The following is a 57,230-nucleotide window of genomic DNA, read 5'->3' on the forward strand; positions in this document are numbered from 1 at the left end:
GCCGGCACGACGGCGGCGAAGCCGGGTGCGAAGCCGGCGAACGGGACGGCTGCGAAGCCTGCCGGTACGACTGCCGCCAAGCCGGGCGCGAAGCCTGCCGGCACGACGGCGGCGAAGCCGGGTGCGAAGCCGGCGAACGGGACGGCTGCGAAGCCTGCCGGTACGACTGCCGCCAAGCCGGGCGCGAAGCCGGCCGACACGACGGCGGCGAAGCCGGGTGCGAAGCCGGCGAACGGGACAGCTGCGAAGCCTGCTGGTACGACCGCGGCCAAGCCCGGCGCGAAGCCGGCCGACACGACGGCGGCGAAGCCGGGCGCGGCTCCTGCCGGCACCACGGCCGCCGAGCCGAACCAGTTGCCCGCCGACACGACCGCCGCCAAGCCGGGTGCGAAGCCGGCCGACACGACGGCCGCCAAGCCGGGCATGTCGCCCAACAACGGCACTGCTTCCAAGCCGAACCTGTTGCCCGCCAAGAACAACCTCAATCCGGGCATGTCGCTGGACAATATGGGCATCAAGCCCGGTCACTCGATCGGGTTCGGTGACGCTTTCAAGTTCGCCGGTGTCAAGACCCCCAGCGGCATCCAACGGCCGGGAGACGTGGCCACACCTGGTGGCGTCCCGATGACCGGTGAGGTTGCTACGCCCGGCGGGGCGCCCGTCGCGGGCGGCGTTCCCGGGAGCCAGGAGGTCAGCTCGCCGGTCGCGCTCCGGCCCGTTGACAAGGTCTACCCCGCGCTGCCGCCGCCCGGCCGACTCGTCCACGGCGAACCCGTCGAGCGTGCCGCCGCCGCGCCCGGCCGTTGACGTACTGGCCGCCCGGTAGTCCGGTCCACGGAGGAGCCGCCGAGGACCTGCGGATGCGGGTTCGGGGCGGCAACGCCGACGGGCAGTTCGGTGGCGGCAATGCCAATTCGCCGAGGAGCGGCCAGAGTTCGGTGGCCGACCTGCCCGGGACTGAACTCGAGAAGGTCACCGTCGTCGGCGTCAACGAGATCGCCGCCCCCGTGACAGGCGACTTCGGCCTCGCCAACTGAGGCCCCGCGGACGGAGGTTGGAGGCCCGCACCGTCGGACGGTGCGGGCCTCCCGCGTTCCTGCGGCAGTTCGGGCGAGCGCGGCGTCCGGGCCGGGGTGTGCGGACGCGGTTCCGGGCGGCATCGCCCCGGCCGGCCCCCACCGCCGCGTCGCCGCAGCGCTGCGTGCCATCGCAAGTTCCGCGCGGCAGCATGACAACCCGGTCGGTGAACTCCTCACCGCGCTCTGCGCGTGCGCGGCCTGCTGCTGCCCCCGTACACGGGCAGCCTCGGAACGCCCGAGACGAGGAACGCATCACCACTGCGCTGCGCCTGCTCCACGCCGGGCGGCGCCTTCCCGGCGAGGCGCAGGCTGCGCTCAGCCACGTGACCAAGGTCCGGTCTGCGGCGTGAGCGCCGACCGGTCCTTGGTCACGCCATCTGGATCGGGACTACCTGAGGTCGAGGCGGGCGCGGATCAGGTTGGGATCGGTGCCGGTGGAGTACGCGGCGCTGCCGATGTAGGCGGTGCGGCCGCGAACGGCGATGGAGGTCGGGTTCTGGAGGCCGTCCGCCGCGGTGAGGACGGTGGAGTGGGTGCCGTCGGGGTTGACCAGGATGACCTGGCTGGGCCCTTCGACGATGGCGGCGAGGATCTGGTCGCCCTCGCCGGTGAAGTCGAAGTCGTCGACGGGACCGAGGCCGGTGGCCCGGGTCTCGACCGCGCCGGCCCGGCCGCCACGGCCGATGGGGACGCGCATGATCGTGCCGTAGGAGATGTTGGTGACCCAGACCGCGCCGCCGTGCACCTTCAGACCGTTGGCGCCGAGGTCGTCCACGGTCGGCGCGAATTCCGGGGCGGTGGCCCAGCGGGTGGCGGTGCCGCCGGCCGCCGGGACGGTCCAGATCGTGCTCAGGTTCGAGTCGGCGATGTAGAGGGTGCCGGTGCGCCGGTCCAGCGCCATGCCGTTGGGCAGGCTGTCCGCCGGAAGGGAGACGAGGTGCTCGGGTGCGCTGCTGCCGGGCGTCAGCCGCCAGACGCCGGTCATGTCGGCGCTGCCCGCCGCGTACAGGACGTACAGGGTGCCGTCGTTGCCGCGGGCGATGCCGGTGGCGATCGGCTGACCGAAGGCCGGGGTGTGGACGCCGCCGTCGGGCGGGGTCGGCAGGGTGGCCAGAATGCGGGTGCGGCCGTCGAGGTCGACGTGGGCGATCTGGTGGCTCACGGAGAAGGTGACATCGGCCGAGCCGTCCGGCTCCAGAGCGATGTTCTCCACTGTCTGGCCGGCAGCCGCGTCGAAGTGCGCGACGAAGCGCGCGTGATTGACGTCGGTCACCGGGGCGGAGGCCGCGGCGATCGTCGAATCGACGGCGGTCACGGCGGAGGCCGGGCAGGCCAGTGCCAACGTGAGCCCCATGGCGGCCGCCGCGATCCCCGTGGCGGCTGCCGATCCGGACGTGATCTTCATGGACAAGTTCCTTTCCCCCGAACGAAGTTGTGCCACGACATCATGTGGGACGCTACCTCCTGGGTGTCGACGGCACACAGCGAAGCGGGTGTCCGGATGGTTCCGAAGTATTCGGAACGGGTCGCCCCGGTATCAGGTCACTTCTGGTGTGACTCCAGGGAATCGTGCGGCAGGCGGTCGGGACGAGTGATTCGAAGAAGTTCGAAACACGCATGCCCGACGGGCTGTTGACTTGCACGGCGGTCGGTGCGCCGGGCCGGGCGGGAGAAGTGGGGCCGATCGGGCCGGCGATGGTGGGCGGTCGAGAATTCGGCTGATCCGGCGGTGGGGTCGTGCGAGCATCGGCGGGCGATCGACTGCAACGAGGAGCTGTACGGCCCTCGCGCGGGTGGTGGAGACCAGTGAGAGCTGCCCGTCGCAGTGGGATGCCTGGACGACCAGCGGCCAGGCATGGCGGGCTGCGGCCGGGGCCGATTTTTGGTCGTCGCGGCAGGTCATGGCCTGGCATTCTGTGCGGGCCGCCTTGGACCGTTCGATGGGGAACACATGAGCTATGACCTGGAGTGGGTGGAGTTGCCCGAAGCGGCAGCGGAAGCACGGACTCGGTGGGAGTCCTGCACCGCCCGTGGCCTGGCCTGCGATCACGTTCCGAGGTGCTCGGAGGCCTACTTCTCGCTCACGGCGCCGTTTCAGTTCCAGCTGAACCTCGCCGGGATGGCGGTCTGCCGGGACGTGATGCGCCGCACCGGCATGACCTACCCGGCCGAGCAACAGCCCTTCCCCGCCTGGCCGTTCAAGGACATCGAGGACTGGCGGTCGGCCGACCAGGCCCGCCGGGACGCCTACAACGCGGCCGAGCGGGCCGCCTCGGCCCAGACCGTGGCCGGGCACACCGGGATTCCGGAGTTCAAGCTGCTGAGCAACGGCCCGTGGCTGGTCGGTTCTCAGGAGATCACGCAGGCACTGGACCGCTACGAGGAGGAACCGGCCGACGAGCGCGCCGAGTTGGAGACCGGCGATCTGTGGCGCGAGTGGCTCGGGTGGCTGCGCGAGACGGCGGCCCATGGAGGCTTCACGGTCGGCTGAAGTCTGCTGCGGGTCTGGGCTCGGGGCTTCCGGAGTGTGGCCAGAACCGGTTGCCAGGGCGGGAGATGGGCCGTCGTAAGGTGAGGGCGAGCCGAGACGATCAAGGAGTTGACCCCATGCCGGACGAGATCGCGCTGCGCCCCGTCACCGCCGACGACCTCGACCTGTTCGAGCGTGAGTTCGGTGGGCCGGAAGGTGTCGGCGCCTACCAGTGGTTCGGCTTCCGTTCGGCGGACGGGTTGCGGCGGCGCTTCGCGGAGAGCGGCCTGCTCGGTGCGGACGGTGGCGTACTCGCCGTTGCCGAGGCCGGGCGGACGGTGGGGCGGGTCGAGTGGTTCGCCGGGAGCTGGGGGCGGCCGGAGACGTCTGCGTGCTGGACGCTCGCCATCGGCCTGGTCCCGGCGGTGCAGGGGCGTGGTGTTGGCACCCGGGCCCAACGCCTGCTCGCCGACTACCTGTTCGCCCACACGCGTGCTGAGCGGCTCCAGGCCTGGACGGACTGCGCCAACGTTGCAGAACAGCGGGCCCTGGAGAAGGCGGGCTTCTCGCGCGAGGGCGTCCTGCGTTCCGCGCAGTGGCGTGACGGTGGGTGGCACGATCAGGTGATCTACTCGCTGCTCCGCACGGACTCCTGATCGGTCGCGGTCACCGGGCGGCGCATGCACACCCGGTCGGAGAGGTCGAGGCCGAACGCGGCCTCCTCAGTGAGGACTTGGCGCAGCCCGGGGGTGAGGTCTTCGTTCGGGAGTTCGCGGAAGCCGAGGCGTCGGTAGTGCGGAGCGTTCCACGGAACGCTCCGGAACGTCGACAGCGTCAGAGCGGCGAGCCCGCGCCCGGCCGCCCACCCCGCGACGTGGTCGATCAGCTCGGGTGGGCCGCTGGTGCGGCTGGGGGAGGTCGAGTTGGTCGCCCGGGCGCCTTCCGAGGCGAGTGCGGACCTCCGCCGCCGCGCCCTGGACGGGAACGGGCGGGTCGAGGTGCGCACTGACCGGTACGGGGCGGCGGAGGCACCGGCGTGGTGCATCTCCCTGAGTGTCGCGCAGGAGTGGGGGCTGACACCGCATCGTCCCGGCCCCGCTCCCGCCCGACTCCGTGCATGTGGGCGTCGCCGAGTACCGAATTCTGGTCAAGGCGGGGGAGGTCGGTGCGGACGCGGTGGGCGCGGACGGGGCGGTGCCGGCCGGGAGCTCCGGCTGAGCGGCTGCGGGTGGCGTCAGCGCGCGAACTTCTCGATGGCCTCCGGGGTGACAGGGGTGAAGAAGTTGACGAGATTGCCGTCCGGGTCGCGGAACAGCAGCGACCGGTTGCCCCAGGGCATTGTGGTGGGCCCGCTGACGAAGTCGGTCACGAAGCCGGTCAGGTTCCGGTGGACACGGTCCACGTCGTCGACGAGGAACTCGGTGATCACGCTGTGGTTGTCCGCCGGGCGGGCGGAGCCCGGGGCGAACAGTGGGACGGTGCGGGTGCCGGCGATCGCGAGGGTCGCGCCCGCGGTCGTGAGCTCGGCGAAGTCCTCGGTGGCCCATACGGCCCGCGCTCCCGTGGCCCGCTCGTAGAAGCCGACGAGTCGCGCGACGTCGCCGGTGATGATGCGGATCGAGACGAAGTTCATGGAAATCTCCTTGGCCGTGCTGAGGCGTGCACGTCGGAGGCTAGGAGAAATAGTGGACAGAATCGGTCCTGTATTCGCGTTAGGCTGCGGACATGCCCCGACCCACCGGCCGCGTGCTGACACTCCTGGAACTACTGCAGTCGGGCGGCACCCGCACGGTGGCCGAACTCGCCGACCGTCTCGGCGTCGAAGGGCGCACCGTACGGCGGTACGTGGACCAGCTGATCGACCTGGACGTGCCCGTGGAATCGGTGCGAGGCCGCTACGGCGGATACCGGCTGGCGCCCGGTTACCGCCTGCCTCCGCTCATGCTCAGCGACGACGAGGCGCTGGCCGTGCTGCTCGGCCTGGCCGCCGGCCGCCGGGCGGGACTCACCACGGCGGAGCGCACGGCGAGCGAGACGGCGTCGGCGAAGATCCGGCGGGTGCTGCCCAAACACACCGCCCACCGGCTCGACGCACTTCTGGAAGCCCTCGCCTTCACAGATGAGCCCGGCGAGCCGGACCACCCGGACGCCGGGATCCTGCTCACCCTCGCCGACGCGGTGCGCTACCGCCGACCCGTCGCCATCCGCTACACCGACCGCGAGGGACGGCACAGCGAACGCACACTGCACCCGTACGGGATCGTCGCCCATGGCGGCCGGTGGTACGTGACGGGCCGGGATGCCCGGATCGGCGAGGACCGGACCCTCCGACTCGATCGCATCGCCGCCGCGAGGACCCTGCCCGGCTCGTTCGAAGCACCGGCTGGTCCGGATCCGGTACAGCGCGTGCTGTCAGGATTCGCCACGGCCGAGTACCGGCACGAGGTGACCCTGCGGATCCACGGGACGGCCGAGCAGATCCGCGCGCACCTCCCCGCCGCCGTCGCGAGCTTGGAGGAGCATGAGCCCACGGCCGGCCAGGACCCGGCCGTCGAGCGCTGGTGGCGCGTCGAGATCCGGGCGCAGCGGCTCGACTGGGTGCCGCGGACACTGGCCGTGCTCGACCGGCCATTCGTCATCGAGCGCCCCGACGAACTACGCGACCGCGTCATCGCGCTCGCCGACCGCCTCGCGTCCCACGCCCGCCAAACCTGACAGTTGAGGCTACTTCTCGGCCGCAGGTGTGGACGGGCATCAGCCACGGCCGGGCCTGGACAGGTGTGCAGGGCTGCCCAGTTGGTGGACGGTGAGGTGGTCGGGCGGGAAGTGTTTCCGGCCCGCCAGGTGGGGTGGGGCCGTCGCGTCGGGAATGGTGAGGTGCAGCCGGAGGTGGTGGGGGAGCTGCGTCAGGTCGAGCGAGGTGCAGTTGTGGTCGGCCACCAGGGTCAGTTGTTCCAGGTCGGGGAACAGGCGGCGAAGGTCGGCGATCGGGTAGCCGGAAGGGACGTCGATCAGCGTCAGGTGATTGACGCCGGTCAGTGGTTCTCGTCCGGGCAGTGCGGCGGGGTCGGGGGTCAGCAGGGTGAGGACCAGCAGTTTCTGCATGTTCCGCAGGATCGCCCACAGCTCGTCGAACCGTTGCTCGGCCCGGACGGAGCGAATGGCGAGGGCCTCAAGTGGCAGGCTGCGCAGCGGAGTCAGGTCGTCCAGCTCCGGGCACTGGTAGAGGCCGAGACTGCTGAGGCGCGTCCACTGCCGGAGGAAGAAGATGTCCCGCAGCCCGGGGAGCGTCGACAGGGTCAAGTATTCGATCCGGTCGGCCAGTTGGCTCCATCGCCGTGGATCGACGGGCATGGCCGGTCCGCCGAGCCAGACGTGACGCAGCGTCGGGTGGCCGACCAGTGCGTCGATCTGCGCGGGCGACCGCAGCTGCACAGGGACGCCGGAGAGATCGGCCCGGTCCACCACCTGCCGGGCGAAGGTGTCGACCTCGAAGTGCGGCCACTGGTCGATCACATTCGGCAGCGGGTCCTCCTGCTCGGCCAGGGTCGCCAGCAGGGCGAGTGCGTCGGCCCCGCCGATGAGACCCAGGACGGTCGGGACCAGGGGGTGTGCTTCGGCCAGCAGATCCGGGTCGTGCTCGGCGATCTCCCGTAGCAGGGGGACGAGTTCTTCTCCGACGCCGGCCAGCTGGAGGGCGGCGACCTCGCCGGTGAGGAGAGTGGGGAGGTGGTCGCGGAGCCGGGCGAGGACGGTGTCGCGGACCTCGCCGTCGAGTTCCGGGGCGCCCGGGAGGCAGGTGGCGGCGAGGAGATGGATGACGGGCCTGAGATGGTCGGGGGCGGCCTTCGCGGCGGCGAGGACGGCGGTGAGGAGTTCGGCGCGTTCGCGGCGGCCGCAGTGGCCGACCGTCATGCGGATGACGTCGCCCCACTGCTCGTCGGCGGCGTGGCCGGCCAGCAGGCCGAAGTCGCGTTCCTCGCGGAACTCCATCGCGGCCAGGTAGTCCTGGAAGGTGCGGTGGATGAACTGGAAGGTCTCGGGGCCGGTTTCGGTGATCAGGCCGGTGCGGTTGAGGAGATGGAGGTAGGCCGGCTCGGCGTCGGTGTGCCGGGCGACGGCGGGCAGGTCGCGCAGGGCCTTGGCGAGCTGGGCGACGGCGTCGCGGCGATGGCCCTCGGACTGGTTGTTGCGTACCAGCCAGTGAGCGATCCGGCGGAGCATCGCCAGCTGCTCCTCCTCGGACGCCTGGAGCTGCTCCGCGCCCTGCACCTTGCGGCCCTCGTCGCGCTTGACCAGCATCATCGCCATCGCGTCGCGGTACAGCGCCATCCGGTGACGCGGCAGTGCGCCGTCCGACTCCCGGTTCAGGGCGCAGATCATCGCGCAGAGCAGTGGGCTGTCGGTGAGCAGGGAGAGTTCCGGCACCGACTCCAGTGCGCGGAGCAGATCGGCCTGGTCCTGTTCGACCTCCTGCTGCCAGCGCCGCTCCTCCGCGTCGCTGTGCGGGGAGGCGAGGAGTTCGCGCAGGGCGGCTCGGTGCCAGCGTTCGATGAACTCGCGGCGGTCCTGACTGCTCATCGGACAGAGCAGCAGTTCGTCGAAGCCGAGGTGCGCGAGCCAGTCGCGGGGGACGGCGGAGGGGCGGACGGTGGCCACCGTCAGGAGGTCGGGGTAGTGCTCGAGGAGGCGTTCCAGCCAGCTCAGTGCCTCGTCGCGCTGCTCGTTCGGCACCTCGTCCAGGCCGTCGACGAGCAGGACGGCGCGGCCGCGGCGGAGCTGCCGGTCGGTCCAGCCGGCCGGTTGGCGGTCGGCGCACATTCGGTCGTCGAGGGCGAGGAACTGCTCGGGCCGGGGTTGCATGACGCCCTTGCGGTGCAGCTTGCGGAGTTGGAGGACCAGCGGGATGCGGTGGTTCAACGCGGCGAGGTCGTTGCCGAGGGTGCCGTTCATCGCGCCGACGGCCAGCCACTGCACGAGGGTGGTCTTGCCGGAACCCGCCTCGCCGCGGATCAGCACCCGGCGGCGGCCCGCGAGGATCCGCTCGGCGCGCTGGGGGCCGAGGTCGGGACCGGTGGTCGTGGACCGGATCTCCAGGCTCAGATAGGAGGTGGTGAGGTCCCAGCCGCGGCGGCCGTGGCCGGTCGCCTGGCGAAGGCCGAAGATCCGGATCCGGCCGTAGTCCGCCTCGATGGCCTTCGCGTAGTCGCGTTCGAACCTGCGGTCGGCGATCTCGGTCACGGAGAGGCCTTCCGCACGCGGGAGTTCACCCAGGTGTTCGTACAGCGCCTCGCAGAAGCTGGGGTGGCTGAGCAACGCCGTCACCGTGACGAGCTCGAACTGGGAGTGTTCCCAGATGGCCGGCATTCGGTCCTGGACGGCGATGCCGAGCAGGTGGTCCCGGGCAACCGCGCCGGCACCGGACAGGCCCAGCCACGGTGAGCCGATGCCGCGTTGGGCCCGCGGCAGGTGCTGCTGGACGACCAGGACCTGGCGGCCGGTTCGCGTTCCGGCGGCCGGGGTCAGGGTGGCCAGTACCTGGACCGTGTCGAGGCGGCCCTCCTGGTCACGCCCTGCCAGCGGGAAGCCTGTCAGATGGCAGCCCAGTAAGGGATCGAGCGTGTCGAGGGTTCCCCAGCGCAGTGGTCTGAAGCGTGCTGCCGCGTCGGCGGGGAGCAGGTCGCGATCGGCGAGCAGCAGGGCGGCGTCGAAGCCGGCGGACCGCCAGACGGTGGTGCAGGGCGTCCAGCCGGTGCCGCTGCCCAGAACGGCGGCCTCCGGTGACGGCCCGCCGACATGGGCCGCCGTCAGGATCAGCCTCGGGCTGAGCAGGAAGCCGCTGCCCTGGGTGGCGCCCCGGACGGCTGCCACGTGGTGGGGGCGAAGAGCCAAGGTCAGAATCCGTCCCGGCTGCCCAGGTCGTCGTTGGAGATGTTGACGCTGCCGCCGGTGTCCGCGTCCTTCGGGGTCAGGGTGACGGACACCTTGTGGGTCCGCGTGCTCGCCACGCCCGCCTCGGTGTCGGCGGAGAGGACCCAGGCCTTGATGCCGGCCTTGGCGCGGGCGTCGCGCTTCAGTTCGACGGTGAAGTCGAGGGTGACGGGGCCGACTTCGAACTGGATGGCCTGGCCGCGGCCGCGTTCGGAGGCGTCGAGGAGTTCGAGCCGGATCGCCTCGATCGCGTCGGCCAGTTCGATGTCATGACGGTCCATTGTTCGCCCCCACGGCTCGGAGTGTTCGGGGCCGAGCGTAGGGGGTGAGGATGTCAACGGTGGTGCGGTTGGGTCAAATTGAGCCGAGGTACGCGGCGAGGTAGGGCGCGGTCGGGCTGGTGGGGGTGGCGGCGACCACCGGCGGGGTGCCGGTGGCGAGGATGCGGCCGCCGGCCTCGCCGCCGGAGGGGCCGAGGTCGATGAGGTGGTCGGCGGTGGCGATCAGGGGGAGGTGGTGCTCGGCGAGGAGGACGGTGGCGCCGGCGTCGACCAGGCGGTGCAGTTGGGCGGTGAGGATTTCGCTGTCGGCGGGGTGCAGGCCGGTGGTGGGTTCGTCGAGGAGGTAGAGGGTGTGGTGGCGGCGGGCGTGGTGCAACTCCGCTGCCAGTTTGACGCGTTGGGCCTCGCCCCCGGAGAGTTCGGGCGCGGGCTGGCCGAGGCGCAGGTAGCCGAGGCCGACCTGCCGGAGGACGGTCAGGACGCGGGCGGCGGCGGGGACGTCGGCGAGGAACGGGGCGGCGGCGTCGACGGTCAGGGCGAGGACGTCGGCGATGGTGGCGCCGCGGTAGGTGATTTCCAGGGTCTGCGGGTTGTAGCGGCTGCCGTGACAGTCGGGGCACGGGTTCCAGGCGGTGGGGAGGAACAGCAGCTCGACCTCGATCGCGCCCGCGCCCTCGCAGGTCGGGCAGCGTCCGGAGGCGACGTTGAACGAGAACCGGCCCGCGTCGTAGCCGCGCCGGCGGGCCTCGTCGGTGGCGGCGAACAGCTTGCGGACGGTGTCCAACAGGCCGGTGTAGGTGGCCAGGTTGGAGCGCGGGGTGCGGCCCAGCGGGGTCTGGTCGACCGTCACCACCCGGCCCACGGACGGGTCGGTGGCCGCCGCGTCGGCGGCCGCGCCGAGCAGCGTCGACTTGCCCGCGCCGGAGACGCCCGTCACCGCGGTCAGGACGCCCATTGGCACGTCGACGTCCACGCCGCGCAGGTTGTGTCGGGTCACACCGCGCAGGCGCAGCAGGCCAGTTGGGGTGCGGCCCCGGGACGCGGGCGGGGGCGGCGGGTCGAAGAGGAAGCGGCGGGTCGCGGAGCCGGGCACCTCGCGCAGGCCGTCCACCGGTCCGCTGTACAGCACTTGGCCGCCGCCGGTGCCCGCGCCCGGGCCGACGTCCACCAGCCAGTCCGCGCCGCGCACCACCGCCATGTCGTGCTCGACCAGGAAGACCGTGTTGCCGGCGGCGCGCAGCTCGGTGAGGACCTCGCGCAGCGCCTCGGTGTCCGCCGGGTGCAGGCCCGCCGACGGCTCGTCCAGCACGTACACCACGCCGAACAGGCCGGAGCGCAACTGGCTCGCCAGGCGCAGGCGTTGGAGCTCACCGGTGGACAGGGTGGGGGCGGCGCGGTCGAGCGAGAGATAGCCGAGGCCGAGGCGTCGCAGGGCGGCGAGCCGGTCGGTCAGGTCGGTGGTGAGCAGACCGGTCGGGCCCTCGCCGGCGGTGAACGGGCGCAGCAGGGCGACGAGTTGGTCGGCGGGCAGAGCGGCGAGCTCGGTGATGGGCAGGCCCGCGAACGTCACCGCCAGGGCCTCGGGGCGCAGTCGGCGGCCGTGGCAGGTCGGGCACGGGGACTGGGTCATGAACGCGGCGGCCTTGGCACGGGTCGCCTCGCTGCGGGACTCGGAGAACGCCTTCAGCACCAGGCGGCGCGCACTGCTGTACTTGCCCTGGTACGGACGCTGGATCCGGCCCGGCTCGCGCTCCGGATGGACGGTCACCACCGGCTGCTCGTCCGTGAACAGGATCCACTCGCGGTCGCGGGCCGGCAGCTCCCGCCACGGCCGGTCCAGGTCCTGGCCGAGCGCGCCCAGGATGTCCCGCAGGTTCTTGCCCTGCCACGCGCCCGGCCAGGACGCGACCGCGCCCTGCCGGATCGACAGCGACGGATCCGGCACCAGCGACTGCTCGGTGACCCGGTGCAGCACCCCCTGCCCGTGACACTCCGGGCAGGCGCCGGCCGGAGTGTTCGGCGAGAACGCGTCCGAATCCAGCCGCGCCGCGCCCGTCGGGTAGTCGCCGCACCGCGACAGCAGCATCCGCAGCAGGTTCGACATGGTGGAGATGGTCCCGACCGAGGAACGCGAGGACGGCACCGAACGGCGCTGCTCCAGCGCGACCGCCGGCGGCATCCCCGTCACCGAGTCCACCTGCGGCGCCTCCACCTGCCGCAACAGCCGCCGCGCGTACGGCGAGACCGACTCCAGGTACCGGTGCTGCGCCTCCGCGAACAGCGTCCCGAACGCCAGCGAGGACTTCCCCGACCCCGACACCCCGGTGAACGCCACCACAGCCCCGCGCGGCACGGCCACCGCCACGTCCCGCAGGTTGTGCACCCGCGCGCCGCGCACCCGCACCATGCCGTCGTCGTTGCTGCCGCTGAAGATCTCCGTGCCGTTCACCGTGCCACGCTACCCCGCGACGCACCCTGCGGCGGGCTGCGCCACCGGGGCCGCCTGGTCGGAGGCGGAGGCGACGGCGACGGTGACGGTGACGCCGACGGCGGCGAGCGGGGCGAGGTTGGCGAGCGCGGTGGCGAAGCGGGCCTGGGTGTCGCGGGCGGTGCGGCCGTGGAAGAAGGCGGCGAGCAGGCCGGTGAAGCGTTCGGACTGGACGACCCGGACCCGGCCGTCGCCGAGGTCGGTGATCAGGTAGGAGTGCTTGTTGTCGAGCAGCCCGGGCACCAACAGGCGTCCGGCGCGGGAGAGTTCGCGGCCCGGTTCGACCACGGTGAGCACCGGGTGGAAGGTCAGCTCGCGGCCGGAGGCGGTGCGGACCACCTCGGTCTGGCGGGCGCCGACGGCGAGTTCGCCCTCGACCCGGACCACCACCGGGTGCCACTGCGGGTAGCGGTCGTGGTCGGTGAGCAGCTGCCAGACGGTCTCCGGGGTGCCCGGGAACTCGGCTTCGGCGCTGACCTCGCAGGTGAACAGGCTCATGATGGTTTCCCCCGTGGTGATTCGGTCGTCGGGTGTCAGTGGTGGCGCGCGAGGGTGGTGTCCACCAGGGCGCGCGCGAAGCGGTCGTCGATCGGGTCGCCGCTGATCAGCACCCGGTAGTAGAGCGGGCCGACCAGCTGGTCGATGATCAGCGCCGGGTCGGCGTCGGCCGCCAACTCGCCGCGGGCGGCGGCCCGGACGAGCAGTTCGGCGGCCGCGGTGCGGCGCTGCGTCCACAACGGGCGCAGCGCGTCGCCGAGTTCGGGGTGGCGGGTGCCGGCGGCGATCAGCTCGGCCACCAGGGCGCGGGTGGCGGGCAGGCGCAGGCCGGCCGCGATCGCGGTGAGGGTGGCGGTCAGATCGGCCCGGACGTCGCCGGTCTCCCGGATCGGCGCGGTCTCGAACATGGTGGCGAAGGCGGCGACCACCAGGTGGTCCTTGGTGGGCCAGCGCCGGTACACGGTGGTGCGGGCGACCTCGGCGCGGGCGGCCGCCTCGTCCAGCGCGAACCCCGCGTAGCCGCGCTGGCGCAGCAGCACGCGCGCCGCCTCCAGCACCTTGGCGTCGACGGCGGTGTCCCGCGGCCTGGCCATGTCCCCACCCCGATTCCGCTACGCGTGTCTCGTAATGAGGATGAGGCTAGTGGGAGCGGCGTCATTACGCAACAGGCGTAGCGGAATCCTCAGGGGCCGGTCGGCCAGCGCCAGTTGAGGAGGGTGTCGCGCATCAGCGTGGCGGCGGGGGAGAGGCGGGCGGACTCGGACCAGTGGAGGGTGAGGGTGCGCCGGCACGCGGGGTGGTCGACGGCGAGGAGGGCGAGGGGGAGGCGGGTGGCGATCTGGCGGCCGACGGCGGGGATCAGGCCGACGCCGAGGCCGGCGGTGATCAGGTCGGCGATGGCCGCGAGTTCGTCGCTCTCGCAGACGATCCGGGGCGGGTGGCCGAGGGTGGTGAAGAGCTGGTCGAGCAGGCGGCGGTTCCAGTGACCGGGGCGGGCGGTGATGAACGGGAGCGCGGAGAGGTCGGAGAGGGCGACGGAGCCGCGGCCGGCCAGCGGGTGGTCCCGGTGCACGGCCAACCAGACCGGCTCGTCCAGGAGTTGGGCGCTCTTCAGGCCCTCGGTGCGGACCGGCTGCGAGGCGACACACAAGTCCACTTCGTGCGCGCGGATCTGACGGTCCATCAGATCGGCCGAGAGCTGCCGCAGGTCGATCTCGGCGGCCGGGTGGGCGCGCTTGTACGCGGCCAGCGGGGCGGTGAAGGTCAGGAAGGTCTCGGACGCCAGCCGGACCGTCCCGAAACCGTCGCCCGCCGCCTCCGCGACGGCCCGGCGCCCGGCCTCCAGTTCACCGAGGGCCCGCTCCGCGTAGCCGCGGAACAGCCGGCCCGCCTCGTTCAGGCGCAGCCGGCCGCCGCGGTCGAACAGCGGGGTGCCGAGCTCGTCCTCCAGTCGGGCAATGGTGCGGCTCAACGAGGGCTGGGCGACCCGGAGTTCCTCGGCGGCCCGGCTCAGGTGTTCCAGCCGTGCCACCACCAGGAACTGGGTCAGTGCGTGCAGGTCCATGGCCGCCCCCCGTGTTGCTGCAACGGGTCATCGCCGTCCATGCCGGGAACGGCATAACCCCATAGCAATATTGATCTTAGACGGGATAGCCGCGGGGACATAGCGTCGAGGAGGTGCAAGTTCCGTACCCCGTACCAGGATTGAGGGAGTGCCCCGTCATGGCTGTGTCAGCCGTCCCCGAACCCGCCGAGCCCGCCGAACCGGCCGACCGCGCCGACCGCGCCGGCCGTGCCGGCCGGACCGGTCCCGCCGGGCAGGTGCTGCGCGTGCTGGCCGCCGTGCACATGGTGGCCGTGTACGGGCAGCCGGTGTTCGCCGGCGTCTACCTCAGTGGCTCGTACGACGGTCTGGGCTGGCACCTGGCCGGGGCCAACGCCGTTACCAGCCTCGGCTATGCGCAGCTGATCGCGGCCATGGTGTTCTGGTACCGCCGCCGGGTCGGCTGGCCGCTGACCGGCACCGCGCTGGTGGTGATCGCCGAGACGGTCCAGTACTTCGCCGGGATCGACGGCGCGCTGTGGCTGCACCTGCCGCTCGGTGTGGCCACCATCGCCGGCCTCACCGTCCTCACCGTCGGCCTGCTGCGCGCCCCGCTGCCCGGCCGGGCGCCGGAGGTGTCCGGTGAGTGAGCGCCAACTCATGGTCAGCAGGCGGCGGTTGCTCGCACTGGGCGGCGCGTTCGGGTTGCTGACGGCGGGCGGCCTGGCCTCGGCCGCGGCGCTCGCGCACCGGCCCGCCGGGACGGGCGGGCTGCTGCGCAGCGGGATCGAGCTGCCGCCCGCGTTCCAAGTGCCGCTGCCCAGGCCGCAGGTGCTGGCGCCGGTGTCCACCAGCGGGGGCGTCGACCGGTACGAGATCACCCAGCGGGAGGCCGTCGCCGAGATCCTGCCCGGCGTGCGCACCCCGGTGTGGACGTACGGCGGCAGCTTCCCGGGCCCGACCATCGAGGCCCGCCGCGGCCGCCCCACCGTGGTCACGCACCGCAACGAACTGCCCGTCCCCACCGTGGTCCACCTGCACGGGGGACGTACTCCCGCCGAGTTCGACGGCTACCCCACCGACCTTGTGCTGCCCGAGAGTTGGCCCGAGAGCGGCGGCCACGGGGGACATGGCGGTCATGGTGGCGGGATGGCGGACCCGCGGGCCGTGCAGAGCCGCGTCGTGCGCGAGTACACCTTCCCCAACGAGCAGCGCGCCACCATGCTCTGGTACCACGACCACCGGATGGACTACACCGCCCCCGCGATCTGGCGCGGACTGGCGGGGCTGCACATCATCCGCGAGGACAGCGAGAAGGCGCTCGAACTCCCGGACGGCGAGCGTGAGTTGCCGCTGGTGATCACCGACCGGGCGTTCGCCGCCGACGGCAGCCTGGTGTACCCGTCGCTGGACCCGGCGCTGCGCGACCGCCCCGGGGTGCAAGAGCCGTACATGGCAGGGGTGTTGGGCGATGTGGTCCTGGTCAACGGCGCGCCGTGGCCGGTGCACGAGGTGGCGGCGGTACGGCACCGGCTGCGCGTGCTCAACGGCTCCAACGCCCGCCACTACGAGCTGGAGGCGGTCGACCAGGACGGGCGGGCGCTGGAGTTGGTGCAGATCGGCGCCGACCAGGGCCTGCTGGCCGCGCCCGTGACGCACCGCCGACTGCCGCTCGCGCCGGCCGAACGGTACGACCTGCTGGTCGACTTCGGCCCGGTGCCGGTCGGCGGGACGGTCCGGCTGCTGAACCGCCTGGGCAGCGGCCGGACCCGGGAGGTGATGGCGTTCCGGGTGGTCCGGGCGCAGCGGGAGGACACCCGGGTGCCGCAGGCGCTGGCCACCGACCTGCCGGAGTGGCGGCGCGAAGAGGCCGTCCGGACAAGGGAGTTCGCGTTCCGCGCCGGACGGATGGGCGAGGGCCACGGCTGGCTGATCGGCGGGCGCCCGTTCGACCCGGCGCGGGAGGACGTCGGCGTCCGGCTCGGCGACCTGGAGGTCTGGCGCCTGATCGCGGATGTCCACCACCCGATCCACCTGCACCTGGTCGGCTTCCGCATCCTGAGCCGGGGCGGCCGCGCGCCGCTGCCGCACGACGCCGGACTCAAGGACACCGTCTCGCTGCGGCCGGGCGAGGCCGCCGAGATCATCACCCGCTTCGACGGCTACCGTGGCCGGTACCTGTTCCACTGCCACAACGCGGAGCACGAGGACATGGGGATGATGGCGAACCTGGAGGTGCGGTGAGACGCCTGCGGGCAGCGGAGGGAGCCGGTGGGCGTCAGTTGGCGATGATCACGGGCGAGGAGGCGCCGGCCACCAGCAGGTGGGGTCGGCCGGTGCCGTCCGCCGGGACGGACCAGAGGTCGGTGCCGTGGCCGCTCTTCGCGGGGAGGGCGTAGCCGAGCGTTCGGGCGTCCAGCCAGGTGGCGTGGTCGTTCACGGCGCGGGTCTCGGCCACGGGGTGGTCGTGCAGGTCGGCGAGGTCGAGGACGTAGAGGCGCCAGGGGTCGGCGGGGCCGGCGGAGACGCGCTTGCGGAAGGCGATCCGGGTGCCGTCGGGGGAGAGCGTCGGGCACTCGACGTTCTCCCGCAGGGTGTGTGCCGTCCAGGTCTTCAGATCGCCCTCGACCAGGTGGGTGTGGCCGTCGGCGGAGACGGTGGCGTAGAAGTGGTTGTCGTCGGCGGCGACGTTGACGCTCCAGTAGTTGAGGTCGGTGGCGTGGGAGGGGACGCCGTCGACGGTCAGCGGGATGTCCTCGACGGACTTGGCCAGGTAGCCGGAGCGCAGGTCGAGGACCGAGGTGCGGCTGGCGTAGCCGGCGGTGGCGTGGGTGCCCCGGGTGACGGTCGTCCAGGACAGCACGTGCCCGGACGGGGAGACCCGGGCCCGGTTCGGGACGCCGGGGAGGACGAGGGTGTGCAGCCGGTGGAAGTGCCGGTCGTAGATCACCGCTTCCGTGCAGGCGGGCCGGCCGGGCTTGATGCGCAGGCACAGGGCGCGGTCGCCCGCGGCGTAGAAGCGTTCGCAGGACGGGCCGCCGACCGTCGCCGGGCCGTCGCCGCCGCGCGGGGTGCGGGCGATCCGGCCGGAGGCGGCGTCGCGGTAGTAGAGGCCGGGTTCGTCGAGGGTGAAGGTGGCGTCGGCGGGGACGATCCGGTGCGGGCCGTCGCGGTGGCAGGTGTGCAGGGCGAACCCGAGTGCGGCGCCGAGCGTCGTGACCACGACCACCACCAGGACCACCAGGCGGGCCGCGGCCGTCGGCCGCTCCGTCAAGTCCGGTGCGGAGCCGGTGTCTTGGGTGGCGTCGAATACGTCCCCTGGTGTGGTCTCGGTCGTCATGAGGGTTTCCCTTCGGGCGGGATGCGCCGGCCGGCGGTGAGGGGATGCGGCCCTACACCATGGGTGGGCCGCGCCGAGCCGTTTCCTTCGGAGATTAGGTGAAAGGAAAGTTTCCTACCAGTAAGTCCGGATAAGTCGCCACCGCGAACTGCCGTACGGGAAAGGCAGGCTGACGACGCAACGGATTGTCGGAAAGTGTGGGTAACGCTGTTACCGGCGGGCTACGGTGTTACCCGTGAACACGCCCTACCAGGACGCCCAACGCATCGGCCAGAGTGCCGTGCGGACCGCGATCCTCGACCACGCCATCGACCTCCTGGTCACCGAGGGGCCCGCCGCGCTGACGATGCGCCGGATCGCCACCGGCATCGGTGCCTCGACCAAGGTCCTGTACACCATGTTCGGCGGGAAGGAGGGCCTGGCCGACGCGCTCTACCGCGAGGGGTTCGCCCGGCTGAGCCGCGCTCAGCAGCAAGTCCCGCGCGCCGCCGACCCGTTGACCGTATTGAACGACCTCGGAGCCGCTTACCGCGCGCACGCCCTCGCCGAACCCGCCTACTACCGGGTGATGTTCGAGCAGGCGGTGCCCGGCTACCGGCCCGGACCGGAGGCGCTGGCCGACGCCGACCACGCCTTCGACGCCTCCGTCGCGGCCGTCCGGGACTGCATCGACGCCGGCGTCTTCGCGCCCGGCGACGCGCACGAGATCTCCAAGCTCCTCTGGGCGGCCGCCCACGGCGCGGTGAGCCTCGAACTCGCCGGCCACTTCCCGCCGGAGAGCGCCGCCCACCGCTTCGACGCACTGATGGCGGCGGTGGGCCGGGCGTTCCTCGCCGAACCGCACGGACGGTTTCCGAGCGACCCGAACGGACCTTCCGCCGTCGAAGACTCCCCCGCCCAACCGCACGGACAAGGACAGCCGGCATACGGACCTTCCGCCGTCGAAGACTCCCCCGCCCAACCGCACGGACAAGGACAGCCGGCATGACGATCAACCGCTATCTGACGGGCAGCTTCGCCCCGGTCACCGAAGAGATCACCGCCCACGACCTGCCCGTCACCGGCCGCATCCCGGCCCACCTGAACGGCCGCTACCTGCGCAACGGCCCCAACGCGCTGGGCATCGAGGACCCCGCCGCGCACATCTGGACCCTCGGCCCGGGCATGGTGCACGGCGTCCGGATCCGCGACGGCCGCGCCGAGTGGTACCGCAACCGCTGGGTGCGCTCGGCCGCCGTCGCCGACCACCTCGGCGAACCGCGCCGCGGCACCCCCGTCGACCCCCGGCTGGACTTCGCGCCCAACGTCCAGGTCGCCGGGCTGGACGGCCGCACCTTCGCGCTGATCGAAGGCGGCATCCGCCCCTACGAACTCGGCTACGAACTCGACACCTTGGGCCCCTGCGACCTCGGCGCCACCCCCGAGGGCTACAACGCCAACGCGCACTCCGTCTACGACCCGCACACCCGGGAACTGCACTCGCTCGCATTCCGGTACGGCAGCGAGCACGTCCAGCACATCGTGATGGACCACCACGGCACCGTCCGCCGCACCACGCTGATCCACACCCCAGGCAACCCGTACATGCACGACTTCGCGCTCACCGAGCACCACGTCGTCCTGTTCGACGCCCCCGTGGTGTTCAGCCCCGCCCACCTGCCCACCGGCGTGCCGTTCACCTGGGACGACACCCACCAGGCCCGCGTCGGCATCATGCCGCGCAGCGGCGGGCCGGTGCGCTGGTTCGACGTCGCTCCCTGCCTAGTCGGCCACACCCTCAACGCGTACGAGGACGGCAGCGAGGTGGTGATCGACGTGGTCCGCCACCCCGAGGGCTTCACCATCCGCGACTTCGGCCGCAGCCGCCCCACCCTCGACCGGTGGCGGATCGACCTGGCGGCAGGCAGGATCCGCGAGGAGCGACTGGACGACCGCACCCAGGAGTTCCCGCGCGTCGACCCCCGCCGGGTCGGCCGCCCGCACCGCTACGGATACGCTGCCGCGGCCGAACTGTACGCCGCACCCACCGGCCCCGACGACCCGCGCCCCAACGAGGGGTTCAGCAGCGCCCTGCTCAAGCACGACCTGCTGCGCGGCACAGTCGAGGCCCACGAGTTCGGCCGGTTCGGCGCCGTCGGCGAGGGCGTGTTCGTCCCCGCCGAATCACCCACCGCCGAGGACGACGGCTACCTCATGGCGTACGCGCACGACCCCGAACGCGGCGCGGCCGACCTGGTCATCCTCGCCGCGCAGGACTTCGCGGGCGAACCCGTCGCCCGCATCCACCTGCCCGTCCGGGTGCCGCTCGGCCTGCACGGCAACTGGGTGCCTGACGGATCATCAACTCGCTGACGGCGCACCGGCCTTCGGGATCACGGCGGTGGTGCTCGCGATGGTGTGCCGGGTCGGCGCGGGGAGCGTGGCGTGGCGGCGGCGCTCACGGTGCAGCTCGACGTGCACGGCGACCTTCGCGCGCAGCGCCCACGGATCGACCGGCTTCGGGATGAAGTCGACCGCGCCCGCCGCGTAACCGCGCATCGAATGGTCCGGATCCGTGCCGATCGCGGTGACGAAAATGATCGGGATGTCGCGGGTCCGGGCCCGGCGCTTGATGGCCGCGGCGGTCTCGTAGCCGTCCATCCCCGGCATCTGCACATCCAACAGGATCACCGCGAACTCGTCCGGCTCCAGCAGCGCCCGCAACGCGTCCGGGCCGGACGCGGCCCGCACCAGCCGGTGGCCGTGCGGCCCCAGGACGGCCTCCAGCACCATCAGGTTGTCCGGCCGGTCGTCCACCAGCAGCACCTTCGGCGGCGGACCCTCCTCCAGCGGGCACGCCGGCTGCAGGGGGATGTCCGCGAGGCCCTGCTGCTGCTCCACCAGGGCGAGTTGACGCTCGAACAGGTCGCACCGGGTCTCCGCGCAGGCCGCCCGCTCCCGGGCGCGGGCCAGCTCCTCGGCCAGCCGCTCCACCTCCTGGGCCAGCGCGTCGCGCTCGGCGAGCAGGTCGGCGCGGTCGGGCGTCACGGGTGGTTCGGTGTGCTCCTGCGGCGCGGACGGCTCGGGGCGGTCCGGCGGTGCGGGCAGCAGGGGCCGGGACTCCAGGCGGACCAGCCGGGCGTCCAGATCGGCGATGGTCTGCCGGGTGTCGTCCAGCGCGTGGTCCAGCTGCTCCTCGCGCGCCCCCGCCCGGCGGGCCTCCCGGTCCGCCGCCTGCAACTGGCCCTCCAACTGCTGCACCGCCCGGCCGATCGACGCCGCCGTCTTCAGCGCCGCCACATGCCTGCGGCGCAGCCCCTCCAGGGCAGGCGGGTCGAGCCGGGTTCCGCAGTCCTCGTCGAGATGGTGCAGCAACTCCTCGACGAACTGCCACGGCGCGATCCGCGACCCCGCCAAGTACCGGGACAGCGTGCCCGGGTTGAGATAGCACCGGGTGGCGTACCGGCGCACCGAGATACCGAGCTCCAGGAACAGCTCCCGCAACGTCTCCGCGAACTCCCGGCACTCCCTGTTCAGTTCACGATCCAGCGGCAGGAGCCCGCCGTCCCGGACAGGCCCCGCCATCACGCTCCACACCCCCGTCGGCCGTTCGTCGATCCGCCGGGTCGCCATGTACGCCGCACCCGAATCCTCCACCCGTACCCGCCGGCCCGTCACGGGCCGGTCGCGCCAACCCCGGCCGCCGCTGCGCCGGGGTGGACAGCAGCATGCCGGATCGTGAGGGTGTTGCGCGCCCCGCAACACGCGGACGCGCCGGACCGGCAACAGGACTGGTGTCCCGTAATTTTGAGGCGATGTCAGATTGACGAGCCGTCAACCAGCTGTCGGCTTCACCGCTTTCCGCGCCCCGCGTGTTCATCCGTACGGGCGAGGGCGGAGAGCCTGCGAGGCCGTTCACGTGAGCGGCGCGGCTCCGCCCGAACCCGCACTGCCTCGATCAACGCCCGCTCCGCACCGCCCTTCCCGAGCCCCGGAATGTACGTCACCCGCAAACACCCCAGTGCGCCCAGGGTGCCCTTGATCACTGAGCCGCCGACTCGCACCGCTCGAGCCACTCGAGGTACCAGGTGCCAAAGGTGTGGCGGTTTCCCGCCGCGTCGACGTACGGCTCGAAGGGCGGGTTGATGTCCTGCTCCCGGTCGCGGAGTTCCCCGCGATGCGGGCCGACGACGATGAGCCAGCCGGATGCCCCGCACCCGTCGTTGCTGAGGTGGATCGCACCCCGCCCGCGCTCCCGGTACCGGCGTTCGCCGCCGGCCTCACCGAAGGCCCTGCGGAAGTCCGAGCCGTCGTCTGCGCCTCGGGGCGTGGGCTCGTATCCGGCGGCTCGAAGGATTTCCGCCTGGCGGGTCGGCCAGTCCTCGGTCTCGACGAACGGCCCGCTGGAGTCCAGCAGCCAGCGCAAGTTCTCGTCGTCGTCCCAGACCCACCCCCACCTGCCGTCGACTCGGCGCAACGAGGTGAGCTCGAACCACGGACCTGGGCCGTTCACCCCGACCTCGGCCAGGAACGAGCGGTAGTCGGCAGGGAGTTCGACACCGCACTGCGCCTCGACCTCCGCGATCTCGTCGGGAGTCAGGACGGGTTCGAACGTCGGATGCCGAGAGGGCGCGAGGCCACGCGCACGCCGATCCGCCTCCTCCACGGCGATGACCCGCTCCCGGACTGACGACCAGTCGATCTGGCTGTTCATGGCACTCCTACTCGACGACGGGCGGACTGTAGCGCCCGCCACCGACACACTGGGCGGACGTACCGAGGCTGTAACAACGATTGCGCAGGTCCGCGTGCGCGCCGCACCGTCGGCCGGGTGTCGTGCCCTGGGGGAGGTGAGGGCGTTAAGCAGGGCAGTTGGCTCAGCGTGAGTAGGAGGACTCCTTGATTGCACCTCAGGTCCGCAGGGTTGCCCTGGCGGCGGCTGCGGCGGCCGTGGCGATGATGACGGTGATGCAGCCCGCGACGGCTGCCGGTCCGGTGCGGCGTGCGTTCGCGGACCGGACGGACAACGGGTTCCAGAGCGACTGCCTCACGGCCATCAACGCGTACCGGGCCAAGCACCAGGCACCTCCGCTCGCAATCGATCCGGAGATCGTGGAGTACGCCAAGTCCCGCGCACAGAAGATCTCCGAGCCGGGCGGCTTCCAGCACGACGGTCTGGCCCGTGCGTACGGCGAGACCCTCAGCTGGAGCTCGTTCGCCGGCGACAACCCCGAAGGCGGCTACACGCCGGACGGTTGCAAGGACGCGGTGGACTCCTGGTACGCGGGGGCCGCGTCCTACGACTACAGCAAGCCCGGTTTCTCCCGCGAGACCGGCAACTTCACCCAGCTGGTGTGGAAGTCCACCACGAAGATCGGCTGCGCCCGGGTGGGCGGCCGGCGCGACGGCGGCCCCGACAAGGACGGTTACTTCTGGTTCGACACGTACATCGCGTGCGACTTCGCACCGCGCGGGAACTCCGCGGCGGATCCGAAGGACCCGGGCAAGTCGTACCGGGAGAACGTCCTGCCGGTGGTGAGGTCGTAGGGCCGTCGTCAGAGCTGAATTCCGGCCGAGAACCAGGGCGGTGTTCAGCCGTCCCGCAGGATGCGGTGGGCGATCGGCGGGTGCACGCGCAGCAGCGCCGGCAGGGCGCGGGAGGCGCCACCGCGACGACGGGGCGGCCACGTTCGATGCCCCGGACGATCGTGGCGGCGGCCTCGGCGGCCGACAGCTTGCGGACCGCGCCCTCCCGGTCCGCCGTCATCGCCGTGTCGACCAGGGCAACACCACCTCCTGCACCCGCACGGACGGCGTGTCGGCCTGCACCTGGTAGCGCAGCGACTGCACCAGCGTGTGCACGGCGGCTGTGGGAGCTGTGGGAGCTGTCGGAGCGGCTGACCGGCGTCCGGTTCGACGTCTGAACCACCAGGGCCGTCAGCGCGTCAGTCCGACAGGCCGTCAGCCTGACAGCTCCGCGCGGAGGGTGTGGGCGGCGGCGACCAGGCTGTGGAGCGCGGCGCGGGTCTCGGGCCAACCGCGGGTCTTCAGGCCGCAGTCGGGGTTGACCCACAGGCGCTCGGCGGGGACGGCGGTGAGCGCCAGGCGCAGCAGCAGGACGGTCTCGGCGGGGAACGGAACGCGCGGCGAGTGGATGTCCCACACGCCCGGGCCGACCTCGGCCGACCAGTCGGCGGCGGCCAGCTCGTGGGCGACCTGCATGTGCGAGCGGGCCGCCTCCAGGGAGATCACGTCCGCGTCCAACTCGCCGATGGCGCCCAGGATTTCGCCGAACTCGGCGTAGCACATGTGGGTGTGGATCTGGGTGTCGGAGCGCACCGGCGAGGTGGCCAGCCGGAACGCCCCGGTCGCCCAGTCCAGGTACCCGGGCCACCCGGCCCGGCGCAGTGGCAGCGTCTCGCGCAGCGCCGGCTCGTCCACCTGGATCACCGCCGCGCCCGCCGCCTCCAGGTCGGCGACCTCGTCGCGCAGCGCCAGCGCGACCTGCCGGGCGGTGTCGGCGAGCGGCTGGTCGTCGCGGACGAACGACCAGGCCAGCATGGTGACCGGTCCGGTCAGCATGCCCTTGACCGGGCGGTCCGTCAGGTTCTGTGCGAACGCGTACCAGTCGACGGTCATCGGGGACGGGCGGGAGATGTCACCGGCCAGCACCGGCGGCCGCACGTACCGGGTGCCGTAGGACTGCACCCAGCCGTGCCGGGTGGTCAGGTAGCCGGTGAGCTGCTCGGCGAAGTACTGCACCATGTCGCTGCGTTCGGGTTCGCCGTGCACGAGCACGTCCAGGCCGGCCTGTTCCTGGCAGGCGATCACCTCGCGGATCTCGTCGGCCATCCGCGCGTGGTAGTCCGCCTCCTCCAGCAGTCCGGCGTTCAACTCGGCGCGGGCGGTGCGCAGTTCGTCGGTCTGCGGGAACGAGCCGATGGTGGTGGTGGGCAGCGGCGGCAACTGGAGCCGGGCCCGCTGGGCGGCGGCGCGGACGGGGTACGGGTCGGCGCGGCGGGTGTCGGCGTCGGTGACGGCGGCGGCGCGGGCCCGGACGGCCGGGTCGCGGGTGATCGGGGATGCCGCGCGGGACGCCAAGTCGGCCCGGTTGGCGGCGAGTTGGGAGACAATGGCGGAGGTCCCCTCGCGCAGGGCGCGGGCCAGCAGGGCCGTCTCGGCGGCCTTCTGCCGGGCGAACGCCAGCCAGCGGCCGATCTGCTGGTCCAGGTCGCGCTCGGCGACCACGTCCAGTGGGACGTGCAGCAGCGAGCAGGACGGGGCGACGTCCACCCGGTCGGCGAGGCCGAGCAGGGTGGCGAGGGTGGCCAGCGATTTCTCCAGGTCGTTGATCCACACGTTGCGGCCGTCCACCACGCCCGCGACCAGCCGCTTGCCAGGCAGGCCGCCGACCGCGGCGAGATCGGCGAGGTTGCCGGCGGCCGGTCCGGTGAAGTCCAGCGCCAGACCCTCGACCGGGGATTCGGCAAGTACCGGCAGGGCCTCGCCGAGGCGGTCGAAGTACGAGGCGACCAGCAGTTTCGGACGGTCCGTCAGCGTGCCGAGGTCGCGGAACGCGCGGGCGGCGGCGTCCAGTTCGGCCGGGGTGCGGTCCTGGACGAGCGCCGGTTCGTCCAGTTGGGCCCATCCGGCGCCGGCGGCCCGCAGGTCGGCCAGCAGTTCGGCGTATACCGGCAGCAGCCGGTCCAGCAGGGTGAGCGGCTCGAAACCGTTCGGGGTTCCGGGCGCGGCCTTGGCGAGCAGCAGGTAGCTGACCGGGCCGAGCAGCACCGGGCGGGCCCGGTAGCCCTGGCCGAGTGCCTCGCGGAGCTCGCCGACCTGCTTGGCGGAGTTCGCGACGAACACCGTGTCCGGCCCCAACTCCGGTACCAGATAGTGGTAGTTGGTGTCGAACCACTTGGTCATTTCGAGCGGCGCGAGTTCCTGGGTGCCGCGCGCCATGGCGAAGTAGCCGGCGAGCGGGTCGGCGTCCACCGCGGCCCGGTGCCGGGGCGGGATCGCACCGACGGCGACGGTGGTGTCCAGCACGTGGTCGTACAGCGAGAAGTCGCCGGTGGGGACTTCGGTGATGCCGGCGCCGGCCAGTTGACGCCAGTTGGCACAGCGCAGTTCGGCGGCGGCGGCGAGCAGCGCGTCAGCGGTGACGTTGCCCTTCCAGTAGCCCTCGACGGCCTTCTTCAGTTCCCGGTCGGCGCCCTGACGGGGGTAGCCGTGGACAGTTGCCGCGGCTGTGGACCTCGTGGTCAAGGGGACTCTCCTTCGCGAGCCTCGAACCTGGGTCCGACGACACCGCGGAAAGCGAAGGCCCGCGAGTCGTGCTGCGCTGTCAACTGCGCCTGCCCGAGCGATGGTTGGCCGACCCGCCCACGAGGTCACCGGAGGGCCGGGAGCGAGCGGTCGCACCCGGGCAACGGGCAGGTCTTCGGACTCGTGGGCCCCGCCCGGGCCGACGCCCGGACACCTACTGGCCGTCGCTTCCCGGGCCCGTCCGGACCCAGTGCGTATGACGGCGGTCGTTCCCACTCACCGCTGCGGGGCAGTCCCGGATTCCCACCGGGTTCCCTCTTACGACGCGCCTGCCCAGAGGCAGTGCGCGAACCAGTTGCGCGATCAGTCTAGAACGAGGCGGACGGGTGGGGGAGTTGGGCTCCGCACCCGTCCGCTCGATGGGTGTGCGGGGTCAGTCCTCGGTGCGGCGCAGCAGGTAGCTGTCCATGATCCAGCCCTTGCGTTCGCGCGCCTGCTCGCGCAACTCCGCGATCCGGTCCGCCTGTTCGGCGAGCGGACCGGAGGCCAGGATCTCGTCCTCGGTGCCCAGGTAGGCGCCGTAGTGGATGTGCACACCCGCCGGGTCGATCTTGGTGAACGCGGCCTGCCCGTCCAGCATCACCACCGCGTCCTCCGAGCCCGGCCCGAAGCCCTCGGCGGCGAGGCGGCGCCCCGTGGTGATCCGCGCCGGCCGCGCGGTGCGGGTCAGGGTGGTGCGGTGGCGGGCGGCCAGGACCGAGATGCTGCTGATGCCGGGGATGACGGTGTACTCGAACTCGGTGCGGCCGCGCGCCAGGATCCGGTCCAGCACGGCGGTCACGCTGTCGTACAGCGCCGGGTCGCCCCAGACCAGCAGGGCACCGGTCTCGCCGTCCGCCAGCTCCTCCATCACCGCCTGCTCGACCAGATCGGCCCGCCGCTCCCGCCACTCCTCGACGGCCTCCCGGTACGCGGCCGTGCTCCGATCGCGCGCGGGGTCGATCAACTCGACCACCCGGTGCCCGGGCCGCCCGTGCTCGGCGATCATCTGTCGCCGCAACCGGATCAGGTCCTGGCGCTCCTCGGGCTTGTCCAGGAGCAGGAACGCATCCGTGCGGCCGATCGCCTTGACCGCCTCCAGAGTGAGGTGGTCGGGATCGCCCGCGCCGATGCCGATGACGAGAAGGGTACGCATGACGCCGATTCTGCCTGGTCCCTCCCGCGCAGCCGCAGGTGGGAGGCACGTTGGGGAACGGATGCTCCGTCAACCAGCTGCCGCCTTCGAACCCGGCCGGGTGTCGTCCTTCCGCGGGGGCCGATCCCCAGGGGCGCGGTGGACCAGGGCGGTGCAGGGGTGGGCGAACGGTTTTCGGCCCCGATCCGGCGGTAACGCCGCAGGTGGGACGCGGTCTGTTCACGGACCCGGCGGCCTGCCAGGCTCACCGCGCCGGACACCGACCAGGAGGGGCAACGGAGATGACAGGACTTCGGCAGACACTGACCAGATGGATCGCGGTGATGGCCGTCCTGCTGGGCGCCGTCACGCTTGTGAGCGCGCCGACGGCGCAGGCCGCTCCGGCAGTGGCGCAGGGAGCGACGACCACCATCTGCGGGTACACCCCCGTCCCCGCAGGCTGGGTGATCACCAGCGAGAACTGGGCCGGGTGCAGCGGCTACGGGCTGTTCACCATCACGGAGTTGGGCGACGCCACCACCATCCAGGCCTGCTCCAACTCGCCCGTCCCCGACCACTGGGTGATCACGGCGATGCAGACCGGCCCGACCTGCGGCAGCAGTTACCCGCTGTACTCGCTGCTGAAGGTCACCACCCAGACCACGCTCCAGGACTGCGCCCAGTCCGCGATCCTCCCCGGCTGGGTGATCACCGCGGTCCAGACCGTCTCGCCCGCCTGCGGCACCTACGGGACGTACACCGTGACGCTGATCCCGCCCACGGCGACCTCGTACCAGGCCTGCGCGATGTCGCCGATCCAGGACGGCTGGGTGATCACCTCCTCGCAGAACGGCGCCGGCTGCGGCAACTACCCGCAGTACTCCCTGCTGAAGGTCACCACCCAGACCACGCTCCAGGACTGCGGCCAGTCCGCGATCCTCCCCGGCTGGGTGATCACCGCGATCCAGCCCAACTCGCCCGCCTGCGGCACCTACGGGACGTACACGGTGACGCTGGTGACCACCCAGACCTCGCTCCAGGTGTGCTCCAACTCCCGCATCCCCGACGGCTGGGTGATCACCACGATGCAGAGCGGCGCCGGCTGCGGCAGCTACCCCGGGTACTCGCTGGTCAAGGTCGCCGACCAGACGACGCTCCAGGTCTGCGGCCAGTCCGCGATCCCGTCCGGGTATGTCATCACCCAGGTGCAGAGCAACAATTCGGCCTGCGGCACCTACAACGTCAACACCCTGACGAAGGTCACCACCCAGACCAGCCTGACCGTCTGCGGACAGTCGCCGATCCCCGCCGGCTGGGTGATCACCCAGGCGTTCGGCAACTCCGGACTGTGCGGGGTCTACACCGTGTACACGCTGACGAAGGTCACCACCCAGACCAGCATGGTGGTCTGCGGCCCGTCCCCGATCCCGGCCGGCTGGGTGGTCAGCAACCAGGTCAACGGCTCCCAGTGCGGGACGTACACCGTGCTGCTCATCACCAAGACCTCCTGACCCTCCGCCCCGCGCGCCGGGCTCTCACCTGCGGGGCCGGCGCGCGGGCTCCAGGGTTCCCACAAGTGGGCATGAGTGGAACGGCTCCGGCTCGCCGGAGTGAACGGGACGGGCGGGCCCGGGTCCTGGCACGCGGCCGGCGGACGGCTGGTGCTGACGTCCGCGCATGTGGTCGTCGACCGTGTGGAGCCACTGTTCGCCTGCGCCGAGGGGTTGGTGGTGCGGCGGGGGCTGTGCCGGCGCGGGTGGTGACGGTGGTCAGTGGCAGGTCGGAGCCTGCTGGTGGTTGTCCGGCGGGGCCGCTGCCGCGGAAGCGGGTCGGCGAGCGTCTTGAGGGTTTCCCGGAGGCGGTTCACTGACGGGGCGTCGGGCGGGTAGCGCCGCCGCCACCGCCCGTCCCCGACCGCTCATCGTCTGGCGTCCTCGTCGCGGTGATTCCGTAGTACCGCGGGCGGGCGGACGTCGCGGCGCAGCAGGTAGATGCCGGAGGCCGCTGCCAGGGCGGCCATGCAGGCGGCGAAGACCAGGCCGGCGTGGGTGAGGCCGAGCGGGCCGCTGAGCAGGCCGATGCCGATCACCGGTACCGAGATGCCGAAGTACGCCACCACGAACAGCGCCGACAGCACCCCGCCGCGCTCCTCGGCGGGGGCCGCGTCCGCCACTTCGCCGACGGCTCCGCGCAGCCCCATGCCCTGGCCGGTGCCGCCCACCAGCGCGGCCAGGACGAGTGGCGTCAGGGTGTCGGTGGCGAGGGACAGGGCGAGCAGGCCGAGTCCGGCGATCAGCACCAGGCAGCCCAGCGGGATCGCCCGGGCCGCGCCGAGTCGGGGCACCAGCAGCTGGCCGCCGGTGGACGCGAAGAACGCCAGGCAGACGATCGCGCCGACCGCGGCGTGGTTGTGCACGTCCAGGTTCTCGGCGAGGAACGCCGGGCTGACCGAGGTGAACACCCCGAGCAACGAGAACCCGGCGAACGCGGCGATCCCGGCCGGCACGAACACCCCGCGCACCTGCGGCGGCAGACTCGGCCGGCGCGGGCGCGCCGCACGCAGCGGTTCGGCGTCCGGCACCGTCTCGGGCAGCGACCAGGTGACGGCGAACGAGGCGGCCAGCAGCGCCAGATGGACCAGGTACGGCAGCGTCAGCGGGTGGGAGGTGTACTCGGCGAGCAGCCCGGACAGCAGCGGGCCGAGGCCGAGGCCGCCCATGTTCGCGGCGGTGGCCACGAACCCGGCGCGGGCCCGGCGGCCGGGCGGGGCGAGTTCCAGCACGTACGCGGTGGCGGTGCCGGTGAACAGGCCCGCCGACAGTCCGGACAGCAGCCGGCCCAGGAAGAGCAGCGGCAGACCCCCCTCCGCCAGGAACGCCACCGCGGCCGCCGCCGCGCAGCCGAGCCCGACCAGCAGCACCGGGCGCCGCCCCACCGCGTCCGAGACGTTGCCGACCAGCAGCAGCACGCCGATCACCCCGAGCGCGTAGACGGCGAACACCACCGTCACCATCAGCTCGGAGAAGCCGATCTGCTCCTGGTACAGCCCGTACAGCGGCGTGGGCAGCGTGGTGCCCGCCATGCAGACGGCGAACGCGCCCGCCGCCCCCAGGTACCCCGAACGCTGACGACCGGTCATGCGCCCCACGTAACCACGGGCCCGCCGCCCCCGCTCCCGGGCGGAGCGAAGGCGCAGGTCAGGGGTGTCGGTGACGCACTGTTGAATGGGCGCCATGACTGTTCGTGAACTGGTGTCCGTGCTGCCCGAACCCGCTGTGCTGCGCGACCGCTGCCGGGCGATCGCCATGCTCGACGTGATCCTCGACGGGTACGGCCTCATGCACACGTTCGTGCCCGGCTGGCGGGAGGGCGTGGATCTGGCGCGGATGGAGAACGGCGGGGGCGACCTGTACGCGATCGTGTTCGACCCGGCCGGGGTGTTCCTCTACGGCTTCGACCACGAGAGCGACGCGACGCCGTGGCGGGAGGAGGACCGCGCGCACTGGCCCGGGCTGCTCGACGGGCTGCCCGCTTCGCTCGCCCGCTACGCGAAGGAGCCGGAGTTCCAGTTCGAGGGGTTCTTCGACGCCTCGGTGTGCGCGTGGCGCGAGGCCGGTGACAGCGCCTGGCGGTGCGGGCCGGTGGAGTTCGGCCCCCACGAGTCGGACGGCGGCGGCTGGCTGTTCGACCTCGTCGTGGACGGGAGCCCGGACGCCTTCGTGGGTTTCGCCGAGGACTACTACGAGCGGTCCGTCGATCGGGACGCGGTGGCAGCCGTCCTGGCGGGCGCCCCGCTGACCCGGGCCGTCGTCGCGTCGCTCCGGGCCTCGGCGGACTTCGACATCGTCGCCGGGCAGGCCCGCAAGCTGGGTTGGGCCGTCGTGGGGGAGGCTGCCGCCGGGTGAGTGAGACTCGGGGATCCGGGGCCCGGCCTGCGGGGGAGTGGGTGGGGCGGGTGGCAGAGTGGCCGGGTTCCGATCATCCGATGGATGTGCGGCGGCCGGTGGGTTCAGGGGGCCCGACCGGTCAGTGGCGCGTCCGGTGCAGTTGAACGAGGGCGGTGGACTTTCATGTCCCGTGGCACCTCCCGGTCCTGGCGAGCGACAGTGCTGGCGCTGGTCGTGGCGCTGCTGCTGACGATCGCCGCACCCGCGGTCGCCGAGCCGCTGCCCGTTCCGGACAACGAGACCGTCCAGGAGTCGGCCGACGGCGAGACGGCGGGCGAGCAGGCCGGCGAGGAGGCCGGCGAGGAGGCCGGCCAGTCGGTGGGGGAGGAGGTGGCCGATGGCGAGGCAGCGGGGGAGGAAGTGGCCGGTCAGCCGGCCGGGGCGGCGCTCGACCAGTTGGGCAAGGACCTCGCCGAGGTCCGGCACGAGGCCGAGACGGCGGAGCAGCGTTCCACCGCGGCAGGCGTCCAACTCGAGCGCAGGAAGAAGGAGTCGGCGGACGCGGCGGCCGAGGCCGACCACCAGCGGGCCAGGGTCGAGGAGGCGGAGACGCAGGCCGCGCGACTGGTCGCCGAGCAGTACCGCAACGGTGCGCTCGGGTCGCTCGGCCCGCTGGCCCGGCTGTTCCTCTCCGAACGGGCCGAGGATTTCCTCGGCCACCAGCACCAGGCGTTCGAACGGTCCCACAGCGCCGCCGACGTGCTGAACGAGGTGCGCGAGGCCCGCGGACGGCTGGTGCTGGCCGCCGAGCAGGCACGGCAGGCCGAGGAGGCGGCGGCCGCCGCCGCGCAGGACTCCCAGCAGGCCGTGGAGCAGGCCCGCACCGCCGCCGCCCGGACCGCCCAGCTGCTCGACTCCACCCCCGCCGACCAGCTCGAACTGCTGGAGCAGCTGGACTACGACCGCGCCGACGAGTCCCGTCAGCAGATGCTCGCCGCGGGGGTGTTCGGCCCCGGCGGCAGCGCGTCCGAGGCCGGCCGCAAGGCCATCACCTTCGCGCTCGGCCAGCGCGGCAAGCCGTACCTGTGGGGCGGCACCGGCCCCGATGCGTTCGACTGCTCCGGCCTCACCTCGCAGGCCTGGCTGGCGGCCGGCGTCCCCGTCCCGCGCACCAGCCAGGAGCAGTGGGCGGCGCTGCACCGGATCCCGCTGCGCGACCTGCGGCCCGGCGACCTGATCATCTACCAGAACGACGCCAGCCACGTCGCGCTCTACGTGGGCGGCGGCACCGTCGTGCACGCCCCGCATCCGGGGACGGTGATCAAGCTCGCGCCCATCACCATGCTCCCCATCCTCGGCGCGGTCCGTCCGGACCCTGAGTCCTCGTCCGCGTCCTGACCGGCTGCGGGCTCAGCGGGTGGCGGTGACCGGACGGACCTGGGTGTCCGGCTGGGTGGTGGTGCGGTGGTCCTGCGGGTTGGCGCCCTCCCAGTGGACGGTGAGGCTGCCGGTGTCGTTCGGCGGGGTCAGCACCATCGAGGTGACCTTGAACTCGGACTGGCCGCGCTGCCCGCGACCCCGGTACGGCAGGTAGTCGATCAGCACGTACGCCGTACCGCCGGGCGGCAGCGTCACCTGCCGGGCCTGCGTCGAACGGGAGCGCGGCAGGCTCCAGGTCGTCCCGTCGCTCACCAGGTCGACGCCCGGGAAGCCCTGCATCGTGCAGGTGGCGCCGCTGCGGTTGGCCAGCTCGATCCGCTCCACCGCGGGCCGGTCCGCGGCCGACACCACCGAGCCCGCCGCCACCGTCGCCCGCAGGTCCGCCGCCGTGCACGGGCGCGTCCCCTTCGTGGCGGGCGTGCCGGGCGTGGCGGGCGTGCTGGGCGTGCTGGGCGTGCTGGGCGCGTTCGCCAGGACGGGCGACACCGGGAGTTCCGCCGAGACGGGCGCCACCGGGGCGGCGGGCCCGGCGGGCGCGGCCGGGGCGACGGGGCCGGACGGCCGGTCGTCGGCGCACGCGGCGAGGGACACACCCAGGGCCGCCACCACGGCGGCGACGGAGAGCTGACGGACACGCATGATCTGTTCCACCCGTGATCTCGGCGGCCCCGCAGCGGGGCCGCGCCGAAACTGATGGCCGATCACCACTCGAACCCACCCCCGGGACCGGCACGTCCCCCATGCTGGCCCCCGCCGATCAACAACGGATCAACAGCGATCGGACGCCCGGCCCGGGCAGAATCGAACGGCTGCCACCGGCCGGTCGCGGCAAGGGACTTGCGGCCCGGCCGAGCCCGCCGAGAGGGGCCGGACGGCCCGGGGCGCGGGGACGTACGGGACCTGCGGCGGCGCGGGCGGGGTTCGTAGCGTGGAGGCACGACCGTGCGTGGGGTCCGTCGGCCCCGGGGCGCGAGGCAAGAGTCCAGGAGGACCGCATGTTCTGCTACCAGTGCGAGCAGACCGACCGTACCGGGACGGTTCCCGGCTGCGCGGCCGCGATCGGCAACTGCGGCAAGGACGCCGCCACGTCCGATCTGCAGGATCTGCTGATCCACGCGGCGAAGGGCATCGCCCAGTACGCCGCGGAGGCTCGCACCCTCGGAGCGGCGGACGACGAGGCGTCGCGGTTCGTGCTGTACGCGATGTTCACCACGCTCACCAACGTGAACTTCAACCCGTCGCGGTTCGGCGCGCTGATTCAGCAGGCCGTCGCCCACCGCGAACGCGCCCGCGCCGCCTACGAGGAGGCCGCCCGCGCCGCCGGACAGGAACCGCGCGAACTCACCGGCCCCGCCGCCTGGCAGCCCGCCGACGACCCGGACACGCTGCTGCGGCAGGCCGCCGAGGTGGGCGTGGACGCCGGCCTGGCCCTGGTCGGACCGGACGTGGTCGGCCTGCGCGCGCTGCACCTGTACGCGCTGAAGGGCATCTGTGCGTACGCCTACCACGCGCACGTCCTCGGCAAGGAGAGCGCCGAGGTGTTCGGCGGCGTGGAGAGCGCCCTCGCCCACCTCGCGGGCGAACCCACCGACGTCGCCGACCTGGTGGAGCGCGCCGTCGGCCTGGGCCGGCTCAACCTGGCCACCATCGAACTGCTCGACGCCGCCAACACCGGCGCGTACGGCGCCCAGCAGCCCACCGCGGTGCGCACCACGCCCGTCGCGGGCAAGGCCATCCTGGTCAGCGGCCACGACCTGCACGACCTGGAGCAGCTGCTCAAGCAGACCGCCGACCAGGGCATCAACGTGTACACCCACGGCGAGATGCTGCCCGCGCACGCCTACCCGCTGCTGAAGGCATACCCGCACCTGGTCGGCAACTACGGCGGCGCCTGGCAGGACCAGCAGCGCGAGTTCGCCGCGTTCCCCGGCCCGATCCTGATGACTTCCAACTGCATCATCGAACCGCACGTCAGCTACCGGCGGCGGATCTTCACCACCGGCCCCGTCGGCTGGCCCGGCGTGCGCCACCTCGCCCAGGGCGACTTCGGCCCCGTCCTGCAAGCCGCCCGCGCACTGCCCGGCTTCCCCGCCTCGCCGGAGGAGGAGCCCGAGCGGATGCTCACCGTCGGCTTCGGCGCCGACGCCGTACTCGCCGTCGCCGACCGGGTCACCGCCGCCGTACGCAGCGGCGCCATCCGCCACTTCTTCGTGGTCGGCGGCTGCGACGGGCCCACCCCCGGACGCGACTACTACACCGACTTCGCGGTCGGCGCGCCCGCCGACAGCGTGGTACTCACCCTCGGCTGCGCCAAGTACCGCTTCAATGGGCACGACTTCGGCGACATCGACGGCATCCCGCGGCTGCTCGACCTCGGCCAGTGCAACGACACCCACTCGGCGATCCGGATCGCCGCCGCCCTCGCCGAGGCCTTCGACTGCGAGCTCAACGACCTGCCGCTGACCCTGGTCCTCTCCTGGACCGAGCAGAAGGCCGTCGCCGTACTGCTCGCCCTGCTCGCCCTCGGCATCCGCAACATCCACCTCGGCCCGACGCTGCCGGGCTTCCTCACCCCGAACCTGGTCGACGCGCTGGTCCAGCGCTTCGACCTGCGGCTGATCGGCGACCCGGCCGCAGACCTCGCCGCCGCGCTGGAACCGGCCGCAAAATGACTGACCGTCAGATTCCCGGCCACCAGGTGGTGTTGACCACCACCGACGGCGCCCGGCTGGAGCTGAGCTGCCCGCCCGGCGGCACCGTCCTGGAGGCGGCCGCCGAGGCCGGGGCCGCACTGCCCGCCTCCTGCAAGCAGGGCACCTGCGGCTCCTGCCACGCCACCGTCACCTCCGGCGAGTACGACCTCGGCCCGCACAGCGACCAGGCCCTCCCGCCCGACCAACTCGCCTGCGGCGGAGTCCTGTTGTGCCGCACCGTCCCGCGCGGGCCGCTCACCGCCGAACTCCCGTACCCGCAGTCGCGGATCCTGTACGGCGGCGTACCGGAACGGCTGGCCGAGGTGGCGTCGATCACCACCGTCGCCCGGGACACCGTCCGGCTCGAGGTCACCCTCACCGACAGCCCCGACTGCCAGTTCGACGCCGGCCAGTTCGTCGAACTCGAACTGCCCGGCACCGGCGTCAAACGCGCCTACTCGCTCGCCAACACCGGCAACTGGGAAGGCCGGATGGAGTTCTACATCCGGCTCCGCCCCGACGGCGCGTTCTCCGGCCCGCTCGCCGAACGCGTCCGCCCCGGCGACCCGCTGACGGTCCACGGCCCGCAAGGCGCCTTCGGCCTCCACGAGACCGGACTGCGCCCCCGCTGGCTGCTGGCCGGCGGCACCGGCCTCGCCCCGCTGCTCGCCATGGCCCGGCAGATGGCCGAGTGGCAGGACCCGCAGCCGGCCCGGCTGTTCCTCGGCGCCAACACGCCCGAGGAACTCTTCGGCGACGCCGAGCTCAAGGCGGTCGCCGCCGAACTGCCTGGCTTCCGCCACGAGTTCTGCGTCCGCGAGCCCGACCCCACCTGGACCGGCCCGGTCGGCACCCCCGCCGACCTGCTCGCCGCCGCCCTCGCCGAACACACCGGCCCCGCTCCCGACCTCTACGTCTGCGGCCCCCCACCCATGGTCGACGCGGTCCGCCGCGCCGCCCCCGACTGCCAGGTCTTCCACGAACGCTTCCTGGCCACCTGACGGAGCCATTGCCGTCGGCTGTTTCCGGGCGGACGTCCTGGTCCTGGGCGTTGCTCAAAGGGCCGTCTCGGTAGGGGCCTTGTGCCCGGACAGGTTCGAGGGTGAAGTGATGTTGGGTGGCCCATCGGATTCATCAGGTGGGCCACCCAATGCAGGTTGTCGTCATGGCGGTGATCTTGAATCCGCCGGATCCTGCGGCGGGGTAAAGGACTCCGAGAGCAACCCCCGTGACCGCGGGGACGACGTCGAGCACGAGCGCCTGGTCCACCTGCGGGTGGAGCAACCCCCGCGAGCGCGGGGACGACCACTCGGTGACGTCCTTGTCGGCCTTCGACCGGGAGCAACCCCCGCGAGCGCGGGGACGACCAGCTACCTGCGTACACGACCGTCGCGGTGGCGGAGCAACCCCCGCGAGCGCGGGGACGACCACCTGGCCGCCGACGACGTTGACGAGGCCCTGGAGCAACCCCCGCGAGCGCGGGGACGACGGGCTGGCGACGGTCATGGTGTGTGCCTCTCGGGAGCAACCCCCGCGAGCGCGAGGACGACCGGTGATACGCGGTGGTCCTTTTCATGCTGAGGGAGCAACCCCCGCGAGCGCGGGGACGACTGGTCCTGGTGCTCGCTGTCCATGCCAGGATCGGAGCAACCCCCGCGAGCGCGGGGACGACTCTCGGGGTGTCAGGTGAGGGTGAAAGGCGGGAGAGCAACCCCCGCGAGCGCGGGGACGACGCCTCCCCATCCTTCACCTGCCACTCCCCGCCCGAGCAACCCCCGCGAGCGCGGGGACGACGCCTGATCGCGGCGGGGGAGGGCGCAACTGCTGGAGCAACCCCCGCGAGCGCGGGGACGACGTGCTTCCTTCATCCCGGGGACCGCCGCCTGCGGAGCAACCCCCGCGAGCGCGGGGACGACCGGCACGCCGTGCCGGGGCCGCTGACCAGCGGGGAGCAACCCCCGCGAGCGCGGGGACGACCGGCCGCGAGGCCAGCTCCGGATGGCCGAACGGGAGCAACCCCCGCGAGCACGGGGACGACTCCGGGCGTCCGTCGGCCGCTGTGGGACGAGGGGAGCAACCCCCGCGAGCGCGGGGACGACGTCGTGAAAACCGGTTCCGGTTTCCCGGTGTGGGAGCAACCCCCGCGAGCGCGGGGACGACCCAGGCGGTCCGGTAGCGGTCGCCTCGGGTGCGGAGCAACCCCCGCGAGCGCGGGGACGACTTCTCGAACACTGACCGGAACGGGCTGCCGAGGGAGCAACCCCCGCGAGCGCGGGGACGACGGGTGGGAGTACCCGAACGAGCCGGGGCGGACGGAGCAACCCCCGCGAGCGCGGGGACGACACCGGTTCAGCGGCGGCCGAAGTGGAGGGGGTGGAGCAACCCCCGCGAGCGCGGGGACGACCCTGCCGGAGCGGGGATGGTGCGGCTGGCAGTGGAGCAACCCCCGCGAGCGCGGGGACGACGAAGCGAACCTGATGCACAAAGACCCGATCACGGAGCAACCCCCGCGAGCGCGGGGACGACCCGGCCCCGGCTGCGTTCGCCGGACCGAAGATGGAGCAACCCCCGCGAGCGCGGGGACGACGGTCAGCTCTATATGGACGCCACCAGCATCCTGGAGCAACCCCCGCGAGCGCGGGGACGACGGCCGGTAAAGCGTCGCCACCCCGGTGGAGACGGAGCAACCCCCGCGAGCACGGGGACGACTCGAGGATGAAGCCCGGGTGGATGCCGTGGGCGGAGCAACCCCCGCGAGCGCGGGGACGACAGCCAGGCCGAGGCCGCCCCCGGCGATCTCGTGGAGCAACCCCCGCGAGCGCGGGGACGACACGGGCTTCCCGGTGACGCCCGCGTACACGTCGGAGCAACCCCCGCGAGCGCGGGGACGACGCTTTGTGACCTGCGGCGATGCGCGTCAGGTGGTGCTGATTGATTTAGTTCGATTCGGGCGGGAAGCTTGCATGCTGTTCATGATATTTCGTCATTTTGCTTGACTGTCCGGCGAGTTGTCGGTGCCGAGATCTACTCTTCCGAAGCGTACCCGTACATGGAGGTCGGAACGGTGCCCGAGGACCGCTGGCAGTTATACCCCGCCGAGGTCAGGGCATGGTTGGGCGCGTTGTGGGGGAAGTCGGCCGGGCGGGCCGGGGGGACCGCCAATCTGTTGCTGTCGCACATGTTGGACACTGCGGCGGTGGCCGAGGTCGTATGGGACTGCTACTTGCCGCCAGTTACGCGGCGGCAGGTGGATCTTCTCGCCGGGGGGCCTGGGAAGGGGCGGCGGCTGTTCGCGTGGTTGTGCGGGGTGCATGACTTCGGCAAGGCCGTTCCCGCTTTTCAGCGCCTCGATGTCGCGGGGGAGGCGGCAGTCCGAAGGACCGGCCTCTCTTGGGACAAGTATGCGGTGGATAGGGAGACTTGGCGTCACGACCGGGCCGGCGGCCGGTTGCTGCGGGCGGCGCTCGCAGGGGCGGGGTGGGCGGAGGAGCACGTCGAGTGGCTGTGGCCGCTCGTCGCGGGGCACCACGGGCGGTTCCCCACGTTGGGGCAGTTGCGGCCGAAGAAGGAGGACCTTCAGGGGAAGGGGCCGTCCTGGAAGTTGGCGCAGGCGGCGTTGGTGGAGGTGTTCTCCCGTGAGCTCGGCTACGGCGACTCCGGGGGCGAGCCGCTGGCAGCGGTGGAGCCTGTCGTGGTGCCGTGTCGCGCGGTGCAGCTTCAGTTGTCCGGCCTGGTGGTGATGGCGGACTGGATCGCCAGCGACGAGAGGCACTTCCCGGGAGTATCGGACCTGGCGGCGGTGACGATGTGCCGGGCCCGGCAGCGGGCCGCGGCGGCGTGGACGAACCTGGGCCTGCGCGGGGGTTGGGGGGTGCTGCCGGTGCCGGGCCCGGAGGCGTTCCAGGACCGTTTCGGCCACGGGCCACGGCGCTCACAGGAGCTGGTTCTGGACGTGGTGCGTCGGATGGACGGGCCGGGCCTGGTGATTGTCGAGGCTCCTATGGGGGAGGGGAAGACCAAAGCGGCTTTGGCGGCGGCCGAGTTGATGGCTGCTCGGTACGGTGCGGACGGCGTGTTCCAGGGGATGCCGACCCAGGCGACGGCCGATCCGATGTTCACCCAGATGCGGTCGTGGCTGCGCGAGGTCGAAGACGGGCTCGACGACCAGGTCGCCCTGTTGCACGGCAAACGGATGTTCAACAAGGAGTGGCGCGGCCTCTTGGAGGGCGCGGGCCAGTGGGGGCAGGACGCCGACGACTGTTTCGCGTCGGTGGGGGAGGACGAGTACAGCCTGCCCGCCCTATGGTCGGACGGCTGCCAGGAAGCGGAGCGGAGGGCGCCCGCCGAATGGTTCCTCGGCCGTCGCCGCGGTCTGCTGAGCCCGTTCGCGGTCGGGACGATCGACCAGCTCCTGTACGCCGCGACCCGCACCAAGCACGTCATGCTTCGGATGGCCGGCCTGGTCGGCAAGGTCGTGATTCTCGATGAAGTGCATGCCGCCGACGTCTACATGTCGCAATTCCTGCTGGAGGGCCTGTGGTGGCTCGGGCAGGCAGGGGTGCCGGTGGTGCTGCTGTCGGCGACGCTGCCACCTGAGCAGCGACGCCGCCTCGTCGCCTCGTACCTGGCCGGTACACGGTCGGCGGAGGCAGCGGAGGTTGAGGAGCTTGCCGAGCCTCGGGGCTATCCGAGCGTGACGGCGGTTTGGCCCGGGCCGGGTGGGGCGCCGAAGTCGCTGGTGGAGAGCACCGAGCCATGGCGCGAGGACTTCCCGGTGCGGGTCGAGGTACTGGACGAGCCGCCGAGGCGGGTTGGCACCGGTGGAGCGCCACATGAACCGGGTCCGGCGGACGCGGCCCTCGTGGAACTCCTGAGGCAGCGTCTGGCCAAGGGCGGATGCGTCCTGGTCATCCGGAACACGGTGGCCCGCGCCCAAGCCGCGTTCCAGGCGCTCGGCAAGGAGTTCGGTGAGGATGTGCGGCTCCTGCACGGACGCCTCCACGCAGGCCACCGGGCGGACCGGACCGAGGAGGTGCTGCGCCTCCTCGGCCCGCCGCAAGCGGGCGTCGAGCGTCCGGATCGGCTGATCGTGGTGGCCACCCAGCTTGCCGAGCAGTCCTTCGACGTCGATGCAGATCTGCTGATCACCGACCTCGCCCCGATGGACCTGCTTCTTCAGCGCATCGGCCGACTCCACCGGCACGACGGCGTGCGACGCCCCCGCGCGCTGGCCCGGCCGGCCGTGGTCGTCACCGGCGTCGGTTTCGATGACGACGGAGACGCCAACGGCGCGCCGTACATCCTGCGTGCGTCCAAACGTATCTACGGGCGCTATCTGCTGCTGCGCACAGCTGCGGAGGTCTGGTGGACGGCGCGGGATGGGAAAGGCACCTGGAGCGTTCCCGGCCGGGTGCCGGACCTGGTAGCCCGGGTTTACGGCACGGACTCCGTCGTCCCGGCCGCGTGGGCGGGTGCCGAGGCTCAGGCCCGGCAGGAGTGGGAGGAACGGCAGGCCGGGCGTCGGGCGAGTGCCGCCGAGTATGTGCTGACCAGGGCGGGGGAACACGGGGCGCCCACGCTGGCGGGCCTGCACTTCGGGGGCCACGGGGCGCTGTCGGAGGGGCAGTTCGAGGCGCTCGTCCGGGACGGGGACCGCAGCGTGGAGGTGGTCCTGGTCCACCGGGACGACAAGGACGGTTTTCGGGCGGTGACGGGCCGTCGGCTCGGACCGAACGGAGAGGTCGCGGCCGAGGTGGTGGACGACGTGCTCTCCGGGGTGGTGCGCCTGCCCGCAATGCTGACGGACGAGGCCGAGCGGGCACTCGGTCCGCTGCCGGGCTGGCGGGACCATCCGTGGCTGCGCCACGCTCCGGCCCTGGAACTTGACGGGCAGGGCGAGGCTGCCATCGGTGACGTCCGGCTGCGCTACGACGACCTGCTCGGACTCGTGGTGACGGGCGGGCAGTCGTATCGGTAGGGGCGGGCGGAGCGTCGTTCCGCTCGCACGTTCCTCCTCCTCGCGAACGGGGTGCCACGTGCGTTCGGCGCCGGGCCGGAAGCCATGCAGTCATCCCCGTTCGATCCGAGCCTTCGGGGCCAAGAGGGGCAATTCAAGCATTTGCCCACAAATAGGTAATGCTTGATGCCACGATGAACCAACAGCAAGCTGAGCAAGGCCAGTTGGGAGAACAGTGCGTGCCTGGCTACAACCTGGTCGACGAGCCGTGGCTGACGGCGCGCCCCGTCGGCGGCGGGCCGCCCGTGAAGCTGGGAATCGCCGATGTGCTGGCTCGGGCCCACGAACTCGAAGGCCTCGTCGTCGAGTTCTCCACCCAACTCCCGGCGGTGCTGCGCCAAGTCCTGCTGCCGGTCGTCGCCCACGCTACAGGCGTGCCCCGGACGCTTCGCGAGAAGGGCGACCGGCTGGTGCAGAAGGACGGGTTCACGAAGGATGAACTCGAGCGGATTCAGGCATACTTCGACGATCACCGCGTCAGGTTCGACCTCTTCGACCCGATCGCTCCCTTTGCGCAGGTCGCAGGGCTGCGCACCGCCAAGGACGAGACGAAGGGCTCTGCCGCGCTCGTCGCGACCGCGGCGAGCGGCAACAACGTCCCGCTGTTCGCCAACCGCACGGACGCGGATCCCCTCGACCTGGCACCGGCCCAGGCAGCCCACTGGCTGGTGCACGCCCACTGCTGGGACACCGCTGCGATCAAGACCGGGGTCGTCGGCGACGATCAGGTCAAGGCAGGCAAGACGACAGGGAACCCGACCGGCCCGCTCGGCCAACTCGGCGTCATCATCCCGGCCGGGGGCACCCTCTATGAGACCCTCCTGCTGAACCTCCCGGTTACTGCGCCGTCCGTCGTCGGTGTTCCGCAGTGGACGAGGGGTCCGCACGGTCCGGCCTGGAAGGTGCGTGCGGCCGAAGGACTGCTCGACCTCTGGACCTGGCAGGCCCGTCGGATCCGGCTCGTCCCGCACCAGGACCAGGACGGCCGGCTGAAGGTCGCCCGGGTCGTCATCAGCGCCGGTGACCGGCTCACTCCCCTGACCGGTCAGGAACCGCACACCGCCTGGACGTTCACCGGGCCCGCCAAGAAGTCCACAGCCGTCGTACCGGAGCGCAAGCCGCGTAGGCACACCCCGGGCAAGGCCGCCTGGCGGGGCCTGGACGCGCTCCTCGCCCCTACCCGGCAGAACACCGAGGGCCTGTTCGAGACGAGCATCCTGCTCGACGAGGTCAGCGCCCTGCGGGAGATCGGCACCCTCGATGCCGACTATCCGCTGCGGGTCGAGACCTTCGGCGTCGTCTACGGCACCCAGTCCTCCGTCATCGAGGACGTCATCCACGACTCCATCCCGCTGCCGGTACTGGCCCTCAGCCAGGACAGCGAGGCACACCAACTACTGCTGGATGCTGCGGAGCAGGCGGAACGGCTGGCCCATGCAGTCAACAACCTGTCCGCAGACCTGCGCCGGGCCGCCGGCACCGACCCCATCCCCTGGGACAAGGGCCAGCGTCCCGGGGAGGTTCTCCTGCACGGCCTCGATCCCCTGGTGCGTCGCCTGATCGCCGGTGTGCGCGCAGCTGGTACCGGCGAGGACGTACTGGACCAGGGCCGACTCGCCTGGGAACAGGCTGCCCACCGCCAGGTGTGGGACGTGGCGAGCACGCTCCTGCTGGCCGCGCCCGCCGGCACGTTCGATGGTCGGACTCTTGAGCAGGGCGGTAGAGCGGGAAGGACCCAGACCTACAAGCTTGGCGCAGCCTTCGCGAATTTCTTGCGTCAGGTCAACGAGATTCTCCCCCGGCACGCTAACTCTGCACTGCAAGCGGCAGCCGGTCGGGCAGCCGGCACCGGTCTCACCCCCGGTACCGGGCTCGCCGCCGACTTCGATCCCGCCACTGGAGCGGACTATGACCACTGAGCACACCACCACCGCCAACCGGCGCCGGTACTGGGACGCATTCACTGGCCCCGACCACACCTGGCGCATCGACCCCCGCACCGGAAAGCCCGGCCGGCCGCCGGGCGAGGAACTCGCGGCACTGCGCTCCGGCCTGGGACGGCCCGTCATGGACAGCCCCAAGATGTGGCCGCTTTACAGTTGCGAGGTCAACGACGTCCTCGCGCTGCGCGACGAGGTCTCCGACGAACAGAAGGCCGAGCACGCCGCCCTGGCCCTCTTCGGTCTGCATCAGCAGGGCCAGTCCGCGCCGATGCACCGGCGGGGCGTCAAACTCGGGGCGGCACTGCGCGCGCTGCGCCGCACCGGCAAGTTCAGCGAGCAGGCACTGGACACCCGGGTCGCCCAACTCGCGAGCGCCACCAGCGTGTCCGCGCTGTTGGTCCACCTGCGCGGGCTGATCACCCAACTGCGAACCGTCGGCCAGCCGTTGGACTACGACCACCTGATGGCGGACATCCAGGCCTGGCACCGCGTCGACCGGCGCCCGCAGGTCCGTCTCAAGTGGGCCATCGGCTACCAGACGTGGAAGGACCAGGAACCCGCCGACTCCTGAGAGCTCCTGACCCTTCCACCACCCACAGCCCTTGCCATCCCCGGGGAGAAGCGCATGACCGACCGTCTCTACATCGACATCCACATCCTGCAGACCGTCCCGCCGGCCAATCTCAACCGTGACGACAACGGGAACCCCAAGGAGGCCTACTTCGGCGGCACGCGCCGCTCCCGCGTCTCCTCCCAAGCGTGGAAGCGGGCCACCCGTATTCACTTCACCCAGGGTCACGACCCGCAGGACTTCGCCACCCGCACCAAGCGGATCGCCGCCCAACTCGCCAAGGGCATCGTCACGCGCACCGGCCTCGGGGACGAGGATGCCCGGCGGATCGCCGGCGCCCTGATCAAGTCGACCGGGATCTCCGCCGGGAAGAAGGAGGGCGACACCGCGTACCTCCTCTTCTACGGGCGCCGCCAGTTGGACGGCATCGTCGACCTGGTCGCCGGGAGCACCACCGACCTTGCCGCCCTCGACGCGAAGGCGCTGGAGGAGGCCGTCAAGGAGCTTCCGGTCAAGCAGCAGCTGCAGACCGGCCATCCGGCAGACGTCGCGCTCTTCGGCAGGATGGTTGCCGACATCCCCGGCCTGAACGTCGACGCCTCGACGCAGGTTGCCCATGCGATTTCCACCCACGCCACCGAGCTGGAGTTCGACTACTACACGGCCGTGGACGACGAGAACACTGCCGAAGAGACCGGCGCGGGCATGATCGGCACCATCGGCTTCAACTCCGCGACGCTCTACCGCTACGCCACCGTCGGCCTGCACCAGCTGCGGGAGAACCTCGGTGACGACAAGGCCGCCGTTGATGCCGTCGACCTGTTCGTCGACTCCTTCGCCCGCTCCATGCCCACCGGCTACGGAAACTCCTTCGCCCACCGGACCCGTCCGAGCCTGGTGGCCGTCGTCGTCCGCGCCGACCAGCCGGTGAACCTGGTTTCCGCCTACGAGAACCCCGTCCCGGCGAGTCGGGGCATGGTGGCCGAGTCCGCGCGCCGCCTCGCTGCGGAGTTCTCCACCGCCACCGAACAGTGGGGCGACTGCCCCGTGCACGTCAGCATTTGCCACACCGTCAGCACGGACAGCGACGGGACGGCGCAGAAACTGACAGAGGCCTTCGGCGCCAACCGCACCTTCACCGAACTTCGCGACGGCCTGCGTGCCGTCCTCACCGAGCGGACGAACGACAACTGATGCCTGCCGACCCCATCTCCCCCGCGCCGGGGCAGAACGAGGAACAGGCGGTGCTCGTCCTGCGCCTGGCCGGGCCGCTGCAGTCCTGGGGTGATCGCAGCGCCTTCAACCGCCGCGAAAGCCGGCCCCAGCCGACCAAGTCCGGAGTTGTCGGCCTGCTCGCCGCCGCTGCGGGGCGGCCCCGCGGAGCCGACCTCGCCGATCTGGTCGATTTGCGTCTGGGCGTACGCGTCGACCAGCCGGGAACGCTGTTGCGCGACTACCACACCGTCAGCGACTACCGGGACCGGCCGCTGCCGCAGGCCGGGGTCAACGCCAAGGGCGTTCAGAAGCCGACCTCCCCGGCCAAGGACACCCACGTCACCCACCGCTACTACCTCCAGGACGCGGTGTTCGTCGCCGCTGTCCAGGGCCCGGCTGCTCTCGTTGCGACGCTTGCCGAGGCGATCCGCCGGCCGGCCTTCCCGCTCGCCCTCGGCCGCCGCTCCTGCGTCCCCACCCAGCCGCTCGCGATCGGAGCGGTGCGCGGCGGCACCCTCGAGGACGCCCTGGCCGAGGAACCGTGGCAGGCGGGACGTGTCGCCAAGGAGGCCTTCCGGCGGAGAGCCACGCGGGGACCCCAGCCGTTCTCACCACACCACATTGACCTGGCCGCGACCTTCGACGACCCGTCGGGCGACGACACCGTCCAAGACGTTCCGCGCTCCTTCGCGCCCCGCGACCGCGGATTCTCCACCCGACGGATCCGCCATGCCTGGCTCGACGTCCCCACCGGCTTCGCGCCGTCCGCCACGATCGCGCAGCCGGCCTCGGCCGCCGGCGGCCACGACCCGTTCGCCCTGCTGGGCTGGTGACCCGATGACCTACCTCTCCCGCGTCCGCATCAACCCGCTGCGCGCCGCGAGCCGTACCCTGCTCGCCAACCCTCGTGCCTTGCACGGCGCCGTCGTGGCAGGCATCCCCGACACTTCCCCCGGCGACCGGATCCTGTGGCGCCTGGATGCCGACCACCCGCGCCGCCCCGTGCTGCTGGCCCTCACGCCGTCCAAGCCGGACTGGACCCATATCGTCGAACAGGCCGGGTGGCCCGACGCCGAAGGCGAGCACTACGCGATCCGCGACTACAGCCCCCTGCTCGGTCAGCTCGCCATCGGCCGGGAGTTCGCCTTCCGGCTCAAGGCCAGTCCCGTCCAGAACACCTCCAAGCCCGACAAGCCCGGCGCGCACCACACCAAGACGGCCGCCGAACTCCACCACCGTTCCTATCGGATGGCCCACCGCACCGCCGCCCATCAGCTCACCTGGTTCCTGGAACGCACCCCCCGCTGGGGTTTCATGATCCCCGCAGCGCACACCGACCAACCGGCACCGGGCCTCGAACTGCCCACGGCCGTACCGTCCTTCGACGCGCCCCCCGCCCAGGAAGTGCGGATCACCGACCGCAGCCGTACGACCTTCACCAAGCCCGGCACCCGCACACCCGTCACCCTCACCACCGCAACCTTCGAAGGTCGCCTGCGCATTACCGACCCAAGCCTCCTGCAGACCGCCCTCCTCGGTGGCATCGGCCCGTCCAAGGCCTATGGCTGCGGCCTGCTCACCCTTGCCCCGCTGCCCACCGGATCCCGCTGACCGATGGCCGACATCTGGTGGAAGGCCCACCCCCACGACCTGCACCGCCTTGCCGACCGGGTCTCCAGCGTCTACGTCGAACGCAGCCACATCGACCGCGACGAGAACGCTGTCGTCGTGATCAACAAACGTGAGACCGTCCGTGTCCCCGCCGCCATGATCGCCGTCATGCTCCTCGGCCCTGGCACTCGCGTGACTCACGGCGCGATCAACCTCCTCGCCGACTCCGGCACCACCGTGTGCTGGGTCGGCGAGCAGGGCGTCCGCATGTATGCCGCCGGGCTGGGGCCAAGCCGTGGTGCGGGTCTCCTCAACCGGCAAGCCTGGTTGGTGAGTCGGACCAAGGAACGCCTGGCCGTGGCACGGAACATGTACCGGATGCGATTCCCCGGTGAGGATGTCGACACCGCCACCATGCAGCAGCTTCGCGGTCGTGAAGGTGCCCGCATCCGCAAGATCTACCAGTCCGAGTCACGTCGGACCGGAGTCGCGTGGAACGGCCGCGTGTACAAAGCCGGTGACGCGTATGCCGCAGGTGACGACCTCAACCGGCTCCTGTCGGCCGCCAATGCCGCGCTCTACGGCATCTGCCACGCCGTCATCACCGGCCTGGGCGCGAGCCCCGGGCTCGGCTTCGTCCACACCGGTCTGGCCACGTCGTTCGTCCTCGACATCGCCGACCTTTACAAGGCCGAGTACACCATCCCGCTCGCCTTCGACCTTGCCAAGGAAGGCCACACCGAGGAACGTGACGCCCGTCTCGGACTGCGCGACCGCATTGCACAGGACAGACTGCTCGGCCGAATCGTCAGCGACGTCAAGACCCTTCTCAGCCCGGACGGGACCGCGATGTCCGACATCGAGGTCAACGAACTCTGGGACGAACGCGTCGGCACGGTTCAGGGTGGCGTCAACTGGTCAGGCACGGAAGGAACCCCGACGCACGCCATGTCAGATCCGGGAATGGGAGACGACCACCTGGCCATCATCGGCCCGGAGTTCACCCAGGGTACGAGCGGCCCATGACCGTCATCATCCTCATCGCAGCCCCCGACGGCCTACGCGGCCACCTCACCCGCTGGATGGTCGAGGTCAACGCCGGCGTCTTCGTGGGCACCCCCAGCCGCCGCGTCCGCGACCGCCTCTGGGACCTCCTCGCCACCCGCATCGGTGACGGCCAAGCCGTCCTCGTCGAGCCTGCTACCAACGAGCAAGGCTGGACCGTTCGCACCGCTGGCAAGGATCGCTGGAAGCCCATCGACTTCGACGGACTGATCCTCTCGGCCCGCCCCCACCGATAAACCCACAGCTCACAAAGCCCCGGCCCCGCACACGCGGGGATGGCTCTCATGGTCAAGGCTGGCACTACGCCGTCGCTGGCACGGCCCCGCACACGCGGGGATGGCTCCGCGGGAGCGGTGCCGTACCGGGACGGCGGGTACCCGGCCCCGCACACGCGGGGATGGCTCCTGCACGACGCGACGGACTCCTTCTTCACCGCCCTCGGCCCCGCACACGCGGGGATGGCTCCTGCCACCTCCACCACCTGTGCCCGATCCGGCACTCGGCCCCGCACACGCGGGGATGGCTCCAGCCAAGGGGGGCTTGAGAGATGAAGATCAGCAGGCAGACGGCGCTCGGCCCCGCACGCGCGGGGATGGCTCCACCTCGCTCGGGTCGGAAACCGCCTTCAACGACTCGGCCCCGCACACGCGGGGATGGCTCCGGACCACCGAGCCCGTCACCGCGAACCGGCCACTCGGCCCCGCACACGCGGGGATGGCTCCTACCCAGCTCGGTCCGCCCCGGGGCGGTCCGACTCGTGGGTCAGGGAGTGGTGCAGACAGCGAAGGCGCGGATGGACTCGGTCTGGGAGCTGGTGTTGGTGCCCGCCACGATCCAGGAGTCGCCGTTCGGGTGGGAGTCGGTGAGGAAGATGTCGATGTCGCTGGTCGCGGCGCCACCGCCGATGGGTACCTCGCCGGGCGGGCAGGTCGCGGTGGCGAATGCGCTCCCGTGGGAGCCGGCCACGTCGACGAAGTCGCTGACGACCTGGTCGTACCTGGCCTGGGCCGCGCGATCCCCGGCGGCCGGGGTGTCGGGGGCGGCAATGGCGGGTTTGGCGGCGGGCTTGTCGACGGCCCCAGCGACGGCGGCGGTCGCGGCGCCTGCGGCCAGGACGCCGAGGGCGGCGAGGGCGATCAGGGCGCGGGGCTTGGTGCGGGCCATGGCGGCCTCCTGAGGTTCTGGGTGGGGTGTGTCGGACGGGGGCGGTCCCCGTCGAGCCCGATGCGTACCCGGAAGCCCGCCCGGCTGCGAGGACGGCCGCGGCGGTGACTCGGTCGGTGGAACACCGCTGCCTGGCCGGGCTAACAGGGCTGACGGCCAGTCGTGGTAGGGACAGCGGCGCGCGGTCGGCAGCCCGCGCCGCAGTAAGAGAGGCGAAGTGCGGACAGCAGCGGGCCTCGTGGTATCCGTGGTACCCCGACGGCCCGCCACTGTCCCCTGTCGAGCAGTTACCGGCTCAGGCCCCTGAAGCGTCGCACCGCGAGCGGGAGGAACACCGCCACCAGGGCCGTAGGTCCTCGACGGCGATCGCCGGGTCGTGGTCGTTCAAAGCGTTCCCCTCCAGCAAGTGATCCAGGCAGAAGTGCAGTAATCAAACTTGACTAGTCCGGGACGGTAATCTGTTGCGCGCAGCTGGTCAAATTTGATTAGTCTGATCCCGGCGAGGAAGGAGCCACTCATGTCCGCCATCCGGCTACTGGTGCTCGGTGCGGTCCGTCAGCACGGACGGGCGCACGGCTACCAGGTGCGCAACGACCTGGAGTTCTGGGGGGCGCACGAGTGGTCGAGCGCCAAGCCGGGCTCGATCTACCACGCGCTCAAGCAGATGGCGAAGCAGGGGCTGCTGGTCGCGCACGAGGTCGCGCCGAGCGCCGTCGGCGGACCGCCGCGGGTCGAGTACGAGATGACCGAGCAGGGCACCGCGGAGTACTTCGAGCTGTTGCGCGAGGCGCTGACCTCGTACGACCAGAAGCTCGACGTGCTCTCGGCCGCCATCGGGTTCATCGTCGACCTGCCGCGGGACGAGGCCGTCGCGCTGCTCCGGGAGCGGATCGCGGGGCTCGAGCGGTGGCGGGCCGAGGTCACCGGGTACTACGTGCCGCAGGACGGGCCCGAACAGCTCGGCCACATCGGCGAAATCATGAACATGTGGGTGCACTCGGCCGACAGCGAAGCGGAATGGACGCACGGCCTGATCGGGCGGATCGAGGGCGGCGCGTACACCTTCGCGGGGGAGGGCGAACCGTTCGTGGGGGTGCTCGCCGAGGGCGAGCCGAACCCGTACGCGACCGGGCCGCACCCCGAGGATCCGCAGTAGACGGGGGCCAATGGCTATGCGGGCGGCGGGAGTTGAGATCAGGACGATGCAGGGGGCGGAACAGATGACGGGAATGTCGCGCGAGCAGGCGGAACTGCTGGCGCAGTGCGCGGTGGCCTTCGAGCCGGGCGATCCGGCGCGCACCGGGAGGCTCGTGTACCGGTACGCCGACGCTGCGCAGCTGATGTTCGGCGAGCCCGGCGAGGCCGACCTGGTCACCGCCGACGGCGGCACCCTCGCGGTGCGCCGCTGCCCGGTGCTGCGCCTGACCGTCGCCGAGGCGCTGCCCGCGCTCACCCTGACCCGCCGGCCGCACGGCGAAGCGGCCAGCACCCCCAGCGCCGCGTTCTGGGGCGCCGCCACCGCCCTCGCCCTGCACCTCGCCGCGCGCGAACGGCTGCTCCCCGGCGTGTCCGACGCCGGCTACGACACCTGGCGGGTCGGCCCGCTCGACCCGGAGGACGTCCGGCGCCTGCGCGAACTGGCCGCGGCGGCACCGGCGGAGGCGCTCGCCGTTCCGCTGCCCGTGCCGCCCGGTGGGCCGCTGCTGCTGCCCGACGTCGACGGGCTGCTGCGGTCCTTCGTCGATGCGGTCGCCGACACGCTGCCGCGCACCGCCGACGCACCCGCGCTGGCCGGCCGCCAGGCGTTCGCCGCCGTCGAGCCGCAGTACGTGCCCCAACTGCGCGGCTGGGCCGAGGAGATCTCCGCCGGCCTCGACTCGGGCGTCCGGCTGGCGCTGCGCCTGGACGTGGTGTCCGGCAGCGGGGAGACCGGCCTGCGGCTGGTGCCGCAGGTGTCCAGCCTGGCCGATCCGACCGTCCGCGCCGATGTGCACGAGCTGTTCGCCGGGGTCGGGGCGGCCGGGTTCGGGCCCCGGGCGCAGGCCGACACCGTGCTCGCCCTGCGGCGGGCCGCCGACATCTGGCAGCCGCTCGCCCGCCTGCTGCCGGTGCCCTCGGCCCTCGAGTTCGCCGACCACGAGGTGCAGGACCTGCTCGGCGACACCGCCGACCGGCTCGCCGCCCACGGCGTCGAGGTGCGGTGGCCCGAGCACGCCGTCCGCTCCCTCACCGCCCGTGCCGTCCTCGGCGGCGAGCGGGCCGCGCCCACCGACCCGCGAGCCTTCTTCGGCGGTGACGGCACGGTCGATCTGCGCTGGCAGTTCGACCTCGACGGAGAACCCCTCACCGAGCAGGAGACGGCCGAACTCGCCACCAACGAACGGCCGTTGGCCCTGCTGCGCGGCCAATGCGCACTCATCGACACCGACCTCGCCCGCAAGCTCCGCGAACGCGAGCTACCGCCGCTCACCGCCGTCGAGGCACTCGCCGTCGCCCTCACCGGGTACACCGAGATCGGCGGCACGCAGGTGCGGATCGCGTCCAGCCCCTGGCTGCTCGCGCTGCGCCGACGGCTGGCCGAACCCGACGGCGGCACCGAGCCGGTCGAGCCGCCCGCCGCGCTCGCCGCCACCCTGCGCGACTACCAACTGCGCGGCCTGCGCTGGCTGGACCGCCTCACCTCGCTCGGCCTCGGCGGCTGCCTCGCCGACGACATGGGCCTCGGCAAGACCGTCCAGCTGATCTCGCTGCACCTGCTGCGCCAGCAGCACCCGGACAGCGCCGGCCCCACCCTCGTGGTCTGCCCGGCCTCCCTGCTGGGCAACTGGCAGCGCGAGGTGGAGAAGTTCGCGCCCGGCACGCCCGTCCGCCGCTACCACGGCCCCGAGCGGACGCTGGACGGCGCCGACTCGGGCTTCGTCCTGACCACCTACGGCACGATGCGCCTGGACGCCGGGCGGCTCGCCGCGCACCGCTGGAGCGCGGTCGTCGCGGACGAGGCCCAGCACGTCAAGAACCCGCACTCCGACACCGCGAAGGCGCTGCGGCTGATCCCCAGTGGCGCGCGGATCGCGCTGACGGGCACCCCGGTCGAGAACAACCTCTCCGAACTCTGGGCCGTCCTCGACTGGACCACCCCCGGACTCCTCGGCGCCCACGGCCAGTTCCGCCGCCGCTGGATCGCCGCCATCGACGCCGAACGCGCGGAGTACCAGGCGGAGTCGGGGGAGTACGGGCCCACCGCCGAGCGGCTGGCCGAACTGGTCCGGCCGTTCCTGCTCCGCCGCAAGAAGTCGGACCCGGGCATCGCCCCCGAACTCCCGCCGAAGACCGAGACCGACCGCCCGGTCGCCCTCACCCCCGAGCAGCGGACCCTGTACCAGACCCAGGTCCGCGAGGTCATGGCACAGATCGCGGCCACCGACGGCATCGCCCGGAGCGGACTGGTGCTCAAACTGCTCACCGGCCTGAAACAGATCTGCAACCACCCCGCGCAGTTCCTCAAGGAACCGGCCGGCACCCCACTGGCCGGCCGTTCCGGAAAGCTGGAACTGCTCGACGAACTGCTCGACACCATCATCTCCGAGGGCGGAGCAGCGCTCGTCTTCACCCAGTACGTCACCATGGCGCGGCTGCTGGAGACACACCTGCGCGGGCGCGGCGTTCCCACGCTGCTGCTGCACGGCGGCACCCCGGTGCCGCGGCGGGAGGAGATGGTCCGCCGGTTCCAGGACGGCGAAGTGCCGGTCTTCCTGCTCTCCCTCAAGGCCGCCGGCACCGGACTCAACCTCACCCGCGCCGACCACGTCGTGCACTACGACCGCTGGTGGAACCCGGCCGTGGAGGCGCAGGCCACCGACCGCGCCCACCGCATCGGGCAGACCCGCCCCGTCCAGGTCCACCGGATGATCGCCGAGGACACCGTCGAGGACCGGATCGCCGCCCTGCTCGAAGCGAAGAAGGGCCTGGCGGACGCGGTACTCGGCGCCGGGGAACAGTCATTGACGCAGCTGACCAACGAAGAGCTGGCCGACCTGGTCGAACTGAGGAGTGCGGGATGAGCGGGAACGACACGGGCGCACGGGGCTTCCCGGCCTTCACCGCGCGCCGGGGCAGCCAGGTACGCGGCCAGTCCTGGTGGGGCAGGGCCTGGGCGGACGCGCTGGAGGACACCTCCCTCGGAGAGCGCACGTTGAAGAAGGGCCGGGCCTGCGCGCGGACAGGCCGGCTCGGGCCGATCACCGTCAGCCCCGGGCGCCTCTCCACCACCGGCCACGACGGCGACACCCCGTTCACGACGGTGCTCACCCTGGAGCAACTCGACGAAGACGACTGGGAGTTGCTCTGGGAGAAGGCCGCCGACCGGCCGGACGTGATCGAGCAGCTGCTCGCCGGAGACCTGCCGCCCGACCTGCTGGAAGCCGCCGAGGACGCCCGGGTCCGGCTGCTGCCCGGCTACGGCGATCTGGAAGCGGACTGCGACTGCGACGCGTTCGACCACCCCTGCGAGCACACGGCCGCGCTCTGCTACCAGCTGTCCTGGCTGCTGGACGACGACCCGACGCTGCTGCTCCTGCTGCGCGGGCGCGGCGCGCAGCAGGTGCGGGAGGAAGTCCGGGCCGCCGTGCTGATGCAGGCGATCGTCGGCAGCCTGGGGGAGGAAGAGGCGGAGGTCGCGCTGCCGGACGGCACGCCGGCCGAGGAGGTGTTCGGCCGCCGGCCGGCACCGCTGCCCGACCTGCCGCCGCTGCCCGCCCCGCCCGCCCGGCAGGACGCGGCCGACCCGCTGGAGCGGCTGGTCGCCGACGCGGCGGTGCGGGCCCGCGAACTGCTGGCGTACGCCCACGGGTTGGACGACCAGGCCGGGGCCCCCGGGTAACTACGGCCGGGGCACTTCAGTTGCCCACTCCAGGTCGTAGCTGGCCGTCAGCCCGCCCGGCGCAGGTGGCGGGGGCCGGCCGGGCGGGGTTGCGGACAGCGTCGGCGGCGCCGACAGCACGGACCGCTCTCGCCGATCGCGTTCAACGGCAGGACCATCACGACCACTGCGGACGGCTGTTCGCCGACCTCCCCGGCGGCCGGGGTCTCGTGACGGCTCCCGTCCGGCTGATCGAGCCCGCTGCCGGGAACGGCTCGTGCGGCGCGGAGGAACCATTCCAATCGCGAGGACCCCAGGCCGAGCGCCTCCGCGAGCTGCTGGACGGAGCGGCGCTGCGGTCGGCGCACCCGGCCCCGCTCGATGTCGCTGATCGTCCTCACACTCACCCGGGAACGCCGGGCGAGTTCCTCATGTGTGAATCCCACTTCACGACGGAGCGCCCTCAGCATGCCCCCGAATGCCGAATCCCCTTGTTGTGCCTTCGACACGTCACCCCCCAGAATCTTGGTGATGTATGGGAGCGATCCCACACGGATCGGGAGCGTAGCAGCACCTAATGTCCAGGTCAGCCGCGACACGCGCCACTGGTTCAGCAAGGAACAACGGGACGTGACGGCCTCTCAGCAACGGTGAGAGCGCTCCCACCGGCGCTTCCGCGGACCCGGCCCGCCGGCCGGTCGGGAAGGTGCCCGACCGGTCGGCGGGACCGGCGGTCACAGGGGCATGGCCTGCCAGCCGCCGAGGCTGGTGGGCGTCGTGCCCGTGCGGTAGTAGACGCGGCCGTCCGTCCCGATGGCGAAGACGTACAGGACACCGGCGCCGTCGACGAGTGCGGTCGGGTAGTCGAGGACGGTGCCGCCGAGGTCCTGCCAGGCGCCGTAGCCGGCGTTCGGGGCGGTCTGGGCGGTGGTGCTCACGCCGCCGCCGCCGTTGCGTTCGAACAGGACGACCCGCCCGCCGAGGTTGGCCATCGCCGGCTCGCCCACGCCCTGGTGGCCGCCGAGGCTGGTCGGGTACTGGCTCCACGGTCCGCCGGGCTGGGTCTGGTAGCTGACGAGCATCGCGCCGGTGCCGGCCTCGCGGTAGGCGAGTTCGATGCGGCCGTCCTGGTCGAGCGCGGCCTTGGGCGGGCTGGCCGGCCGGGAGTTCGGGATCGGGCCCGGGCCGTTGATGGCGTCGTTCGGAGCGGTCTGCCACCAGTTGACGACCCCGTCGCGGGTGCTGGCGAAGACCTCGATCCTCCCGACGCCGTTGCGGATCGCGGTGACCGGGTCCTGGATGTCGGTGCCGCGCAGGTCGTCCCAAGTGGTCGTCCAGGCGCCGTTCGGGCTGGTCTGCCGGATCGCGCTGAGGCCGCCGCCGCCGTTCTTGACGAAGAGCTCCAGCCGGCCGTCCTGGGAGGCGACCACCGCGGGCACGCCGACCTGGCCCGCGTTGCTGAGCCCGGCGTTGGGGTTGCCGAGGTCGGCCCAGCTGTCCCGCCACACGCCGTTGGGCGTGGTCTGCGGGACGGAGACGATGTGGTGGTCGGTCAGGCGGCGGGCGAAGACCTCCATCCGGCCGTCCGCGTTGGTGCCGACGGCGATGCCCGGCGCCAGCCGCCCGCCCGGGTCGGCGAACCGCGCCGGGCCGCCCCAACTGCCGTCTCCCTGGCGCCAGTACGTGTAGAGGGAGCCCGCCCGGACGACGAAGACCTGCGGCCGGCCGTCCTGGTTCAGCCCGGCCCAGGAGGTGCCCCGCGACCAGCGGTAGTACATCCGGGAGAACCAGGCGGTCTCGTAGTTCCCCGAGTGGTCGTGGCTGGCGTACTCGGAGACGAACACACCCTTTGCGCCGACCGTCGCCGGGTCGAGGTTCACCGGGCAGTCGCTGATGTTGTAGTCCCGGTAGTTCACCTGGATCAGCGAGCCGCCGTACTGGCTCGCCGCCATGCCTGCGAACTTCGCGGCGGAGATGTGGTCCGAGTGGTCGTCCTTGTAGCGGGTGTCCGGGAGTTCGTCCTGGGCCCGGAGCACGGTCGGCCGGTACGTCACCATGATCTGCCGCAGCACCTCGACGACGTCCGCCGCCGTGTAGGCCGACGGCCCGGACAGCGGGCTGTCCTTCGGGACGACCGTGGTGTCGGTGCCGCCGTTCAGCACGTTGGCGAGCCCGGCGTCGTGCAGGTTGAGGAAGATCAGGTGAACCGACCGGTCCCTGAGCATGTACCGCTCGACCTGCTTGCCCGCGACCGTCCACGCCTCGACCACCCAGCGCCCGATCTCGTCGGTCGCCGGGTCGTTGTCGCCGACCCCGCTCATCCGGGAGTAGGCGTTGACGGCGCCCATCTGGCGGTTCCAGGTGCGCAGCGGGTCGCCGGCCGGGTCCCAGCAGCCGCCCGCGCACGGGTCGCCGGTGATGTTCCCTGCGGTGACGAACACCGTGACGGACGGCGTGCCGTTGGCGAGGGCGTTGGACAGGTCCGGGTTCATGAACAGGATGTCGTCGTCCTCGTGGGCGACGACCTGCATGAACAGCGGCCCGGAGTCGGCGGCCATCCGCGCGGCCGTACCCGTGCCCGTGCCCGTGCCCGTACCCGTATCCGTGGCCGCGGCGGCGCGGGTCGTGTTCCCGTTGGCCAGGACGGGTGCGGCGAGGGCGGTCAGCGCGACGGAGGTGAGGAGTTGCCGTCGTCCGATTGCCATGTGATTTCCCCTCATTCGAGATTCGAGGTCGGCAGGTGATCACGCCAGGAGGAGATTGGCGGATTGCCGGGCAGGAAGTGCCCGGGACGGTATATCGCAAATACCGTCAGGCGCGACAGTCAACTGACGTACGATCAAGCCACTCCGGCTGTTTCTCGCCGATCTTGCCTGTTCAGTGCGGCTTCTGCTGGAACTTCCCCATGGTTTCCGCCTGATGTTCCTCCTGGCGGAATGCGGGCCGAAGGTGATTGCATGGCGGATGGCGAGCGGGCTCCGAGATTTCTCGGCGCATTCCCGGGCCTCCTCCTCCGGGAAACGGATCGCCGCCATTTTCTTCGTCACGCGAACCATGCGGGCAAAGGGTTTCTCCGCACCCGGCGAAAGGACTCCCGCGCACGTCGCCCACCGCCCGCCGGGGGCTGCCGAGGTAGCCGCCGCCGGCCCGGACCAGCGCCAGCAGGTGGTGCGCGGCGGCGACTCGGCCGAGCAGCACCCGGGCGGCGGCGCGGTCGCCGATGTCCGCCGCGGTGACCATCGCCCCCAGCGGCAGGCCGAGGGTTTCGACCATCGCGTGCCGCTTGCGGCCGTTGACCCGTTTGCCGCCGTCGAGGCCGCGGCTGTCAGGGCCGACGACGGCGTTCGCCTTGACCGACCGGGAGTCGATCACGCTCGCGCTCGGCTCCGGATCCTGCTCGGCCCGCGCACCCGGCCCGGCAACGACAGCAGCGGCCGCACCACCGCCCACTCCGCATCCGACACCTCCTCCTGGCACCCACCAGCGAAGGCTGGTACCTACCCGCCGAACTTGAGACACGGGTACGACAGACGACGTGTGTTCCAAGCTCGTCGGGTGCGCGTTACGCGGACCGTCGGCCCCCGACGAACTCGCGGGTGATGGAGGGGCCTCGTCGCCGACGACGAACCGGCGGACCGTGCGCAGGCTCGGCTCCCGGTGCGGGCACGGGGCGGGCACGGGGCGCGGTCTTCGGCGGGCGATGCCGCCGGCTTCTC

46 protein-coding genes, 1 pseudogene, 2 CRISPR repeat arrays and 1 riboswitch are annotated in these 57,230 nt (G+C 72.0%); of the genes and pseudogenes, 26 read left to right on the top strand and 21 right to left on the bottom strand.

Annotated elements, in window-relative coordinates:
• A pseudogene (locus tag ACFYS8_RS14875) lies at positions 1-494 on the bottom strand (hypothetical protein); the annotation flags it as partial.
• Here ACFYS8_RS14875 and ACFYS8_RS14880 point away from each other — a divergent pair.
• Entirely contained in the window at positions 493-807 is a 315-nt protein-coding gene (locus tag ACFYS8_RS14880; RefSeq protein ID WP_387640747.1) for a hypothetical protein, read from the top strand. The pseudogene ACFYS8_RS14875 and the gene ACFYS8_RS14880 overlap by 2 nt on opposite strands.
• A 53-nt stretch (positions 808-860) precedes the next feature.
• Positions 861-1,037 (top strand): hypothetical protein, encoded by a 177-nt coding sequence (locus ACFYS8_RS14885; protein WP_387640749.1) that lies wholly within the window; start codon positions 861-863, stop codon positions 1,035-1,037.
• A gap of 430 nt (positions 1,038-1,467) precedes the next feature.
• Here the strand turns inward: ACFYS8_RS14885 and ACFYS8_RS14890 are convergent, their stop codons facing one another.
• Positions 1,468-2,484 (bottom strand): hypothetical protein, encoded by a 1,017-nt coding sequence (locus ACFYS8_RS14890; RefSeq protein WP_387640752.1) that lies wholly within the window; start codon positions 2,482-2,484, stop codon positions 1,468-1,470.
• 546 nt (positions 2,485-3,030) lie between these two features.
• Between ACFYS8_RS14890 and ACFYS8_RS14895 the strand changes: the two genes are divergently transcribed.
• Both ACFYS8_RS14895 and ACFYS8_RS14900 read left to right on the top strand, forming a co-directional pair.
• Positions 3,031-3,570 carry a hypothetical protein gene (locus ACFYS8_RS14895; protein WP_387640754.1) on the top strand — a complete coding sequence of 180 codons (540 nt, stop codon included), beginning with the start codon at positions 3,031-3,033 and terminating at the stop codon, positions 3,568-3,570.
• A 116-nt stretch (positions 3,571-3,686) separates the two neighbouring features.
• A complete protein-coding gene (locus ACFYS8_RS14900) occupies positions 3,687-4,205 on the top strand; it encodes a GNAT family N-acetyltransferase (RefSeq protein ID WP_387640757.1) in 519 nt (172 codons plus the stop codon).
• On the opposite strand, the gene ACFYS8_RS14905 is transcribed toward ACFYS8_RS14900, so the two are convergent.
• Both ACFYS8_RS14905 and ACFYS8_RS14910 read right to left on the bottom strand, forming a co-directional pair.
• Entirely contained in the window at positions 4,178-4,594 is a 417-nt protein-coding gene (locus tag ACFYS8_RS14905; protein WP_387640760.1) for a hypothetical protein, read from the bottom strand. The genes ACFYS8_RS14900 and ACFYS8_RS14905 overlap by 28 nt on opposite strands.
• 189 nt (positions 4,595-4,783) lie before the next feature.
• Positions 4,784-5,182 carry a VOC family protein gene (locus tag ACFYS8_RS14910; protein WP_387640762.1) on the bottom strand — a complete coding sequence of 133 codons (399 nt, stop codon included), beginning with the start codon at positions 5,180-5,182 and terminating at the stop codon, positions 4,784-4,786.
• Between the two features lie 92 nt (positions 5,183-5,274).
• Between ACFYS8_RS14910 and ACFYS8_RS14915 the strand changes: the two genes are divergently transcribed.
• On the top strand, positions 5,275-6,264 hold the full coding sequence (locus ACFYS8_RS14915; RefSeq protein WP_387640765.1) for a helix-turn-helix transcriptional regulator: 990 nt from the start codon (positions 5,275-5,277) through the stop codon (positions 6,262-6,264).
• A 39-nt stretch (positions 6,265-6,303) separates the two neighbouring features.
• Here ACFYS8_RS14915 and ACFYS8_RS14920 read toward each other — a convergent pair whose 3' ends face one another.
• From ACFYS8_RS14920 to ACFYS8_RS14945, 6 genes are all read right to left on the bottom strand, one after another.
• Positions 6,304-9,441: an NACHT domain-containing protein gene (locus tag ACFYS8_RS14920; RefSeq protein WP_387640767.1), complete on the bottom strand. Its 3,138-nt coding sequence runs from the start codon at positions 9,439-9,441 to the stop codon at positions 6,304-6,306.
• Positions 9,442-9,443: 2 nt separating this feature from the next.
• On the bottom strand, positions 9,444-9,761 hold the full coding sequence (locus tag ACFYS8_RS14925; protein ID WP_387640770.1) for a trypco2 family protein: 318 nt from the start codon (positions 9,759-9,761) through the stop codon (positions 9,444-9,446).
• 73 nt (positions 9,762-9,834) lie between these two features.
• Complete coding sequence (locus ACFYS8_RS14930) at positions 9,835-12,168, bottom strand: ATP-binding cassette domain-containing protein (protein WP_387642117.1); 2,334 nt, start codon at positions 12,166-12,168, stop codon at positions 9,835-9,837.
• 51 nt (positions 12,169-12,219) lie between these two features.
• Complete coding sequence (locus ACFYS8_RS14935; protein ID WP_387640773.1) at positions 12,220-12,747, bottom strand: SRPBCC family protein; 528 nt, start codon at positions 12,745-12,747, stop codon at positions 12,220-12,222.
• Between the two features lie 35 nt (positions 12,748-12,782).
• Entirely contained in the window at positions 12,783-13,340 is a 558-nt protein-coding gene (locus tag ACFYS8_RS14940) for a TetR-like C-terminal domain-containing protein (protein ID WP_387640775.1), read from the bottom strand.
• Between the two features lie 89 nt (positions 13,341-13,429).
• Positions 13,430-14,311, bottom strand: coding sequence for a LysR family transcriptional regulator (locus tag ACFYS8_RS14945; RefSeq protein ID WP_387640778.1), 882 nt, complete (start codon positions 14,309-14,311; stop codon positions 13,430-13,432).
• Positions 14,312-14,469: 158 nt separating this feature from the next.
• Here ACFYS8_RS14945 and ACFYS8_RS14950 point away from each other — a divergent pair, with 158 nt between their 5' ends.
• The gene (locus tag ACFYS8_RS14950; protein WP_387640780.1) at positions 14,470-14,940 is read left to right on the top strand and encodes a hypothetical protein; all 471 of its coding nucleotides are present in this window, start codon (positions 14,470-14,472) and stop codon (positions 14,938-14,940) included.
• Positions 14,933-16,534, top strand: coding sequence for a multicopper oxidase family protein (locus ACFYS8_RS14955; RefSeq protein ID WP_387640782.1), 1,602 nt, complete (start codon positions 14,933-14,935; stop codon positions 16,532-16,534). The genes ACFYS8_RS14950 and ACFYS8_RS14955 overlap by 8 nt, the downstream gene beginning before the upstream one ends.
• 34 nt (positions 16,535-16,568) lie before the next feature.
• Here the strand turns inward: ACFYS8_RS14955 and ACFYS8_RS14960 are convergent, their stop codons facing one another.
• Entirely contained in the window at positions 16,569-17,630 is a 1,062-nt protein-coding gene (locus ACFYS8_RS14960; RefSeq protein WP_387640785.1) for a TolB family protein, read from the bottom strand.
• Positions 17,631-17,865: 235 nt separating this feature from the next.
• Here ACFYS8_RS14960 and ACFYS8_RS14965 point away from each other — a divergent pair, with 235 nt between their 5' ends.
• Together ACFYS8_RS14965 and ACFYS8_RS14970 are read left to right on the top strand one after the other, a co-directional pair.
• Complete coding sequence (locus tag ACFYS8_RS14965; protein WP_387640787.1) at positions 17,866-18,618, top strand: TetR/AcrR family transcriptional regulator; 753 nt, start codon at positions 17,866-17,868, stop codon at positions 18,616-18,618.
• A complete protein-coding gene (locus tag ACFYS8_RS14970) occupies positions 18,615-19,982 on the top strand; it encodes a carotenoid oxygenase family protein (RefSeq protein WP_387640789.1) in 1,368 nt (455 codons plus the stop codon). Before ACFYS8_RS14965 ends, ACFYS8_RS14970 begins: the two co-directional genes overlap by 4 nt.
• Here ACFYS8_RS14970 and ACFYS8_RS14975 read toward each other — a convergent pair.
• The gene (locus tag ACFYS8_RS14975) at positions 19,971-21,242 is read right to left on the bottom strand and encodes a response regulator (RefSeq protein ID WP_387640791.1); all 1,272 of its coding nucleotides are present in this window, start codon (positions 21,240-21,242) and stop codon (positions 19,971-19,973) included. The genes ACFYS8_RS14970 and ACFYS8_RS14975 overlap by 12 nt on opposite strands.
• 409 nt (positions 21,243-21,651) lie before the next feature.
• A complete protein-coding gene (locus ACFYS8_RS14980; protein WP_387640794.1) occupies positions 21,652-22,323 on the bottom strand; it encodes an SMI1/KNR4 family protein in 672 nt (223 codons plus the stop codon).
• A gap of 185 nt (positions 22,324-22,508) precedes the next feature.
• Here ACFYS8_RS14980 and ACFYS8_RS14985 point away from each other — a divergent pair, with 185 nt between their 5' ends.
• A complete protein-coding gene (locus ACFYS8_RS14985) occupies positions 22,509-23,156 on the top strand; it encodes a CAP family protein (protein WP_387640797.1) in 648 nt (215 codons plus the stop codon).
• Between the two features lie 414 nt (positions 23,157-23,570).
• On the opposite strand, the gene metE is transcribed toward ACFYS8_RS14985, so the two are convergent.
• Both metE and cobF read right to left on the bottom strand, forming a co-directional pair.
• Positions 23,571-25,877, bottom strand: a complete 2,307-nt coding sequence (metE, locus tag ACFYS8_RS14990; protein WP_387640799.1) for a 5-methyltetrahydropteroyltriglutamate--homocysteine S-methyltransferase — start codon at positions 25,875-25,877, stop codon at positions 23,571-23,573.
• Positions 25,878-26,025: 148 nt separating this feature from the next.
• Positions 26,026-26,248: riboswitch (cobalamin riboswitch) on the bottom strand.
• 62 nt (positions 26,249-26,310) lie between these two features.
• Positions 26,311-27,072 carry a precorrin-6A synthase (deacetylating) gene (gene cobF / locus ACFYS8_RS14995; RefSeq protein ID WP_387640801.1) on the bottom strand — a complete coding sequence of 254 codons (762 nt, stop codon included), beginning with the start codon at positions 27,070-27,072 and terminating at the stop codon, positions 26,311-26,313.
• A 281-nt stretch (positions 27,073-27,353) separates the two neighbouring features.
• On the opposite strand from cobF, the gene ACFYS8_RS15000 reads away from it, so the two are divergent.
• On the top strand, positions 27,354-28,562 hold the full coding sequence (locus ACFYS8_RS15000) for a hypothetical protein (protein ID WP_387640803.1): 1,209 nt from the start codon (positions 27,354-27,356) through the stop codon (positions 28,560-28,562).
• Between the two features lie 407 nt (positions 28,563-28,969).
• On the opposite strand, the gene ACFYS8_RS15005 is transcribed toward ACFYS8_RS15000, so the two are convergent.
• Positions 28,970-30,190, bottom strand: a complete 1,221-nt coding sequence (locus ACFYS8_RS15005) for an MFS transporter (RefSeq protein WP_387640804.1) — start codon at positions 30,188-30,190, stop codon at positions 28,970-28,972.
• Between the two features lie 94 nt (positions 30,191-30,284).
• Here ACFYS8_RS15005 and ACFYS8_RS15010 point away from each other — a divergent pair, with 94 nt between their 5' ends.
• Together ACFYS8_RS15010 and ACFYS8_RS15015 are read left to right on the top strand one after the other, a co-directional pair.
• Positions 30,285-30,956 (top strand): hypothetical protein, encoded by a 672-nt coding sequence (locus tag ACFYS8_RS15010; RefSeq protein ID WP_387640807.1) that lies wholly within the window; start codon positions 30,285-30,287, stop codon positions 30,954-30,956.
• 165 nt (positions 30,957-31,121) lie between these two features.
• Positions 31,122-32,336: a C40 family peptidase gene (locus ACFYS8_RS15015; protein WP_387640809.1), complete on the top strand. Its 1,215-nt coding sequence runs from the start codon at positions 31,122-31,124 to the stop codon at positions 32,334-32,336.
• A 12-nt stretch (positions 32,337-32,348) separates the two neighbouring features.
• On the opposite strand, the gene ACFYS8_RS15020 is transcribed toward ACFYS8_RS15015, so the two are convergent.
• Positions 32,349-33,017 (bottom strand): DUF4232 domain-containing protein, encoded by a 669-nt coding sequence (locus ACFYS8_RS15020; RefSeq protein WP_387640812.1) that lies wholly within the window; start codon positions 33,015-33,017, stop codon positions 32,349-32,351.
• 356 nt (positions 33,018-33,373) lie between these two features.
• Here ACFYS8_RS15020 and hcp point away from each other — a divergent pair, with 356 nt between their 5' ends.
• The 10 genes from hcp (at position 33,374) to cas2e (ending at position 47,728) form a co-directional block, all read left to right on the top strand.
• On the top strand, positions 33,374-35,050 hold the full coding sequence (hcp, locus tag ACFYS8_RS15025; protein ID WP_387640815.1) for a hydroxylamine reductase: 1,677 nt from the start codon (positions 33,374-33,376) through the stop codon (positions 35,048-35,050).
• Positions 35,047-36,072 (top strand): 2Fe-2S iron-sulfur cluster-binding protein, encoded by a 1,026-nt coding sequence (locus ACFYS8_RS15030; RefSeq protein ID WP_387640817.1) that lies wholly within the window; start codon positions 35,047-35,049, stop codon positions 36,070-36,072. Before hcp ends, ACFYS8_RS15030 begins: the two co-directional genes overlap by 4 nt.
• Positions 36,073-36,287: 215 nt before the next feature.
• Positions 36,288-37,963: a CRISPR direct-repeat array (repeat unit 29 nt; unit sequence GGAGCAACCCCCGCGAGCGCGGGGACGAC).
• Between the two features lie 172 nt (positions 37,964-38,135).
• Positions 38,136-41,048, top strand: coding sequence for a CRISPR-associated helicase Cas3' (gene cas3 / locus ACFYS8_RS15035; RefSeq protein WP_387640819.1), 2,913 nt, complete (start codon positions 38,136-38,138; stop codon positions 41,046-41,048).
• Positions 41,049-41,206: 158 nt separating this feature from the next.
• Positions 41,207-43,006, top strand: coding sequence for a type I-E CRISPR-associated protein Cse1/CasA (casA, locus tag ACFYS8_RS15040; protein ID WP_387640821.1), 1,800 nt, complete (start codon positions 41,207-41,209; stop codon positions 43,004-43,006).
• Positions 42,996-43,601, top strand: coding sequence for a type I-E CRISPR-associated protein Cse2/CasB (casB, locus tag ACFYS8_RS15045; RefSeq protein ID WP_387640824.1), 606 nt, complete (start codon positions 42,996-42,998; stop codon positions 43,599-43,601). The genes casA and casB overlap by 11 nt, the downstream gene beginning before the upstream one ends.
• 54 nt (positions 43,602-43,655) lie before the next feature.
• Complete coding sequence (gene cas7e, locus ACFYS8_RS15050; RefSeq protein WP_387640826.1) at positions 43,656-44,795, top strand: type I-E CRISPR-associated protein Cas7/Cse4/CasC; 1,140 nt, start codon at positions 43,656-43,658, stop codon at positions 44,793-44,795.
• Complete coding sequence (gene cas5e / locus ACFYS8_RS15055) at positions 44,795-45,649, top strand: type I-E CRISPR-associated protein Cas5/CasD (protein ID WP_387640829.1); 855 nt, start codon at positions 44,795-44,797, stop codon at positions 45,647-45,649. Before cas7e ends, cas5e begins: the two co-directional genes overlap by 1 nt.
• Positions 45,650-45,653: 4 nt before the next feature.
• The gene (cas6e, locus tag ACFYS8_RS15060) at positions 45,654-46,427 is read left to right on the top strand and encodes a type I-E CRISPR-associated protein Cas6/Cse3/CasE (RefSeq protein ID WP_387640832.1); all 774 of its coding nucleotides are present in this window, start codon (positions 45,654-45,656) and stop codon (positions 46,425-46,427) included.
• Between the two features lie 3 nt (positions 46,428-46,430).
• The gene (gene cas1e / locus ACFYS8_RS15065; RefSeq protein WP_387640834.1) at positions 46,431-47,453 is read left to right on the top strand and encodes a type I-E CRISPR-associated endonuclease Cas1e; all 1,023 of its coding nucleotides are present in this window, start codon (positions 46,431-46,433) and stop codon (positions 47,451-47,453) included.
• Entirely contained in the window at positions 47,450-47,728 is a 279-nt protein-coding gene (cas2e, locus tag ACFYS8_RS15070; RefSeq protein ID WP_387640837.1) for a type I-E CRISPR-associated endoribonuclease Cas2e, read from the top strand. The genes cas1e and cas2e overlap by 4 nt, the downstream gene beginning before the upstream one ends.
• 20 nt (positions 47,729-47,748) lie before the next feature.
• A CRISPR array of direct repeats spans positions 47,749-48,214; the repeat unit is 26 nt; unit sequence CGGCCCCGCACACGCGGGGATGGCTC.
• A gap of 40 nt (positions 48,215-48,254) precedes the next feature.
• Here cas2e and ACFYS8_RS15075 read toward each other — a convergent pair.
• Entirely contained in the window at positions 48,255-48,656 is a 402-nt protein-coding gene (locus ACFYS8_RS15075; RefSeq protein ID WP_387640840.1) for a hypothetical protein, read from the bottom strand.
• A gap of 517 nt (positions 48,657-49,173) precedes the next feature.
• Here ACFYS8_RS15075 and ACFYS8_RS15080 point away from each other — a divergent pair.
• The 3 genes from ACFYS8_RS15080 (at position 49,174) to ACFYS8_RS15090 (ending at position 53,535) form a co-directional block, all read left to right on the top strand.
• Positions 49,174-49,812 (top strand): PadR family transcriptional regulator, encoded by a 639-nt coding sequence (locus ACFYS8_RS15080; RefSeq protein ID WP_387640842.1) that lies wholly within the window; start codon positions 49,174-49,176, stop codon positions 49,810-49,812.
• Between the two features lie 64 nt (positions 49,813-49,876).
• Entirely contained in the window at positions 49,877-52,717 is a 2,841-nt protein-coding gene (locus ACFYS8_RS15085) for a DEAD/DEAH box helicase (RefSeq protein ID WP_387640845.1), read from the top strand.
• Positions 52,714-53,535, top strand: a complete 822-nt coding sequence (locus ACFYS8_RS15090) for an SWIM zinc finger family protein (protein ID WP_387640847.1) — start codon at positions 52,714-52,716, stop codon at positions 53,533-53,535. Before ACFYS8_RS15085 ends, ACFYS8_RS15090 begins: the two co-directional genes overlap by 4 nt.
• A 47-nt stretch (positions 53,536-53,582) precedes the next feature.
• Here the strand turns inward: ACFYS8_RS15090 and ACFYS8_RS15095 are convergent, their stop codons facing one another.
• The 3 genes from ACFYS8_RS15095 to ACFYS8_RS15105 all read right to left on the bottom strand — a co-directional run bounded on the left by ACFYS8_RS15095 (position 53,583) and on the right by ACFYS8_RS15105 (position 57,192).
• Positions 53,583-53,984, bottom strand: a complete 402-nt coding sequence (locus tag ACFYS8_RS15095; RefSeq protein WP_387642120.1) for a helix-turn-helix domain-containing protein — start codon at positions 53,982-53,984, stop codon at positions 53,583-53,585.
• 264 nt (positions 53,985-54,248) lie between these two features.
• Entirely contained in the window at positions 54,249-56,219 is a 1,971-nt protein-coding gene (locus ACFYS8_RS15100) for a PIG-L family deacetylase (protein ID WP_387640850.1), read from the bottom strand.
• Between the two features lie 172 nt (positions 56,220-56,391).
• Positions 56,392-57,192, bottom strand: a complete 801-nt coding sequence (locus ACFYS8_RS15105) for a transposase (RefSeq protein WP_387640853.1) — start codon at positions 57,190-57,192, stop codon at positions 56,392-56,394.
• Positions 57,193-57,230: the final 38 nt, after the last annotated feature.

It is taken from the genome of Kitasatospora sp. NPDC004615, assembly GCF_042873545.1.
In the GTDB taxonomy this organism is placed as follows: domain Bacteria; phylum Actinomycetota; class Actinomycetes; order Streptomycetales; family Streptomycetaceae; genus Kitasatospora.

Coding starts and splice junctions, on each gene's coding strand:
- ACFYS8_RS14880 (WP_387640747.1), top strand. CDS start 493: ATGTCGCTGGACAATATGGGCATCAAGCCCGGTCACTCGATCGGGTTC.
- ACFYS8_RS14885 (WP_387640749.1), top strand. CDS start 861: ATGCGGGTTCGGGGCGGCAACGCCGACGGGCAGTTCGGTGGCGGCAAT.
- ACFYS8_RS14890 (WP_387640752.1), bottom strand. CDS start 2,484: ATGAAGATCACGTCCGGATCGGCAGCCGCCACGGGGATCGCGGCGGCC.
- ACFYS8_RS14895 (WP_387640754.1), top strand. CDS start 3,031: ATGAGCTATGACCTGGAGTGGGTGGAGTTGCCCGAAGCGGCAGCGGAA.
- ACFYS8_RS14900 (WP_387640757.1), top strand. CDS start 3,687: ATGCCGGACGAGATCGCGCTGCGCCCCGTCACCGCCGACGACCTCGAC.
- ACFYS8_RS14905 (WP_387640760.1), bottom strand. CDS start 4,594: ATGCACCACGCCGGTGCCTCCGCCGCCCCGTACCGGTCAGTGCGCACC.
- ACFYS8_RS14910 (WP_387640762.1), bottom strand. CDS start 5,182: ATGAACTTCGTCTCGATCCGCATCATCACCGGCGACGTCGCGCGACTC.
- ACFYS8_RS14915 (WP_387640765.1), top strand. CDS start 5,275: ATGCCCCGACCCACCGGCCGCGTGCTGACACTCCTGGAACTACTGCAG.
- ACFYS8_RS14925 (WP_387640770.1), bottom strand. CDS start 9,761: ATGGACCGTCATGACATCGAACTGGCCGACGCGATCGAGGCGATCCGG.
- ACFYS8_RS14930 (WP_387642117.1), bottom strand. CDS start 12,168: ATGGTGCGGGTGCGCGGCGCGCGGGTGCACAACCTGCGGGACGTGGCG.
- ACFYS8_RS14935 (WP_387640773.1), bottom strand. CDS start 12,747: ATGAGCCTGTTCACCTGCGAGGTCAGCGCCGAAGCCGAGTTCCCGGGC.
- ACFYS8_RS14940 (WP_387640775.1), bottom strand. CDS start 13,340: ATGGCCAGGCCGCGGGACACCGCCGTCGACGCCAAGGTGCTGGAGGCG.
- ACFYS8_RS14945 (WP_387640778.1), bottom strand. CDS start 14,311: ATGGACCTGCACGCACTGACCCAGTTCCTGGTGGTGGCACGGCTGGAA.
- ACFYS8_RS14950 (WP_387640780.1), top strand. CDS start 14,470: ATGGCTGTGTCAGCCGTCCCCGAACCCGCCGAGCCCGCCGAACCGGCC.
- ACFYS8_RS14960 (WP_387640785.1), bottom strand. CDS start 17,630: ATGACGACCGAGACCACACCAGGGGACGTATTCGACGCCACCCAAGAC.
- ACFYS8_RS14970 (WP_387640789.1), top strand. CDS start 18,615: ATGACGATCAACCGCTATCTGACGGGCAGCTTCGCCCCGGTCACCGAA.
- ACFYS8_RS14975 (WP_387640791.1), bottom strand. CDS start 21,242: ATGGCGACCCGGCGGATCGACGAACGGCCGACGGGGGTGTGGAGCGTG.
- ACFYS8_RS14980 (WP_387640794.1), bottom strand. CDS start 22,323: ATGAACAGCCAGATCGACTGGTCGTCAGTCCGGGAGCGGGTCATCGCC.
- cobF (WP_387640801.1), bottom strand. CDS start 27,072: ATGCGTACCCTTCTCGTCATCGGCATCGGCGCGGGCGATCCCGACCAC.
- ACFYS8_RS15000 (WP_387640803.1), top strand. CDS start 27,354: ATGACAGGACTTCGGCAGACACTGACCAGATGGATCGCGGTGATGGCC.
- ACFYS8_RS15005 (WP_387640804.1), bottom strand. CDS start 30,190: ATGACCGGTCGTCAGCGTTCGGGGTACCTGGGGGCGGCGGGCGCGTTC.
- ACFYS8_RS15010 (WP_387640807.1), top strand. CDS start 30,285: ATGACTGTTCGTGAACTGGTGTCCGTGCTGCCCGAACCCGCTGTGCTG.
- ACFYS8_RS15015 (WP_387640809.1), top strand. CDS start 31,122: ATGTCCCGTGGCACCTCCCGGTCCTGGCGAGCGACAGTGCTGGCGCTG.
- ACFYS8_RS15020 (WP_387640812.1), bottom strand. CDS start 33,017: ATGCGTGTCCGTCAGCTCTCCGTCGCCGCCGTGGTGGCGGCCCTGGGT.
- hcp (WP_387640815.1), top strand. CDS start 33,374: ATGTTCTGCTACCAGTGCGAGCAGACCGACCGTACCGGGACGGTTCCC.
- ACFYS8_RS15030 (WP_387640817.1), top strand. CDS start 35,047: ATGACTGACCGTCAGATTCCCGGCCACCAGGTGGTGTTGACCACCACC.
- casA (WP_387640821.1), top strand. CDS start 41,207: ATGCTTGATGCCACGATGAACCAACAGCAAGCTGAGCAAGGCCAGTTG.
- casB (WP_387640824.1), top strand. CDS start 42,996: ATGACCACTGAGCACACCACCACCGCCAACCGGCGCCGGTACTGGGAC.
- cas7e (WP_387640826.1), top strand. CDS start 43,656: ATGACCGACCGTCTCTACATCGACATCCACATCCTGCAGACCGTCCCG.
- cas5e (WP_387640829.1), top strand. CDS start 44,795: ATGCCTGCCGACCCCATCTCCCCCGCGCCGGGGCAGAACGAGGAACAG.
- cas6e (WP_387640832.1), top strand. CDS start 45,654: ATGACCTACCTCTCCCGCGTCCGCATCAACCCGCTGCGCGCCGCGAGC.
- cas1e (WP_387640834.1), top strand. CDS start 46,431: ATGGCCGACATCTGGTGGAAGGCCCACCCCCACGACCTGCACCGCCTT.
- cas2e (WP_387640837.1), top strand. CDS start 47,450: ATGACCGTCATCATCCTCATCGCAGCCCCCGACGGCCTACGCGGCCAC.
- ACFYS8_RS15075 (WP_387640840.1), bottom strand. CDS start 48,656: ATGGCCCGCACCAAGCCCCGCGCCCTGATCGCCCTCGCCGCCCTCGGC.
- ACFYS8_RS15080 (WP_387640842.1), top strand. CDS start 49,174: ATGTCCGCCATCCGGCTACTGGTGCTCGGTGCGGTCCGTCAGCACGGA.
- ACFYS8_RS15085 (WP_387640845.1), top strand. CDS start 49,877: ATGACGGGAATGTCGCGCGAGCAGGCGGAACTGCTGGCGCAGTGCGCG.
- ACFYS8_RS15090 (WP_387640847.1), top strand. CDS start 52,714: ATGAGCGGGAACGACACGGGCGCACGGGGCTTCCCGGCCTTCACCGCG.
- ACFYS8_RS15095 (WP_387642120.1), bottom strand. CDS start 53,984: ATGCTGAGGGCGCTCCGTCGTGAAGTGGGATTCACACATGAGGAACTC.
- ACFYS8_RS15100 (WP_387640850.1), bottom strand. CDS start 56,219: ATGGCAATCGGACGACGGCAACTCCTCACCTCCGTCGCGCTGACCGCC.